51 protein-coding genes (1 of these 51 cut by a window edge) are annotated in these 57052 nt (G+C 70.4%); 28 read left to right on the forward strand and 23 right to left on the reverse strand.

Translation table 11 applies throughout. The annotated features are described in order from the left end of the window. Window positions 1-398: 398 nt before the first annotated feature. On the reverse strand, window positions 399-1361 hold the full coding sequence (locus tag FXO23_RS09575; protein WP_343034463.1) for an AfsR/SARP family transcriptional regulator: 963 nt from the start codon (window positions 1359-1361) through the stop codon (window positions 399-401). 422 nt (window positions 1362-1783) lie between these two features. Between FXO23_RS09575 and FXO23_RS09580 the strand changes: the two genes are divergently transcribed. Genes FXO23_RS09580 through FXO23_RS09590 form a run of 3 tightly spaced genes read left to right on the forward strand, consistent with a single transcriptional unit; the run spans window position 1784 to window position 5095 of the window. Next, a complete protein-coding gene (locus FXO23_RS09580; protein WP_158883092.1) occupies window positions 1784-2599 on the forward strand; it encodes a 2-amino-3,7-dideoxy-D-threo-hept-6-ulosonate synthase in 816 nt (271 codons plus the stop codon). Next, complete coding sequence (locus FXO23_RS09585) at window positions 2596-3702, forward strand: 3-dehydroquinate synthase II family protein (protein ID WP_158883094.1); 1107 nt, start codon at window positions 2596-2598, stop codon at window positions 3700-3702. Before FXO23_RS09580 ends, FXO23_RS09585 begins: the two co-directional genes overlap by 4 nt. A gap of 31 nt (window positions 3703-3733) precedes the next feature. Then, window positions 3734-5095 (forward strand): class I adenylate-forming enzyme family protein, encoded by a 1362-nt coding sequence (locus FXO23_RS09590; RefSeq protein WP_158883096.1) that lies wholly within the window; start codon window positions 3734-3736, stop codon window positions 5093-5095. 225 nt (window positions 5096-5320) lie between these two features. Here FXO23_RS09590 and FXO23_RS09595 read toward each other — a convergent pair whose 3' ends face one another. The 5 genes from FXO23_RS09595 to FXO23_RS09615 form a co-directional block, all read right to left on the reverse strand. Continuing rightward, entirely contained in the window at window positions 5321-6142 is an 822-nt protein-coding gene (locus FXO23_RS09595; protein ID WP_218951935.1) for an AfsR/SARP family transcriptional regulator, read from the reverse strand. Continuing rightward, complete coding sequence (locus FXO23_RS09600) at window positions 6139-7161, reverse strand: methyltransferase (RefSeq protein WP_158883098.1); 1023 nt, start codon at window positions 7159-7161, stop codon at window positions 6139-6141. The genes FXO23_RS09595 and FXO23_RS09600 overlap by 4 nt, the downstream gene beginning before the upstream one ends. Further along, complete coding sequence (locus FXO23_RS09605; protein ID WP_246257069.1) at window positions 7158-8750, reverse strand: class I adenylate-forming enzyme family protein; 1593 nt, start codon at window positions 8748-8750, stop codon at window positions 7158-7160. The genes FXO23_RS09600 and FXO23_RS09605 overlap by 4 nt, the downstream gene beginning before the upstream one ends. Before the next feature lie 131 nt (window positions 8751-8881). Continuing rightward, entirely contained in the window at window positions 8882-10123 is a 1242-nt protein-coding gene (locus FXO23_RS09610) for an FAD-dependent monooxygenase (protein WP_281356491.1), read from the reverse strand. A gap of 59 nt (window positions 10124-10182) precedes the next feature. Next, window positions 10183-11427, reverse strand: a complete 1245-nt coding sequence (locus FXO23_RS09615) for an MFS transporter (protein WP_158883100.1) — start codon at window positions 11425-11427, stop codon at window positions 10183-10185. Between the two features lie 92 nt (window positions 11428-11519). On the opposite strand from FXO23_RS09615, the gene FXO23_RS09620 reads away from it, so the two are divergent. The 4 genes from FXO23_RS09620 to FXO23_RS09635 all read left to right on the forward strand — a co-directional run bounded on the left by FXO23_RS09620 (window position 11520) and on the right by FXO23_RS09635 (window position 16993). Continuing rightward, window positions 11520-11996 carry an RrF2 family transcriptional regulator gene (locus tag FXO23_RS09620; RefSeq protein WP_158883102.1) on the forward strand — a complete coding sequence of 159 codons (477 nt, stop codon included), beginning with the start codon at window positions 11520-11522 and terminating at the stop codon, window positions 11994-11996. Window positions 11997-12003: 7 nt separating this feature from the next. Beyond that, window positions 12004-12804, forward strand: coding sequence for a thymidylate synthase (locus tag FXO23_RS09625; protein WP_158883104.1), 801 nt, complete (start codon window positions 12004-12006; stop codon window positions 12802-12804). Between the two features lie 303 nt (window positions 12805-13107). After that, window positions 13108-14628: an FAD-binding oxidoreductase gene (locus tag FXO23_RS09630; RefSeq protein WP_158883106.1), complete on the forward strand. Its 1521-nt coding sequence runs from the start codon at window positions 13108-13110 to the stop codon at window positions 14626-14628. A 4-nt stretch (window positions 14629-14632) separates the two neighbouring features. Next, entirely contained in the window at window positions 14633-16993 is a 2361-nt protein-coding gene (locus FXO23_RS09635) for a penicillin acylase family protein (protein ID WP_158883108.1), read from the forward strand. 383 nt (window positions 16994-17376) lie between these two features. Here the strand turns inward: FXO23_RS09635 and FXO23_RS09640 are convergent, their stop codons facing one another. The 3 genes from FXO23_RS09640 to FXO23_RS09650 all read right to left on the reverse strand — a co-directional run bounded on the left by FXO23_RS09640 (window position 17377) and on the right by FXO23_RS09650 (window position 21443). Further along, on the reverse strand, window positions 17377-18762 hold the full coding sequence (locus FXO23_RS09640) for a class-II fumarase/aspartase family protein (RefSeq protein WP_246257071.1): 1386 nt from the start codon (window positions 18760-18762) through the stop codon (window positions 17377-17379). After that, a complete protein-coding gene (locus tag FXO23_RS09645) occupies window positions 18759-20744 on the reverse strand; it encodes an FAD/NAD(P)-binding protein (protein WP_343034464.1) in 1986 nt (661 codons plus the stop codon). The genes FXO23_RS09640 and FXO23_RS09645 overlap by 4 nt, the downstream gene beginning before the upstream one ends. Window positions 20745-20855: 111 nt before the next feature. Beyond that, window positions 20856-21443, reverse strand: a complete 588-nt coding sequence (locus FXO23_RS09650; RefSeq protein ID WP_158883114.1) for a TetR/AcrR family transcriptional regulator — start codon at window positions 21441-21443, stop codon at window positions 20856-20858. 82 nt (window positions 21444-21525) lie between these two features. On the opposite strand from FXO23_RS09650, the gene FXO23_RS09655 reads away from it, so the two are divergent. From FXO23_RS09655 to FXO23_RS09690, 8 genes are all read left to right on the forward strand, one after another. Beyond that, window positions 21526-22662, forward strand: coding sequence for an FAD-dependent oxidoreductase (locus FXO23_RS09655; protein WP_158883116.1), 1137 nt, complete (start codon window positions 21526-21528; stop codon window positions 22660-22662). Between the two features lie 48 nt (window positions 22663-22710). Further along, on the forward strand, window positions 22711-23091 hold the full coding sequence (locus FXO23_RS09660; RefSeq protein ID WP_158883118.1) for a DUF6153 family protein: 381 nt from the start codon (window positions 22711-22713) through the stop codon (window positions 23089-23091). A 68-nt stretch (window positions 23092-23159) separates the two neighbouring features. After that, on the forward strand, window positions 23160-23744 hold the full coding sequence (locus tag FXO23_RS09665; protein WP_158883120.1) for a DUF305 domain-containing protein: 585 nt from the start codon (window positions 23160-23162) through the stop codon (window positions 23742-23744). Between the two features lie 192 nt (window positions 23745-23936). Then, the gene (locus FXO23_RS09670) at window positions 23937-24299 is read left to right on the forward strand and encodes a BlaI/MecI/CopY family transcriptional regulator (protein ID WP_158883122.1); all 363 of its coding nucleotides are present in this window, start codon (window positions 23937-23939) and stop codon (window positions 24297-24299) included. Next, a complete protein-coding gene (locus FXO23_RS09675) occupies window positions 24296-25237 on the forward strand; it encodes a M56 family metallopeptidase (RefSeq protein ID WP_158883124.1) in 942 nt (313 codons plus the stop codon). The genes FXO23_RS09670 and FXO23_RS09675 overlap by 4 nt, the downstream gene beginning before the upstream one ends. 783 nt (window positions 25238-26020) lie before the next feature. Beyond that, window positions 26021-26839, forward strand: a complete 819-nt coding sequence (locus tag FXO23_RS09680; RefSeq protein ID WP_158883126.1) for an SDR family oxidoreductase — start codon at window positions 26021-26023, stop codon at window positions 26837-26839. A 56-nt stretch (window positions 26840-26895) separates the two neighbouring features. Continuing rightward, window positions 26896-27537: an NAD(P)-dependent oxidoreductase gene (locus FXO23_RS09685; protein WP_158883128.1), complete on the forward strand. Its 642-nt coding sequence runs from the start codon at window positions 26896-26898 to the stop codon at window positions 27535-27537. Window positions 27538-27611: 74 nt separating this feature from the next. Beyond that, window positions 27612-28163: a DUF6328 family protein gene (locus tag FXO23_RS09690; protein WP_246257074.1), complete on the forward strand. Its 552-nt coding sequence runs from the start codon at window positions 27612-27614 to the stop codon at window positions 28161-28163. Window position 28164: 1 nt separating this feature from the next. Here FXO23_RS09690 and FXO23_RS09695 read toward each other — a convergent pair whose 3' ends face one another. Beyond that, window positions 28165-30969 carry an ATP-binding protein gene (locus tag FXO23_RS09695; RefSeq protein WP_246257076.1) on the reverse strand — a complete coding sequence of 935 codons (2805 nt, stop codon included), beginning with the start codon at window positions 30967-30969 and terminating at the stop codon, window positions 28165-28167. Window positions 30970-31196: 227 nt separating this feature from the next. Between FXO23_RS09695 and FXO23_RS09700 the strand changes: the two genes are divergently transcribed. After that, window positions 31197-31376, forward strand: a complete 180-nt coding sequence (locus FXO23_RS09700) for a hypothetical protein (protein WP_158883130.1) — start codon at window positions 31197-31199, stop codon at window positions 31374-31376. 107 nt (window positions 31377-31483) lie between these two features. Here the strand turns inward: FXO23_RS09700 and FXO23_RS09705 are convergent, their stop codons facing one another. Further along, the gene (locus FXO23_RS09705) at window positions 31484-33736 is read right to left on the reverse strand and encodes a molybdopterin-dependent oxidoreductase (RefSeq protein ID WP_246257078.1); all 2253 of its coding nucleotides are present in this window, start codon (window positions 33734-33736) and stop codon (window positions 31484-31486) included. A 362-nt stretch (window positions 33737-34098) separates the two neighbouring features. On the opposite strand from FXO23_RS09705, the gene tuf reads away from it, so the two are divergent. Both tuf and FXO23_RS09715 read left to right on the forward strand, forming a co-directional pair. Continuing rightward, window positions 34099-35286, forward strand: coding sequence for an elongation factor Tu (tuf, locus tag FXO23_RS09710; RefSeq protein ID WP_158883134.1), 1188 nt, complete (start codon window positions 34099-34101; stop codon window positions 35284-35286). Between the two features lie 186 nt (window positions 35287-35472). Beyond that, window positions 35473-36135: a TetR/AcrR family transcriptional regulator gene (locus FXO23_RS09715; protein WP_158883136.1), complete on the forward strand. Its 663-nt coding sequence runs from the start codon at window positions 35473-35475 to the stop codon at window positions 36133-36135. 4 nt (window positions 36136-36139) lie between these two features. On the opposite strand, the gene FXO23_RS09720 is transcribed toward FXO23_RS09715, so the two are convergent. Both FXO23_RS09720 and FXO23_RS09725 read right to left on the reverse strand, forming a co-directional pair. Further along, window positions 36140-36880 (reverse strand): SDR family oxidoreductase, encoded by a 741-nt coding sequence (locus FXO23_RS09720; protein WP_158883138.1) that lies wholly within the window; start codon window positions 36878-36880, stop codon window positions 36140-36142. A 125-nt stretch (window positions 36881-37005) separates the two neighbouring features. Continuing rightward, window positions 37006-39990, reverse strand: a complete 2985-nt coding sequence (locus FXO23_RS09725; protein WP_158883140.1) for an AfsR/SARP family transcriptional regulator — start codon at window positions 39988-39990, stop codon at window positions 37006-37008. Window positions 39991-40221: 231 nt separating this feature from the next. Here FXO23_RS09725 and FXO23_RS09730 point away from each other — a divergent pair, with 231 nt between their 5' ends. Next, window positions 40222-40815, forward strand: coding sequence for an ArsR/SmtB family transcription factor (locus FXO23_RS09730; RefSeq protein WP_158883142.1), 594 nt, complete (start codon window positions 40222-40224; stop codon window positions 40813-40815). A 1-nt stretch (window position 40816) separates the two neighbouring features. Further along, window positions 40817-41143 carry a hypothetical protein gene (locus FXO23_RS50720; protein ID WP_179956735.1) on the forward strand — a complete coding sequence of 109 codons (327 nt, stop codon included), beginning with the start codon at window positions 40817-40819 and terminating at the stop codon, window positions 41141-41143. A gap of 5 nt (window positions 41144-41148) precedes the next feature. Here the strand turns inward: FXO23_RS50720 and FXO23_RS09740 are convergent, their stop codons facing one another. Then, the gene (locus FXO23_RS09740; protein ID WP_158883144.1) at window positions 41149-41568 is read right to left on the reverse strand and encodes a DUF6292 family protein; all 420 of its coding nucleotides are present in this window, start codon (window positions 41566-41568) and stop codon (window positions 41149-41151) included. Window positions 41569-41763: 195 nt separating this feature from the next. Here FXO23_RS09740 and FXO23_RS09745 point away from each other — a divergent pair, with 195 nt between their 5' ends. Both FXO23_RS09745 and FXO23_RS09750 read left to right on the forward strand, forming a co-directional pair. Then, window positions 41764-42057: a hypothetical protein gene (locus FXO23_RS09745; RefSeq protein ID WP_158883146.1), complete on the forward strand. Its 294-nt coding sequence runs from the start codon at window positions 41764-41766 to the stop codon at window positions 42055-42057. Window positions 42058-42120: 63 nt separating this feature from the next. Continuing rightward, a complete protein-coding gene (locus tag FXO23_RS09750; protein ID WP_158883148.1) occupies window positions 42121-42555 on the forward strand; it encodes a YciI family protein in 435 nt (144 codons plus the stop codon). A 4-nt stretch (window positions 42556-42559) separates the two neighbouring features. On the opposite strand, the gene FXO23_RS09755 is transcribed toward FXO23_RS09750, so the two are convergent. Next, window positions 42560-44008, reverse strand: coding sequence for a methyltransferase domain-containing protein (locus FXO23_RS09755; protein ID WP_218951937.1), 1449 nt, complete (start codon window positions 44006-44008; stop codon window positions 42560-42562). 454 nt (window positions 44009-44462) lie between these two features. Then, complete coding sequence (locus FXO23_RS09760; RefSeq protein WP_158883151.1) at window positions 44463-44723, reverse strand: WhiB family transcriptional regulator; 261 nt, start codon at window positions 44721-44723, stop codon at window positions 44463-44465. A gap of 372 nt (window positions 44724-45095) precedes the next feature. Between FXO23_RS09760 and FXO23_RS09765 the strand changes: the two genes are divergently transcribed. Continuing rightward, on the forward strand, window positions 45096-45596 hold the full coding sequence (locus FXO23_RS09765) for a L,D-transpeptidase (protein ID WP_158883153.1): 501 nt from the start codon (window positions 45096-45098) through the stop codon (window positions 45594-45596). Window positions 45597-46082: 486 nt separating this feature from the next. On the opposite strand, the gene FXO23_RS09770 is transcribed toward FXO23_RS09765, so the two are convergent. Together FXO23_RS09770 and FXO23_RS09775 are read right to left on the reverse strand one after the other, a co-directional pair. Continuing rightward, window positions 46083-46937, reverse strand: a complete 855-nt coding sequence (locus tag FXO23_RS09770) for an ABC transporter permease (RefSeq protein WP_158883155.1) — start codon at window positions 46935-46937, stop codon at window positions 46083-46085. After that, the gene (locus FXO23_RS09775) at window positions 46924-47865 is read right to left on the reverse strand and encodes an ABC transporter ATP-binding protein (protein ID WP_158883157.1); all 942 of its coding nucleotides are present in this window, start codon (window positions 47863-47865) and stop codon (window positions 46924-46926) included. The genes FXO23_RS09770 and FXO23_RS09775 overlap by 14 nt, the downstream gene beginning before the upstream one ends. Window positions 47866-48062: 197 nt before the next feature. Between FXO23_RS09775 and FXO23_RS09780 the strand changes: the two genes are divergently transcribed. Then, window positions 48063-49247 (forward strand): FAD-dependent monooxygenase, encoded by a 1185-nt coding sequence (locus tag FXO23_RS09780; protein WP_158883159.1) that lies wholly within the window; start codon window positions 48063-48065, stop codon window positions 49245-49247. Here the strand turns inward: FXO23_RS09780 and FXO23_RS09785 are convergent. The 3 genes from FXO23_RS09785 to FXO23_RS09795 all read right to left on the reverse strand — a co-directional run bounded on the left by FXO23_RS09785 (window position 49244) and on the right by FXO23_RS09795 (window position 51826). Beyond that, a complete protein-coding gene (locus FXO23_RS09785) occupies window positions 49244-49969 on the reverse strand; it encodes a TetR/AcrR family transcriptional regulator (protein WP_179956736.1) in 726 nt (241 codons plus the stop codon). The genes FXO23_RS09780 and FXO23_RS09785 overlap by 4 nt on opposite strands. 56 nt (window positions 49970-50025) lie before the next feature. After that, on the reverse strand, window positions 50026-50820 hold the full coding sequence (locus FXO23_RS09790) for an SDR family NAD(P)-dependent oxidoreductase (RefSeq protein WP_158883161.1): 795 nt from the start codon (window positions 50818-50820) through the stop codon (window positions 50026-50028). A 79-nt stretch (window positions 50821-50899) separates the two neighbouring features. Further along, window positions 50900-51826 (reverse strand): erythromycin esterase family protein, encoded by a 927-nt coding sequence (locus FXO23_RS09795; protein ID WP_158883163.1) that lies wholly within the window; start codon window positions 51824-51826, stop codon window positions 50900-50902. Between the two features lie 299 nt (window positions 51827-52125). Between FXO23_RS09795 and FXO23_RS09800 the strand changes: the two genes are divergently transcribed. After that, window positions 52126-53298, forward strand: coding sequence for a S1 family peptidase (locus tag FXO23_RS09800; protein ID WP_158883165.1), 1173 nt, complete (start codon window positions 52126-52128; stop codon window positions 53296-53298). Between the two features lie 50 nt (window positions 53299-53348). Here FXO23_RS09800 and FXO23_RS09805 read toward each other — a convergent pair whose 3' ends face one another. After that, window positions 53349-53696 carry a Rossmann-fold NAD(P)-binding domain-containing protein gene (locus tag FXO23_RS09805; protein WP_158883167.1) on the reverse strand — a complete coding sequence of 116 codons (348 nt, stop codon included), beginning with the start codon at window positions 53694-53696 and terminating at the stop codon, window positions 53349-53351. Then, window positions 53684-53851 (reverse strand): hypothetical protein, encoded by a 168-nt coding sequence (locus FXO23_RS09810; protein ID WP_158883169.1) that lies wholly within the window; start codon window positions 53849-53851, stop codon window positions 53684-53686. The genes FXO23_RS09805 and FXO23_RS09810 overlap by 13 nt, the downstream gene beginning before the upstream one ends. Before the next feature lie 224 nt (window positions 53852-54075). Here FXO23_RS09810 and FXO23_RS09815 point away from each other — a divergent pair, with 224 nt between their 5' ends. The 3 genes from FXO23_RS09815 to FXO23_RS09825 all read left to right on the forward strand — a co-directional run. After that, window positions 54076-55773, forward strand: a complete 1698-nt coding sequence (locus tag FXO23_RS09815) for an AMP-binding protein (protein WP_246257081.1) — start codon at window positions 54076-54078, stop codon at window positions 55771-55773. A gap of 415 nt (window positions 55774-56188) precedes the next feature. After that, the gene (locus tag FXO23_RS09820; RefSeq protein ID WP_158883171.1) at window positions 56189-56506 is read left to right on the forward strand and encodes a hypothetical protein; all 318 of its coding nucleotides are present in this window, start codon (window positions 56189-56191) and stop codon (window positions 56504-56506) included. A 139-nt stretch (window positions 56507-56645) separates the two neighbouring features. Then, window positions 56646-57052: the 5' portion of a MerR family transcriptional regulator gene (locus FXO23_RS09825; RefSeq protein WP_218951938.1), read on the forward strand. 34 nt of this gene lie beyond the right edge of the window; 407 of the gene's 441 nt are visible here — the first part of the coding sequence; it begins with the start codon at window positions 56646-56648; the stop codon falls past the right edge of the window.

The following is a 57052-nucleotide window of genomic DNA, read 5'->3' on the forward strand; positions in this document are numbered from 1 at the left end:
CGGCCTGACCACTCACGACCCCCAGTACTTGGTTCCCTTACAAGAGACGGTGACCGGTCCGGGCGTGCGGGCGCCGCCTGACTGCCACCCCGATGCTCGTCGCACGTTGTCGGCTAAGAGGAACCGCAACGAGGCCGTGCTCGCCGGGGCGCCCCCCGGGGGGGGCACCTACCGAAACGGGGAACTCGGCCTACCGAAACGAGGGACTCGCACGTCCGAAACGGGGGACACGCGCCTGCGGGGTCCCCGCCCGCGGCGAGCCTCTCGTTCTGGTCGCGTGTGTTCCCCGTTCCGGTACCCGGAGGACACCACTGTGGCTTTCGGGGCGTTGCAGGTACCGAACGCCGCATTGGGCAACCCCCGGCACTCGGTCCCCTGCCCCAAAAGGCAGGCAAGGTCTAGACCAGGGCGCCCCTTTCGCTTTCCACCTGCCTCGTCGGCACCTCCAGCACCTTGTCCGCCGCGATGATCGCCTCGTACAACCGCTGCATCCGGGGACACGGCAGCAGCCCCAGCTGGTCCCCGAGCACCCGGCTCAACCGGTGGAACACCCGCGCCGCCTCCGCCTGCCGACCGGAACGGTAGAGCGCGACCATCAGCTGCGCGTGAATGTTCTCGTGCATCGGGTAGGCGTCGGCGAGCTTCCGCAGCTCGCCCAGGAGCCCGCCGTGGCGGCCCAGCCGGAGATCGGCCTCGATGCGTTGTTCGAGCACCCCCAGCCGGCACTCCTTCATTTCCAGCTGGTACGCCGAAATCGCCGGACCGGGCAGCACGTCGACCAGCACCGGACCGCGCCAGAGCGCGAGCGCGGACCGGAACAGCTCCGCCGCCCGGTAGTCCTCGTTGCAGGCCAGCGCGGTGTGCGCGTCGAGGACCAGCCGGTCGAAGATCGCGCGGTCGAAGCTTTCCCGGGGAACCAGCAGCTGGTACCCCTGCTTCCGGGTGAGCAGCAGGTCCCCACCGGCACCGTCCGGAATGGACCGCAGCAGCCGGCGGATCTGCAGCACGTAGGTCTGCAGCGTGGACATGACGCTCTTGGGCGGATCGGTGGACCACAACTCCTCGATGCAGTAGTCCACCGAGACGAACTCGTTCGCGTTGATCAGTAACAGCGCGAGCAACTGCCGCGCCTTCGGTGCGCTCGGGACGTACGAAACACCGTCTTTGGCCACCAATAGTGGACCCAGAACTCCTAATTGCATCAAACTGCCCCCCAGCCGATGGTTACGAAAAGCCAAGATCGTCCGTCGGGCCCCCCGCAACGTCGACGCCATCATATCCGCGCGCCACTGGTCCACACGAGTGATTCTCGAAACGTGGCCGTTACGCTCCGCAGAGCCTCCGTCGAGCACCAAGATCATTAACCGAATCGTCGCAGCTCAAGGGCTACAAGCAGGAACCGCACGAACATCAACAACTCGGGCATTCACCCGATATTGCATCGAAATCGCTACTCAAAGTAGTCGTGGCGGTATGGTGTCCCACCAGCGCCGAGCACCGCCCGGGATCGCCCGCGCGCCCGCCGATACTGCGGGCGCACAAGCACTCTCGTACCGTTTACCTAACGCGCGAAGTCGCCCCGATAAATGCACTTTCGGACCAATCGGCGGAGCAGCCGGGGAAACTCCGCAATTTACTCCGCCGGAATCAATTACCGTTTCCGTCGTTGATCTACGACGGAAATTAACCGACCCGCGCGCACCCTCGCCGACATCGCTCGATCCTTTAGGCGGCCCTGCGACGGTATGGCCATGAGCCCGACACCACGAGCAGGAGGTGCGCCATGGCGACGCTGCCCCTGACCGGCAAATCCTTGCGACTGGCCAGACTGTCCCGGCATTGCGACGACCGCTTTCTCTTCATCCCCCTCGATCACACGATTTCCGACGGCCCGATCGCGACCGCCGCCGGATTCAACCAGCTCGTCCGGGACATCGCCGACGGCGGAGCCGACGCGATCGTGGTGCACAAGGGGCGCGCCCGCACCATCCAGCCGGAACTGCTTTCCCGGTGCGCTTTGGTGGTCCACCTGTCCGCCAGCACCGCGCACGCCCCGGACACCAACGCGAAGGTTCTGGTCGGCGAGGTCGCCGAGGCGGTCCGGCTCGGCGCGGACGCGGTCAGCGTGCACGTCAACATCGGCTCGGACACCGAGGCCGGGCAGCTCGCGGATCTGGGGACCGTCGCCAAGGCCAGTGACCGGTGGGGCATTCCGCTGATGGCGATGATGTACCCGCGCGGGCCGCGGCTGACCGAACCCGGCGACCCGGTGCTGCTGTCGCATGTGGTCAACATCGCCGCGGATCTCGGCGCGGATCTCGTCAAGGTGCCGATGGCCGCACCGCCGGACCGCATGGTCGAGGTGGTGGCCAGCTCCCCGCTGCCGATCGTCGTCGCCGGCGGTTCCGGTGCGGACACAAGCGTGGCCCAGCTCGCGACGAACGCCCTCACCGTGGGCTGTCACGGGCTGGCCGTCGGGCGCCGCGTGTTCACCAGCGCGGCTCCCCGGCAGACGGTGCACGAACTCGCCACGATCATCCATGGACCGGAGCTCGCCTCCGAACCCACGCCACAATCCCGAATGGTAGGTGTTCCGTGAAATTCGCCTGGATCGACATCCGTTCCGTCCCCGAGAACCAGCGGGCGGCGATCGTCGATGCCGCCATCCACGCCCGGGTGGACGCCATCGTCGACTCCGACCTCAGCACGCTCGCGACCCTGCCGAACACGGTGAAACGGGTGCTGGTCGGCGATTCCGCGGTGGAAACCGCGGGCGAAGGCGTGATCGCGCTGCGCGATGTCGCGAGCGACGACGAGATCGGCGCGCTCGCGGCCCGGGTGCGCGACGGGGACCAGAACGTCGCCGCGCTGGTGAACGTCGTGGACGACCCGACGCTCACCCTGGCCTGCCACGCCGCGATCGCGCTGCCCTACACCGTGGTCCAGTTCCGCGATCCGACCAAGATCCCGCTGGAGATCGTCATCGCGGCGGCGGATCCCGCCCCGGGCTCGCTGATCTGCCAGGCGAACAACCTCGAAGACGCGCAGATCATCGTGGACGTGCTGGAAAAGGGTTCCGACGGGATCATCCTCGCGCCGCGCAACGCCGACGACGTGTTCGGCCTGGTCCAGCTGCTCCAGGCGAAAACCCCGTCGCTCGCGCTGAACAAGCTGACCGTCGAGTCGATCGAGCACTGCGGGCTGGGCGATCGGGTCTGCATCGACACGTGCACGCATTTCGAGGAGGACGAGGGCATGCTCGTCGGCTCCTACGCGCACGGATTCATCCTGTGCTGCAGCGAAACGCATCCGCTGCCGTACATGCCGACCCGCCCGTTCCGGATCAACGCCGGCGCCCTGCATTCCTACGTGCTGGGCCAGGACAACCGCACCAACTACCTCAGCGAACTGAAGTCGGGCAGCGCGGTCCTCGCCGTGGGCGCGGACGGCCGCACCCGGCGGATCGTCGTCGGGCGGATCAAACTCGAATCCCGGCCGCTGCTGAGCATCACCGCGAGTTCCGAGGAAGGCGTGCGGACGAACCTGATCGTCCAGGACGACTGGCACGTCCGGGTGCTCGGTCCGGGCGGGCTGGTCCTCAACGTCACCGAACTCAAGCCCGGTGACCAGTTGCTCGGGTACGTCGCCACCGACAAGCGGCACGTCGGCTGGCCGGTCGGCGAGTTCTGCGTCGAGAAGTAGTCCACCCGTCGTCCGCCGAAAGGAGACCAAGGTGACTCTGGATTCCTGGTGGGGCGCGGAACTGCTCCGCGGTGGCGCGGACGACGCGGTGTGGGCGCGGGCGGCGAGCCCGGTCACGAACGGCAGCCTGCGTGCCGAAGTGACCCGGCTCGCCGCCCTGTTCCGCGGGCAGGGCATCGGCCCGGGTTGCACCGTCGCGGTGCAGGGCACGCCGAGTTTCACCCAGCTGTGGTCGATCTTCGCGCTGTGGTCGCTCGGCGCGCAGGTGCTCCTGCTGGACCCGCGGCTGCGCGGGAACGACCGGGCCGCGCTGCTGGCCCAGTGCTCGCCGCAGGTCCAGCTCGTCCTCGGCGGCGCTCCCCGATCGCCGGAGGTGTTCATCGAGGAATGCGAGACCCTGGTGCGCCGGCTGCCCGGCGGCCGCCCGGCGCGCACCGGCCACTGCCTGGTGCAGTTCTCCTCCGGGACCACCGGGCGGATCAAGGCGATCGGCCGGACGCCGGAATCCCTGCTCGGCGAGCTGAACCGGCTCGCCGCGATCCCGGGCATGCCGGGCCGCGGCGAGCAGGTGCTGCTGCTCGATTCGACCACGCATTCCTTCGGCCTGATCGGCGGTGTGCTGCACGCGCTCAACGCCGGCGCCACCACCGTGTTCGCCACCGGCCCGCTCGGCGCCGCGGCCCGGGACGTCCAGGTCATCCTCGGCAATCCGCGGCATTTCGAAACCCTCGCCGCCACCCCGGACGCGCTGACGCTGCCCCGGCTCCGGCTCGCCGTGTCCTGCGGGGAAATCCTGCCGCAGCGGGTATACGACGAATTCGCCGAACGGTTCGGGGTGCTCATCGGCCAGGCCTACGGCACCACCGAAACCGGGATCGTCGCGACCGACCTCGGCGGCCGGTTCGGGCCGCGCAGCATCGGCCTGCCGGCGCCGGGCATCCGGACCCGCGTCACCGAAGGCGTCCTGCACGTGCACGTTCCCCAGTCGCCGTACCTCTACGAACACCATCCGTGGGTCGGCGGCTGGCTGTCCACTCAGGACCTGGTCACCTGGAACCCGGAGCAGCGCGCGCTGCGGTTGCGCGGGCGCGTGGACGCCGAAGGGGTGGCCGGGTGCACCGACGTCGACCTGCTGGAGATCGAGACCGTGCTGCGCGCGCACCGGCTGGTGTCGAACGCGGTGGTGCTCGGCGATCCGGTGGAGGCGCACGTCGTCGGCGCGGCCGAGCTGGACGAAGCGGAGCTGCGGGAGTGGTGCCACTGGTTCCTGCCGGACGGGAACACCCCGTCCCGCTATCACCTCATGCGCGAACTTCCCTTGACCCCCAACGGAAAGGCCCTGCGCAGCCGGAGTGGGCTGCGGGAGCACCGGCTCGCCGTGGAGAGCCGGTGAGAAAAGGGACCCGCGGGGGACCTGGTCGGTGCACTCGACCAGGTCCCCCGCGGGGGCTCTATCATTCTGAGAACTCGCTCCGCGATCCCGTCGACAGGGCGCTCCTTGGCGAGTCACGCTCGACTTTCCGCTGTTGGGCGCCCTGCCGCCGCGATAGCGGGGCCTTCGGCCGCCGAGTTCCTTGGCTCAAGTCCACAGGCCACTCCAGTTTCAGCCGCTTCCGTGTCAGACAGCCATCGGCACGACCATGTCGAGGGACAGCCTCGACCGCGTGCTCGACGGCGGATCCAGGGTGGCGTCGGCGGACAGGATGTTGGTGTAGAGCTCGTGCAGCCGCCGCGAAAGCGCGCCGCCCGAATCCTCGGCCACCGCCTTGCGCAGCCGGTGGAACGCGGCCAGCGCGTCCACCTGGCGGCCCGAGCGGTAGAGCGCGAGCATCAGCTGCGCGGTGAACTCCTCGTGCGTGCGGTGGTGGTGCACGAGCGCGGTCAGCTCACCGATCAGCTCGTGATGCCGCCCGAGCTCCAGATCGGCCTCGATGCGATGGCTGATCGCGTCGAGCTGCTTGCGCTGGAGCAACGTGATCGCGGCCCGCAGGATCGGCCCGGCCACCACGTCGACCAGCGCGGGCGCGCTCCACAGCCGCAGCGCCTCGCGCAGGCCGTGCGCCCGCAGGGCGGTGTCGCGCACGGCCAGGGCCGCGCGCACCCGGTGCTCGAACACGTCGAGATCGAGTTCGCCGGGTTTCACCACGAGCTCGTACCCGCCCTTGCGGGTGAGCAGCCGCCCGCCGGACCCGTCGGGCAGGCGCAGCTGTTCCAGCGCCTTGCGCAGTTGCATGACATAGGTGTGCAGGGCCGCGATGGCCCGGGCGGGCGGGGTGCCCTCCCACAGTTCCTCCACGAACTGCGGGAGCGGCACCACGCTGTTGGCCTTCAACAGCAGCAACACGAGAACCTGGCGCTGCTTCGCCGCGGTGGGCGTGCGGCAGCAACCACGGTCCTCCACGGACAGCGGCCCGAGTACCCGGAAGATCATCTGGCTCATCCCGGGATCGTCGCCGGCGCCGCGACCAGGAGGTGGGTCTCCAGCGGCAGTGCGTGCACCGAACGCAGCGCGAACCCGGCCTTGTCCAGCATCGTGCGGTACTCGGCCTCGTCCCGTTCCCGGCCGCCCCCGAGCACCACCAGCATGTGCATGCTGAAGCCCAGCGCCAGCGAGGCGTCCTCGCCGGTGATGAGCCGTTCCAGGATCACCAGCGTCCCGTCCGGCGCCATGGCGCGCCGGATGTTGGCCAGGATCCGGTGGCACGCCTCGTCGTCGAAGCAGTGCAGGATCCGGGACAGCAGGTAGACGTCCCCGGATTCCGGCACCGATTCGAAGAAGTCGCCGCCGACGCGTTCGCAGCGGTCGCCGTGGTCGAGGGCGATCGGGTACCGCTCGGACTCCTCGATCACGTGCGGCGCGTCGAACAGCACCGCCCGCGGCTCCGGATTCGCCCGCAGGAGTTGATCGAGCAGCGATCCGTGGCCGCCGGCGACGTCGACGATGCGCCGGGCCCGCGAGAAGTCGTAGGCCCGGCCGACCTCGGCGAAGAACGGCGCGCCCGCGTCCATCATGCGCTCGTAGGCGTGCGAAGCCTCGGGGTTCTGCCGGAGGTAGGCGAACAGGTCGCTGCCGAACACCCGGGAGAACGCGGCCCCGCCGCCACGCAGCGAATGTTCCAGCTCGCCCCACGCGCGGTAGAAGTGATCGCCGTAGAGGCGCATGTGGTGGCGCATGGCGCTGGGCGAATCCGAGCGGAGCAACTCGCCCACCTCGCTGAGCGCGTACCCGTCGGTCTCGTTCCCGGTCACCACGCCGAGGCTGCCGAGGTAGGCCAGCAACCGGCCCAGCGCGTCCGCGTCCAGATCCAGGGCCAGGGCCAGTTCGGTGCCGGACATCGGATTCGAGCCGGTGAGGCGGTCGATGACGCCGAGCTCGGTCGCGAAGTAGACGGCCTCGGTCTTCCAGAAGCCGGTCATCAACTCGATCAGGTGCCGCTCGGCGGAACTCGCGGTGGTCATGCGCCCTTCCCCTCTCCGGTCGCGGCGCGCGCTCCCGCTCCGCGGTCCTCCCGCACCAGTTTGGCCAGCTGGTGCCGCTGGATCTTCCAGGTCGAGGTCCGGGGCAGCTTGTCGAAATCGAGCTGCCACACCGGCGCCATCGCGGGCAGGTCGCCGGTGGCCCGCCGCCAGCGCGCCTGGTCGATCGGGCCGTCGTCGCGGGTGGCCACCACGGGCACCGGTTCGCCCTGCGGCCCGGCCACGATCACGATCTCCCGCAGTTCGTCGAGCCGCGACATGAGGATGTCCTCAACCTCCAGGTTGCTGGTCATCGAGTCGATCTGGTCGACCTCCCGGTCGAGCAGGTGCAGCAGGCCCCACCGATCCCGATAGCCCATGTCGCCGAGCCGCCACCAACCGTTACGGACCTCCTTCGCGTACCGCGCGTCCTCCCCGAGATAAGTGAGGATGCGGGTCCGGCTGCGTACCTCGAGATGGCCGACCGCACCGGTTTTCACCCGTTTGCCGTCCGCCCCGACCACGCGCATCGAGATGAACCCGGGCAGCGGCATGCCCACACAACGGCCGTCGGCGTTCTTCGCGCTGCGCCGCGTGTACCACCGGCCCGCCACCGGGCCGATCTCGGACTGCCCGTACGCCTGCAGGAAAAGCGGCCGCCGCCGGTGCGAGGCGCCCAGCATGCGCTGGATGGTTCGCGGGTGCATCGCGTCGAAGGTGGCGCCGAAGTAGCGCACGCTGGACAGCGGCTCGGCCGGATCGTCCCCGAGCACTTCCCAGTCGACGTAGTTGTTGGGATGCGTCTCGACATAGCCGGGCCGCGTCCGGGCGAACAGCGGGCCGACCCGGCGCGGATCCGCGTCCACCGCGATCACCAGCGGGTTGCCCAGTTCCAGCCACATCGCCAGGGCCTGGTAGAACCGCGAATGCACGAACGTCATGCACAGCGCGGCCTTCTCCTTGCGCCGGATCGGCCAGGCCGCGAGCTTCTGCGGCACCAGGCGGTGGAAACCGGCTTCCGGGCAGTGCACCGCGAGCTTCGGGATCCCGGTCGTGCCGGAACTGTGCGAGATCAGCGAAGGCTGGCGCGGGTGCAGCAGCACCGCGTCGCGCCGCGGCGCGTCGGTGATGGCCGCCAGCTCGATGGTGCCGACCCGTTCGGCGCCCGCGGCCAGCAGGACCCCTCGGGTCGCCGTGACGACCGGGATCTCGTGCAGCGGGCCGTCGATCGTGTCGCCGTCGGTGAGCAGCCACGGCCGATCGAGCCGGTGCAGCAGCGTGAAGACGATCTCGCCGTCGAGGAACGGCGACAGCAGCGCGGGAACCGCGCCGATCCGGGCCACCGCGCAGGCGAACAGCGCGATGTCGAAGTTGTTGGTCTTGTACAGGGCCACGCGTTCGGTCGGCCGCACTCCGGCCGCCCACAACCGGGCGGAGAGGTCGTCCACGACCTCGGCCAGCTGGGCCACGGTGAATTCGGTGCCGCGCTCCGGAGCCCACCGCAACGGCTGGTCGAGGGTCACCTCGAGCCCGGGATCGCGGCGCGCGGCTTCGTCGAAGATCTTGCCGATGTAGAAACCGTTTCCGCGCATTATTCGGCGGATCAAAGAATGCATCAGTCCTCCAGTACCGCTGGATGCGAATACTCGCCCGGCGCCGCACAGACCACCCCAGATGCGGTGCGCCGGGTTCGCTGACCAGGTGCTGCCCGATCGCGCGAGGTCTAGGAAACGACCTCGTGTCGATGTTCCCCCAGTGCGGCCCGTCCGTTCAGCGCTTCGAGCTGCGCCGGGGTCAGGGCCGCGTCGTAACCGTAAAGCCATGCCAGATCGTTGAGCGTTTCCCCCGCCAGGCGGAAATCCCGCTCCTGCTGCCGCACCCCGTCGGCGAAGTGGAAGGACTCCGCCCGGATCCGGGACTGCCGGTGCACTTCGGCGGTCCTGGGCTTGCGCAGCGCCTCGTAGTGCCGCAGCGACCGCACCGGATCACGGCTGCCGTCGCCGAGGCAATCGGTCAACACCACGGCGTCCTCGAGCGCTTGGTTCGCGCCCTGGGACATGTACGGCAGCATCGGATGTGCCGCGTCCCCCACGAGAGCGAGCCGGCCGCTGACATACCGGTCGGCGAGATCCCGGTCGAACAACCCCCAGCGGGTCACCGAAGCCGCGGCGGTGACCACCCGCCGCACCTCCGCGTTCCACCCGGCGAACGCCGCGGCGAGTTCGTCGGTTTCGGTACCCGTCGTCGAAGAGCCGAGCCGTTCGTCGTCGGTGGCGCACACCGCGCTGAAGTGAACGGTTTTCCCTGCGGAGATCGGGTAATACGTGACGTGATGTTTGGGGCCGAACCAGAACATTACCCTGGGATCGGCCGCGAAGGAAGGCACTACCTCGGCGGGTATCAACCCGCGATACACGGAATATCCGGAAAACTTGGGCTCGTCCAGCACGACAGCGCGGCGGACGGCGGAATGCACCCCATCGGCGCCGATCACCAGCTCCGCCGTGGCGGTACCGCCGTCGGCGAAGTGCAGCTCGACGTGGTCGGCGCGTTCGACCACGCGAGCCACACTCCGCCCGAGGTGAACTGTGCCGGGGGTCAGCATGTTCACCAGGCAGCGCTGGAGATCAGCGCGATGGATCAGGTAGTACGGCGCGCCGAACAACTCGTCGCACGCCGTACCGTGCGGGACCCGGGCGAGCAATCTGCCGTCGTCCCAGCGCCTGGTTTCGATCGAACGCGCCTGTACGCCGTTCTCCGCCAGGGCCGGGGCGACGCCCAGCCGGTGCAGGATCCGCACCCCGTTGGGGGAAAGCTGGATTCCCGCACCGACCGCGTCGAACACCGGAGATTGTTCGAACAGTTCACAATGCACGCCACGCCTGCGCAGGATGGTCGCGATCACCAGACCCGCGATTCCCGCACCGACGATGGCAACTCGTGCTCTCTCGGACTCGGAAGCCACCTCAAACAACCCCCAGCTCGGCGTTTCGATGGAAAGTGCTCGGTTCCCTTCCTGCCGCCTTACTCCGACCGGGCCAACCGGCGGGGCGACAGACCTGCGATCGGTAGAACCATCAGTGCGGTGATCGCGGCCAGCAGGATGAATGCCAGCTTGAAATCACCCGAGGCATCCCGCAGTGCGCCGACGATCAAGGGGCCAATCGCGGCACAGCCGTAACCGATGAAGAATGCCATTCCACTGATGCGTCCGGCATGCGTCGCATCCCGGGCCGCTGTGACGGGCAGTGCGAGCACGAGCGGGAACAACCCGCCGTGGCCGACGCCCATGAGGATGATCCACAACCAGGTGCCGGTTCCCGGGCTCAGCGCGAAGCCGAGGAATCCGGCGGCCGTCATCAGCGTGGTGACCGCGAGGCCGAGCCGCTGATCGCTGCGCTCGCCCAGCAGGGCGGGCACCGCGAGCATGGCCACCACCTGGATCGAGATCATCGCGGTGAGCAGGCCGCCCGCGGCGGAATCGCTGCGGCCGGCGTCGTTGGTGAGCAGCGGCGCCACCCAGGCCAGTTCGCAGTAGTACAGCGCGGAGTTGCCCGCCGAGATCGCGGTGATCTTCCACGCCGTCGCGCTGCGCCAGGGCAGGCCCTTGGTCGCCAGCTTGCGCGGGGCCGCGTCGCCGAGGTCCAGCGACCGCTTGGCCGCCGACCACATGACCATTCCGGCGAGCGCGAGCACCGCCCACGAACCCACGGCCACGGGCCACGAACCGAACGCGTCGGCCAGCGGCGCCGTGACTCCGGCGGCCACCGCGCCACCCAGGCCCAGGCCCGCGGTGTAGAGGCCGGTGACCAGTCCGGCGCGGTTGGCGAACCGCGCCTTCACCACGGCCGGCAGCAGCGTCTGGGCGATCGCGATCCCCGCGCCCACCACGAACGCGGTGGTCAGTTGCAACCACGTGGCGTGCCCGAGCGCCCGGGCGATGGTGCCCACGCCGATGATCGCGAGTCCGATCAGGACCCCGCCCTGCAGCCCGGACCGGCGCGCGACCAGCGCGGCCGCCGGGGCGCACAGGCCCATGGCCAGCGTCGGCATCGTGGTGAGCAGCGAAGCACCGGCGGCGGACAGGCCGAGGTCCGCCCGGATGGTGTCCACCAGCGGCGAAATGGCGGCGATGGCCGGTCGGAGGTTCACCGCCGCGACGAACAGCGCCACCGCGGCGAGTCCCAGCGCGGCCCGGTCGGCCGCCGTCGCGGCGCCGGAGTCCGCGGCGGGACTCGGCGACCGAGGCTGTTTCTCAGTGTTGGTCAAGGCAAACCCCTCAACTCGGATAGTTAGTGTCCGGACCGTACCACGCGACGGGGCGACTTGGACATATCTTGTCCGAGAAGTACGATGAAGCAATGAAGCTGTCCAACGGCATCGAATGGGTGCTGCACTGCTGCGTCACGCTCAGCCAGGCGCAGGATCCGGTGCCGGCGCAGCGGCTGGCCGAATTGCACGACATCCCGCCGGCGTACCTCGCCAAGCACCTGCAGGCGTTGTCGCGGGCCGGGGTCGTGCACTCCTCGCAGGGGCAGGACGGCGGCTACGGGCTCACCCGGTCGCCGCAGGAGATCAGCGTGCTCGACGTGGTCGTGGCGATCGACGGGTCGGGGGAGTTCTTCCGCTGCACGGAGATCCGCAAGCGCGGCCCGCTCGCGACGACGCCCGAGCGCTGCACGACGCGCTGCTCCATCGCCCGCGCCATGGCGAACGCCGAACTCGCCTGGCGCGAGGCCCTGTCCAAGATCACGATCGCCGATCTGGCCGCGAACATCGACGCCGACAGCGGCGGCACCGCGCTGGGCGACGTCCGGGAATGGCTGAAGGCGCACTGACGGGACCATGGAGCCGGATATCCAGTACGAGAACCTGCTACGGCACGTCCTCGAGCACGGCACGCCCAAGCGGGATCGCACCGGCGTCGGCACGCGGTCCGTCTTCGGGTACCAGATGCGGTACGGGCTGGACAACGGTTTCCCCCTCATCACCACGAAACGGGTGCATTTCCGCTCCATCGCCTATGAACTCCTGTGGTTCCTGCGCGGGGACCGGAACGTACGCTGGCTGCAACGACACGGCGTCACCATCTGGGACGAATGGGCGGACGCCGACGGCGACCTGGGGCCGGTCTACGGCGTCCAGTGGCGTTCTTGGCCGACTCCCGGTCAGGGTCACATCGACCAGATCTCGCGCGTGCTCGAGACGTTGCGCACCGACCCCGACTCGCGCCGCATGGTCGTTTCCGCGTGGAACGTGGGCGAGATAGCCCAGATGGCGCTGCCGCCGTGCCATGCGCTGTTCCAGTTCTACGTGGCCGACGGACGCCTCTCGTGCCAGCTGTACCAGCGCAGTGCCGATCTGTTCCTCGGCGTTCCGTTCAACATCGCGAGCTATGCCCTGCTCACGCACCTGGTGGCGCAGCAGGTGGGCCTGGAACCGGGCGACTTCATCTGGACCGGCGGCGACTGCCACATCTACGACAACCATCTCGACCAGGTCGCGGAACAACTGTCCCGGACCGCATTCCCCTTTCCCCGGTTACGACTTCGGCGTGCCCCGTCACTTTTCGAGTACGCCTACGACGACCTGGAGATCGTTGACTACCGGCACCATGCCGCGATCTCCGCGCCGGTCGCGGTATGAAACTTACCGCGCCGCTCTGAATTATTGGTCAAGCCGCCGCGGTAAATAAAGCCCCAAGATCAATGGATCACCCCGCACTAGGCTGGATGTCGTAATTACCGCCGACTTGTCTTGATGACCCAGTCCGCCTGCTGCTAGCGTGCGTGGGCGCGCCAAACGCGCAATATCAAACTGGGGCCATATTCGAGCCGAAAGCATCCCGATCGGGGTGCTTTTGGTTGACATCATTCTGTTCTCTCGCAGGTTGTTATGCCCATGCAAATGGTTGGCATCCTGCGCACGCGGTGAGAAAGAGGCAATTGCATGTACACGCGAAGGTCATTCTTCCGGGTGGGCGCCGGGGTCGCCGCGGCCACCACCCTGGGCGGCGCCGGAATGTTCGGCTACACGTCGAGTGCGTCCACAACGGACTGGAGTAAGCTGCGTGCCCAACTCGCCGGCACCCTGGTCCTCCCGCCGGATTCGGGCTACCTGGAAGCCAAACGGCTGATCAGCGCGGAGTTCGACCGGGTCAACCCGCAGGCGATCGCCTACTGCGTGTCCACAGAGGACGTTCGCCGGTGCGTGCTGTTCGCGCGGGAGCACGGGGTGCCCGCGACGCCCCGCAGCGGCGGGCACAGCTTCAACGGCTGGTCCACCACTCCCGGCCTGATCATCGACACCTCGAAGCTCAACCACGCCGCGGTGGGCTCGACCGTCAAGTTCGGTCCCGGGCTCAAGGGCGTGGACTCGATCCCCGCGCTGAAGGCGCACGGGGTCACCCTGCCCATCGGCGGCTGCCCGACGGTCAGCCCCGGCGGGTTCCTCCTCGGCGGCGGCCTGGGCTGGCAGACCCGGAAGTACGGCCTCGCCGCCGACCGGCTGGTCTCCGCCCGCGTGGTGCTCGCCGACGGCCGCGTGGTGCGCGCCTCGGCGAGCCAGTACGGCGACCTGTACTGGGCGCTGCGCGGCGGGGGCGGCGGCAACTTCGGCATCGTCACCGAGTTCGAGTCGCGGCCGACCGTGGTGGACAAGGTGATCAGCTACCGGGTGACCTGGCCGTGGGCCAAGGTCACCGACGTGATCGCCGCCTGGCAGCCCTGGCTGATCGCGGGCCCGGACGAGCTGGCCACCACGCTGGTGATCGTGCTGCCGGACGCCGCGCCCGGCGCGGTCCCGATCGTGCAGGTGGTCGGCGCCTACCTCGGCCCGAAGGCCGAAGCGGACGCCGCGATCAACGGCCTGATCTCCGCGGTCGGCTCGCCGCCGGCGACCAACGCGGCCGAGGAACTGCCCTACGACACCGCGATGATGCGTGCCTTCGGCTGCGGCGACAAGACCGTCGACCAGTGCCACGTCGTGGGCCAGACGCCCGGCGCGCTGCTCGGCCGGACCAAGTTCGTCGCGCACCGGTACCGCACGTTCACCGGCCCCATCCCGGCGGCCGGGATCAACCCGATCGTCACCGCCTTCGACGCGAACCGGCGGGCCGGGCAGAACCGGTCGCTGGTGTTCGCGGGCTGGGGCGGCCAGGCCAACCGGGTGCCGGTGACCGACACCGCCTGGCCGCACCGGGACGCCGAGTTCGCCGTGGGCTTTTCGGGTGAAGTCACCAAGGCGGACCCGACCCCGGACGACACCGGTTCGGCGACGGCCTGGGCGAACAACGGTTTCGCGGCGATGGACCCGTATTCGAGCGGCCACACCTACCTCAACTACGGCCACGACGGACTGCCCAACTGGCAGTGGGCGTACTACGGTTGCAACTACGACCGGCTGGTGACGGTCAAGCGGAAGTACGACCCGGACAACTTCTTCAGTTTCTCGCAGAGCATCGGGAAGTGAGCGCATGGGAAGACGTCGTCGGTTCTCGATCACGATCCTCGCCGGTGTCCTCCTCGGCGGCGGGCTGAGCCCGGTCGCCGCCGGAGCGGACGAACAGGGCGCCGGGTTCACGGTACCCGGGCTCCGGCAACCCGTTCAGCTCATCGTGGACACCTGGGGGGTCCCGCACATCTACGCGGCGAACACCGACGACCTCTTCCTGGCCCAGGGTTTCAACGCCGCCCGCGACCGGCTGTTCCAGATCGACCTGTGGCGCCGGCGCGGGCTCGGCGAGCTCGCCTCGGTCCTCGGACCGTCCTATGTGGAACAGGATCGCGCCACCCGGCAGTTCCTGTACCGCGGGAGCATGCGGCGGGAATGGGAAAGTTACGGGCCGGAGGCCCGGCAGGCGGCGACCCGGTTCACCGAGGGCGTCAACGCCTACGTCGACTGGCTGGCGAAGAATCCGGCCGCGTTGCCCGAGGAGTTCCGCAAGCTCGGCTACCTGCCCGCGAAGTGGAGCCCGGAGGACGTGGTGCGCATCCGCACGCACGGGCTGAGCAAGAACCTCACCAGCGAGGTGCAGCGGGCCAAGGTGGCCTGTGCCGGGGACGTGCGGCTGGACAAGATCCGGGTGAAACTGGAGCCGGACGTGGATCCGGCCGTCCCGGCGGGGCTGGATCCCTGCGTGGTGACCGACGACGTCCTGAACACCTTCAAACTGGCGACCCAGGACGTCGTCTTCGCCCAGGGCAAGGTGCAGGCGGCGCCCGAGGACGAGGGGGCCGCCGAGGGGTCCAACAACTGGGCGGTCTCCCCCGCCCGCACCACGACCGGGCGGCCCATCCTCGCCAACGATCCGCACCGCGCGCTCAAGGCGCCCTCGCTGCGGTACATCGCGCAGCTGTCCGCGCCGGGGATCGACGTCGTCGGCGCGGGTGAACCGTTCCAGCCGGGTATTTCCATCGGGCACAACGGAACCGTGGCCTTCGGGCTCACGATCTTCGGGCTCGACCAGGAGGATCTGTACGTCTACCAGCTCGATCCGAACGATCCGACCCGGTACCGGTACGGCGACGGCTGGGAATCGTTCCGCACGGTCACCGAGCAGGTTCCGGTGGCCGGGCAGGCGCCGCGTCCGGTGGAGCTGCGGTTCACCCGGCACGGTCCGGTGCTCAAAGTGGACGAACAGCGGCATCTCGCGTTCGCGCTGCGCACCGGCTGGTCCGAACCCGGTATGTCGCCGTATTTCGGCAACCTCAAACTGATGCGGGCGCGCAATCTGGACGATTTCACCCGCGCGATGCGCAACTGGGGCGCGCCCGCGGAGAACCAGGCGTACGCGGACACCAGCGGCACGATCGCCTGGGTGCCCGGCGGGCTGGCTCCCAAACGCTCCGGCTACGACGGCCTGCTGCCGGTGCCCGGCGACGGCCGCTACGAATGGAACGGTTTCTACTCCGGCGACGAACTGCCTCGTTCGGTCAATCCGCCGGAAGGGTTCGTCGCCTCGGCCAACCAGTACAACCTGCCACCGGACTACCCGGCGCGGGAACGGAAACTGGGCTTCGAGTGGTCGAATCCGGCGCGGTACCAACGCATCGCCGACGTCCTGTCCGCCACGCCACGGGGTTCGGTGGAGAGTTCGATGGCGTTGCAGAACGACCAGCTCGATCTGCCCGCGACCCGGCTGCGCGCGTTGCTGTCCCGCCTCGACTCCGCCGATCCGGACACCCGCGCCGCGCTGGACCTGCTGCACGGCTGGGACGGGGTCGACCGCGCGGATTCCGCCGCGGCCGCGCTGTACCAGGTGTGGTTCTCCCGCCAGTTGCTGCCCGGGTTCTCGCGTGCCGTGGTGCCGACCGCGGTGCGGCCGCTCATCCCGGTGCCGGACGCGGCGGTCACCGTGGAGGCGCTGGAGAATCCGGCTGCCTGGTTCGGCCCGGACGCGGCGGCGAAGCGGGACGCGCTCCTGCTGTCGACCCTCGCGGCCGGTTACGCGGACGCGAAACGCCTGCTCGGCCCCGATCCCGCCGCCTGGCGCTGGGGCAACCTGCACCAGGTGACCTTCGCGCATCCGCTGGGCGCCAGTGTGGGCCCGCTCCCGCGCGGCGGCTCGGCGTACACAGTGGACGCGGCGACCTATCCCGCTTCCGGCGCCACCTTCGGCCAGACCAACGGGGCGAGCTTCCGGATGGTGCTCGACGTGGGCGGCTGGGACAACTCCCGCGCCGTCAACACCCCCGGCCAATCCGGCGACCCGGCCAGCCCGCACTACCGCGACCTCGCCGAGCGCTGGCATTCCGGCCAGTACTTCCCGCTCCTCTACACCCGTGCCGCGGTGGAACGCAACGCCGAGCACCGGTACCTGCTCCGCCCCTGGTAACCAGGTTTCGTGGGGTCGTGAGTGTTCCGACCGGTTAGAACCGGTCTGTCCACTCACGACCCCCAAACTCGGTACCCGTGCGTGTGCGAGGAGGGCACTCTGGTGGGAAAGTGCCACGCGGCAAGCCGTCCCCGAGGGTCGTGCACTTTGTCGGCCAAGTGATTCCGATACCCGGCGCGGTGCTCGCTCACGCCCGGAAAGTGCGCGCATTTTCGTCGGAACCGCCGCACTCAGCCGACAAAGTGCGGGGCTTGCGAGTCGCCCGGTCCGGTCGCGAACCCCACACCCGAGTGTGTAACTCGCGTGCCCGAGTGTGAAACTCGCCTGCTTGAACGTGCAACTCGCGTGCCTGAGTGTGTAACTCGCTTGCGGGGGAGGGGAATTTAGGCAAGCAGGCTGGCAGCGCGGGTGAGGACGCGGGCGGTGAGATCGGCCGAGGCGCCCAGGTACCGTTCCGGGTCCAGGAGTTCGGGCACCCGGTCCGCGAGGCCGTTGGCCAGTTCCGGGGTGGCGGCGAGCGTTTCGGCGAAGGGACGGCCTTCGTCCGCCGCCCGGCGGGCCACCCTGGCGAGCAGCTTCTTCGCGTTCGCCTTGCCCAGCGCCTCGGCCAGTTCGGCGTTGAGCCGTTCGGAAACGATACTGCCACCGGTCAGCCCGAGATTCTCACGAAGCCGCCCAGGATGCGCGATCAACCCCTCGGCCAACTCGGCGGCGGTACGCGCCGCCCCGGCGGTGAGCCGCAACGACTCCCGCAACGGCTGCCACTCCGCGTGCCAGCCACCCGCCGACCGCTCATCCTCGGCCACCAAACTCTGCACCAGAATCGACCCGTACGCCGGTACCTGGCGCGCCGCGGAAACCAGCAGCGTGGCCAGCACCGGATTCCGCTTCTGCGGCATCGCCGAAGACACACCCCGGCCCTCACCCGCCGGTTCGGTCACCTCACCGACCTCGGTACGGGACATCATCTGCACATCCACCCCGAACTTCCCCAGCGCCCCGGCCACGAACGCGCACGCCGCACCAAGATCCGCGATCGGCGTGCGCAACGCGTGCCACGGCACGACCGGTTCGGCCAGCCCCGCCTCCTCGGCGAAGACACGCACCAGCTCCACACCCCCACCGGCCGGGGAACCCGTGGCCAGCCGCGCATACGCCACATAGGACGCACACGTACCCGCCGCACCACCCAGCTGCGCCGGAAGCACCACCCGCGACACCCGCTCGAACGCGTCCAGCACCAGCTGCAACCACCCGGCGGCCTTGAGCCCGAACGTGATCGGCACCGCATGCTGGGTCAGCGTCCGCCCAGCCATCGGGGTGTTCCGATGCTCGGCCGCGAGCCGCGCCAGCGCCCACCCGGTTCGCCGCAAATCGGCCTCCACCACGGCCAGCACCCGACCCGACAAGACCATCGCCGCCGAATCCAGGATGTCCTGACTGGTGCCACCACGATGCACGTACTCCGCGGCCGCCGGATCCCGCGCGGCGACCGCCGCGGTGAACCGCTCCACCAGCACCACCACCGGATTCGCCGCACCCCGCGCCCGTTCGGCGACCTCGAGCAGATCCACCCCGTCCCCGCGCGCCACCGATTCGATCACCGCGGCCGCCGAACCCGGCACCACACCCAACCGCGCCTGCGCCCGAGCCAACGCCGCCTCGACATCCACCATGGCCCGCAACCAGGCCTCATCCGACACCAGCGCCCCCAGCCCGGTCCCCGCCCACACCGGGGCGAGCAGACCGGAATCGGTGCCGGGAGTCACGGTCGGTTCTCCTCGCGCCACGGCCGGGACTCGCTCAGCACTTCGGGCTGGTCCATCGACAACGCGGCCCGCGCGATGGCGTCGGCGTCACCGAGGATCACCGAGTTCACCCCGGGCCGGATCCCCGCCGCGGTCAGCCAGTGCACGGTCTCGGTCGGCACCCCGAACGCGAACCGCTTCGGATGCGCCCGGCCGGTGAGGTCGACCAGGTGGTACGGCCGCGGGGTCACCATCAGCCCGCCGGTTTCGTAGGCCGCGGCCGGGGCGTGCTCGCCTTCGGGAATCCGGTACCCGCGCCCCTGCCCGGTGGACACCAGGTAGCGCAGCAGCGGATCGGTGGTCCGCTCGATGTCGACCTCCGGCAGCCGCGCCTCCACCAGGGTCGTCACGTCGTACTGGGTCCCGGGCAGGCTGGTCGCGCCGACGCGGAAGCTCCGGCCGCCCGGCGCGGGCCCGGCCACCATGCCGGGCGGCAGCACGCGCAGCACACCCGCCTCGATGAGCGCGATCATCTCCTCGATCCGCCGCACCGGCGGGCCGATCGACAGGAACGCGTTGAGCGGGTTGTACCACTGCTCGAGTTCGTCGCGGTACGAACTTCCGCTCAGGCCACCGTGATCCACCACGAGCCGGATCTCGTTGCGCAGATCGCGCAGGACGTCCACGGCGGCCTTCAGCGGGCCGCGCACGTTGCCGAGTTTGGCCTGTGCCACGTCCTCGGCCAGATAGCCGAGCAGCCAGCGGAGGTATTCGTCGTGGTCGCGGAAGAACCGGGGACCCCACGGCCGGATCACCCGGTCCCAGCTCCACCGGTGCACCGGCGCGATCTGGTAGCGGTCCAGCAGCGCCGATTCGGACAGCCCGTCGACGTCGAGTTCGGCCATCGCCACGTAATCCCGCGCGAACGCGTCCCCGGCGGCCACGCCGTCCCGTTCGGTGAGCAGGGTGCGGTGGTACGCCAGCCGCACCTCGCGGGTGATCAGCGGCCACAGGTCGCGCCGGAAGCGCAACGGTCTGCCCTCGGCGACCCGGGAGCGGAACCAGCGGATCACCTCCGGGGTGAGGAACTTCGGCTCGTGCCGCCCCGCGGCGCCCTTCTGGTTCTCTCCCCTCGCGTGGTATGGAATCCCGCGCCGCGAACCGGCGAGCATCAGGGGCTCGCGGCCGGACGGCAGGTACTTCAACCGGCCGGACGCCCGGCGGAAGGTCCCGCCGCGGCCGGCGGTCAGCAGGGCCAGGTAGTCGAAGAAGTTCAGGCCCATTCCGCGCAATGCCACGGATTCGCCCGCGCGGATCCGGTCCAGAGCCACATCGGCGGGATTGCCCGGCGGGAAGTACCGCAGCCCGCGTTCCTCGGCGAACCGGAGCAGCGCGCGTTCCGTTTCGGTCGGTTCCATACCGACGTGCCCCTGCGCCAGCACCACCGCGTCCACATCGGCGAGCCGGGTGCCGTCGTCGAGGGTCACCACCTGCGTGCCGTCGACGTTGTCGTCGAGCGCGACCGCGACCCGGCGGTGCGAGACGATCGAAACCCGTGCCGGTGCGGTGCTCACCACGCGCCGCAGCACCCAGCCGACGTAATGGCCGTAGAACGACCGGGACGGATAGGCGTCCGGGGTCAGGCGCCGCGCTTCGGCGAGCACCTTCTCGGGATACTCGTCCAGCCCGTCCATCACCGTGAGCACCCGGGCCCAGTCGTACAGGCTCGGGCCGGTCACCACCGGCCCGCGGCAGTCCACGCTGTCGTCGGTGAACATGGTGACCTGCGAGGCCACGGTGTTCATCAGCAGTTCGCCGGGCTGCGCGGTGCGCCACACCCGGCCACCGCCGTCGCATTCCGCGTCGATCAGGTGCACGGTAATCGGTGCGCCGGGGGCCATCGCGTTGGCGCAAATGCGTTCCACCACCGACACACCGCGCGGACCCGCGCCCACGACGCAGATCACCAGGGAATCAGAACCGACCTCGTCGACCGACATCATTCCTCCGGCTATCTGCCGTACTCGATCCCCGGCGGCAAGTGAATGCGAAGAACTGAGTTCCACCTTCGCAGTGCCCGCTAAAGAACCGAGCGAACGCGGTCAGCGCGCGGATCACGCGAGGCCGAAGTCACCCCAGCCGTCCGCCAACCGGGCGAAGATCTCGTTCAGCGCTCGCGCGGGATCCTCCCGGCCGTGCACCAGGCTCCGGGCCTGCAGGGCGAAATGGGCGAGGGCCACCACGGTCAGGTCGTCCGCCGCGGCGCCGGTGGTCTCGGCGATGGCCCGGGCGAGCGCCGCCTCGTGCCGCATCCACATGCGGTGCCCGTACTCCCGCAGCGCCGGGGTGCTCTCCACGAGCCGAAGGAAGGCCCGCATCTCGGGCTCCGCGGCGTCGGCGGCGGAGCGCACCGCCACCAGGTGCTCGCGCAGGGCCTCGACCACCGGCACCCCGGGCGCGCGGTCGCGCACCGCCGCCACCAGGGCGGCTTCCAGGTTCGCGTCCTCGTCGAAGACCAGCGCTTCCTTGCCGGGGAAGTGCTTGAACAGCGTCGTGACCGCGACATCGGCGGCGTCGGCGACGTCCTTGACGCTCACCTGGTCGTAGCCGCGTTCCAGGAACAGCCGCAGCGCGGCGTCGGAGATGGCACGGCGGGTCTGCGCCTTCTTGCGTTCCCGGCGCCCGACGGGTTGCTCGGTCATCGGGACACAATACCCCAATCGTGTATTGGTTCCAAACGTGTAGTTGTTGCACTTTCGTAATGGCCGTGCTTCGCTGACGATCATGAACAGTGCGCCCCGCATCGCGATAATTGGCGCCGGCCCCGGCGGTTTGACTTGCGCGAACATCCTGCAACGGCACGGCATTCCGGTCACCGTCGCCGAGCGCGACGCCGCTCCCGACACCCGGCCCCAGGGCGGCACGCTGGACCTGCACGCCGACTCCGGTCAGCTCGCGCTGAGCGCGGCGGGCCTGCTCGACGAGTTCCTGGCGATCTCCCGCCCCGAGGGGCAGGAGACGCGGTTGCTGGACCGCGCGGGAACCGAACTGTTCCGCCACACGCCCCGCCCCGGCGAACTCGCCAAACCCGAGATCGACCGCGGGCAGTTGCGCCGCCTCCTGCTCGACGCCCTGGCGCCGGGCACCGTCCGGTGGGGCCGCGCCCTGCGGACGGTGCGTCCGCTCGGCGACGGAACCCACCGGGCGGTCTTCGAAGACGGCAGCACCGGCGACTTCGACCTGGTCGTCGGCGCCGACGGGGCGTGGTCCCGGGTCCGGCCGCTGCTCTCGGACGCCACGCCCGGCTACACCGGGATCACGTTCGTGGAGACCGGGCTCGACGATGCCGACACCCGCCACGCCGCACTCGCCGAGCTGATCGGCCGCGGCATGATGATGGCCCTCGCCCCGGACCGGTGCCTGTTCGCGCAGCGCAACAGCAACCACCACATCCGCGTCTACGTCGCCTTCCGCGGCCCGCGCGACTGGTACCGGGCCGCCGGTGTCGATCTCCGCGACCCGCGGGCCGTGCGCGCCGCGCTGCTGGCGAAGTTCGCCGACTGGGACTCCTCGTTGCTGGCGATGGTGCGGGACGCCGACGGCGGTTTCGTCAACCGCCCGCTGTTCGCGCTGCCCGTCGGGCACTCCTGGGACCACGTTCCCGGCCTGACCCTGCTCGGCGACGCCGCGCACCTGATGTCGCCGTTCGCCGGGATGGGCGTGAACCTCGCCATGCTCGACGGGGCCGAACTCGCCCGGGCCGTGCTCACCGAGTCCGGCCTCGCCGCCGCCGTGAAGGCCTACGAAACGACCATGCTGCCCCGTTCCGCCGAGGCCGCCCGGGACTCCGCGACGGGGTGCGAGAACTCGTTCGCCGCCGACGCCCCCTACCGCACCCTCCGGGAATGGCGGCGGCACTGACCCATACGTCCACTATGGACAAACGGCCGCCTCGCGTATGGTTGATGCGTGGGTCGGCGGCTCGCGAAGACGTGCGCGCGGTGGGTGCTGCTGTGCGCCCTGGCGCTCGGCGTGGTCGCGATGCACCACGTCGGCGCCGAGGGGCATCCGGGCGCCGCGCACGCGATGTCGGCGCCGATGCTCGAATCCGCCACGCCGCAGGCGAGCGGTGAGCACCCGGCGACCGGTGGCCAGCACGATCCGTTCCACCTGTGCCTGGCCGTCCTGGCCGGGTTCGCCGCGCTCGTGCTGTCCCTCTGGCTGCTGTTCACCCGGCGCGCCCCCGATCCCGCGGCGACCATCCGCACGGCGAGCCGCGCCCTGGCCAGGTCTCCCCCGCCCCGGCCCGGACGGGATCTCCTCCTCACCACCTGCGTGTTCCGGCTGTGATCGGCCCGCACCGCGCCTTCGCGGTGCCCGCTGACCTGCCCGGATACCCCTTCCAGTGAGGAAACACCATGCGTACCACCAGAATCGTCGCCCTCGTCCTGTCCGCTTTCGCCACCACCGCCGTGCTGGCGGGCTGCTCCGGTGGCGATGAACACTCGACCATGCCCGGCACATCGACCAGTGCCGCGGCGCGGGCGGACCACAACCAGGCGGACGTGACGTTCGCGCGGCAGATGATCCCGCACCACCAGCAGGCCGTGGAGATGGCGAAACTGGTGCCCTCGCGGACGCGGAACGCGCAGGTCGTCGACCTGGCGAACCGCGTCCAGCAGGCCCAGGATCCGGAGATCCGGCTGATGACCGGCTGGCTGACCGCCTGGGCCGCCCCGGCCTCGATGGGCCACGACGGCCACGGCGGTATGCCCGGGATGATGGCGCCGGATGCGATGACCGCGCTCGGCCAGGCCAGGGACGCCGACTTCGACCGGCGGTGGCTGAGCATGATGATCGAGCACCACCAGGGCGCGATCACCATGGCCGAAGCCGAGCTCCGGGATGGTTCGAACGCCGAAGCCAAGCAGTTGGCCCAGCGGATCATCGACGCCCAGCGCGGCGAGATCACCACGATGAACGCCCTGCTCGGCACCAGCTGAGCGCACCGTCCCCGATGCGGCGTTCGGGGCGTTGAATGACACCAATGTGGCTTTCGGGGCGTCCAGTGCCCCGAAAGCCACATTGGGGGACTTCGGTACCGGGGGCCCGCATGGACGCCCGCTCCCCGTCCCGAGACCAGAAAACCTCATCGGGAGCTTTCCGGGGGACGTATTCTGTGACGCGGAGGTGTCATGCGGCCACTGGGTGAACTCGAAGCGGCGATCATGGACGTGCTGTGGCGCACGCGCGAACCGATGCGGGTGCGCGAGGTGCTCGAGCAGCTCAACCAGCGCCGCAACCTCGCCTACACCACGGTGATGACCGTGCTGGACAACCTGCACCGCAAGGACTGGGTGCGGCGCGATGTGGACGGACGCGCGTACCGGTACCGCCCGGCGACCAGCCGCGAGGAGGCCGCCGCCCGCGCCCTGCGGGACGTGCTGGACTCCACCGGTGATCCGGAGTCGGTCCTGCTGCACTTCGCGAAGTCGGTGTCCCCCAGCGAATCCGAGGTGCTGCGCCGGGCCCTCCGCAAACGACCGGGGAAGCGATGATCCTCGCCGCCGCCCTCCTGCTCGGCGCCGCACTGGTCATCTGGTGGGCGCCGCGGCCGTTGCACCGCCTGGCGCTGTCCAGAATGGACCCCCGCGCGGTGATCGCCTGCTGGCTGGCCGCGGTGACCGGGGTCGCGGTCAGCGTGATCGCCGCGGTGACCCTGCTCGCGTTGCCCCACCACGGGCCCGCCGGGGCGATCGCGCACGCGCTGAACGCGAGCTGGGCCGGATACGGCCACGAGGATTTCCCGGACCTCGACCAGATCGTGGCCGTCCCGTGCCTGGTGATCGTGACGGCCGTGGCGTGGCGGCTCGGGAAGTCCGCGGTCATCCGGCGGCGGCGCAGCACCCTGCTGCAGGACCGGCACCTGGAGGCGCTGCGCATCCTGCACCCGGATTCCTCAGGCGACGTGCGAACCCTGTGGCTCGACCACGACCGGCCGATGGCCTACAGCGTGGGCGGCCGGCAGGCACTCGTGGTCGCCACCCAGGGGCTCGCCGATCGGCTGTCCACTCAGGAGCTTCGCGCGGTGTTCGCGCACGAGCACGCCCACCTGCGGGGGCGGCATCACCGCCTGATCGGGTTCGCCGAGGTCGTCGGCAAGGCGTTGTGGTTCCTGCCGCTGACCCGGCAGGCCCCGGTGGCCTTGCGCATCCTCGCCGAACTCGCCGCCGACCGCGCGGCCGCCGCCGAATGCGGCATCGATCCGCTGCGCTCCGCCCTGGTCACCCTGTGCGGGAGCGACTGCCCACCGCAATCCCTGGCCATGTCCGGCGCCGACACCCACCTCCGCCTGCAACGCCTGGCAACCGCGGGCCCGATCTCCCGCGCACGCACCCACCTGCTGGCCGCGGCCAGCATCACCACCGCCGCCCTGGCCCCCCTACTCACCGCCAGCACCCTATTACTCTGCGCCGACCTAACCCTCCGCCTCTAAACCCAGCACAAAACTCGCCACACACGGCGACCTACCAAGGATCCCAAGCAGAAGCCCCACAACACCAAACGCCCACCTACGGGGTCCGGGGGCTCGCCCCCCGGCTGGGGCGTGGGGGCTGGGCCCCCACAAAAACACCTGCAGCGCCCCACCGGTCTGCGCCTTCCGCAGACACACTCCCCCGGGGGGCGCTGGGTAAGGGCCCCAGGGGGACAAAGCCCCTACCCAGCGAGGCGCGACGGCTTGGCTCGTGGGGGGAGCGAGCACTTGCTGCGTCGCGCGAGCAGCCGGCTGCGGTGCATCCCGCGATAACCAGCTACTAGCGGCAATAGTAGCTGCTATCTCCGCCGAACGCCAGTAACGCGTGCCGCTAGAACACCGTTTAACTCACTCATTTCCGGTGTAACCCACGAAGATCACAAAAACAAATCGAATCGGATAAGTCACACACACTTCCCTTTACCCGGCCACAGCCGCCGAACTTGGTGCACCAGAAGGGATCCCGCGAGCGGGACAACCAAAGACCGGCCGCTCACGGGTTATGCAAACGTATGCATCGCGGCAATTTGGGTACATGTGTCCCACATTTGCGAACGTCGAACTCTCGTGCACGAACGTGCAATTCACATGCCGGGAAAGTGGAACTCGCGTACCTAAATATCGAGCAAGAAGGGATACACCGTTTAGCAAGGCGTGAGCCCCGTGGCCACTCCGGCCGAAACCTGAACCAAGGCAATAAGTATACTCGGTTACACTTTCCCTGGAGGCTATCGAGGAGGCGGGATGCGGGTTTGGTTCGTGACCGGGGCGGCACGCGGCTTCGGGCGGGAGATCGCCCGGCAGGCGCTCGAGCACGGCGACGCGGTCGTGGCCACCGCGCGACGCCCCGAACAGGTCACCGCCGGACTGCCCGGCTACCCGGACCGGTTGCGCGCGGTGCGCCTGGACGTGACCGACGAGGCCGAGGCCCGGGACGCGGCGGCGGCCGCGGTCGACGCGTTCGGCCGGATCGACGTGCTGGTGCACAACGCCGGGCGCGGGCTGTTCGGCGCGGTCGAGGAGACCTCGCTCGGCGAGGCGAGGACCGTGTTCGACACCAACGTGTTCGGCGTGCTCGCGGTGACGCGGGCGGTCCTGCCGGTGCTCCGGGCCCAGCGCTCCGGCCACGTGCTCCTGATGAGTTCGATGGGCGGCTTCGCCTCGGGCGCCGGGTTCGGCGTCTACGCGGCCACCAAGTTCGCGGTCGAAGGCCTCGGCGAGGCCCTGCGCGAGGAGCTCGCCCCGTTCGGGATCGCGGTCACGATCGTCGAGCCCGGCGTGTTCGACACCGGATTCGGCCTGACCGGTTCGGATCTGGTGGCCGGGAAGATCGCGGACTACGCGGCCCAGGGCGCCGAGCGGTACGAGGACGACACCCCGCCGGGCGACCCGGCCGCGGGCGCCGCCGCGATCTGGGCGGTCACCACGCTGGCCGCTCCCCCGCTCCGGCTGCCGCTGGGCGCGGACGCGTTCGCGCGGATCCGGCAGAAGCTCGAGTCGGTCACCGCCGAGCTGTCCGATTCGCGTAACTATCGTTGCGGAAACCCAGGTCACCGCGATTAGCGTCCGGCGACAGCGGCCCGGCGAACCCCCGCCGGGCCCGGTCGAACGGAGCGAATATGAGCAACATCGTCGTCTTCGGCGCGGGAGGCCGCGCGGGCCGCCACGCCGTCGCCGAGGCCGAGTCCCGCGGTCACCGGGTCACCGCGGTGGTGCGGGATCCGGCGAAGTATCCGGGCCTGGCCGCGAACGTGGTGGCCGGGGACGTCACCAGCGCGGACAGCGTCGCGGCGGTCGCCGCCGGGCACGACGCGGCGATCAGCACCGTGGCCCGGCTCGACGTGCCGTCCGCGGAGTTCTACGTCGCCGCCGCGCACGCCCTGCTCGAGGGCCTGCCCCGGGCCGGGGTGGGCCGGCTGGTCGCGGTCGGCATCGGCAGCCTGCTGGAGACCGCACCGGGCGTCCGGGTGGTCGACGCACCGGACGTCCCGGCCGACGCGCGGGCGTTCTCCCTGGGGCACGCCGCCGAACTCGCCGCGTTCCGGGCCGCGGACACCGAACTCGACTGGCTGGTCCTCGCCCCGCCGCCGACCCTGCTCGACAACGACGCCCCGCGTACCGGCCACTACCGGATCGGCGGCGAGCGGGTGCTGCCCGAGCGCGAGGACGGTGGGTTGTTCCGGTACGCCGACCTCGCGGTCGCCCTGGTGGACGAGGTCGAGACGCCGAAGCACCACCGAGCGCAGGTAGCCGTCGCGTGAACAACTGGCGACCAGCGGGCAACATTCGGACATACGTCAACTGACCGATGTGTCGGGGCGCGGGGTGGGTGATCGTGAACCACGTGTCCAAGAACCTCACCACCCCGCCCCGGCACCGGAGAGTGCCCGCCGAGCCCACCCCGCACGATCTCTGGAACTACACCGCGCGCGGCGAGAGCCCGAGCCAGCGGCTGGACCGCAACTACGGCGAGATCCTGCAGGAACTGCGCGTCGCGCAGACCGGTGTGCAGCTGCTGCTGGCGTCCCTGCTGATGGTCGCGTTCACCCCGGCCTTCACGAGTTTCACCAGCTTCCAGCGGCACGTCTACGTGATCGGCCTGATCCTCGGCGCCGCCGCGAAGGCGCTGCTCATCGCCCCGGCCGCGTTCCACCGCATGGTCTTCCGGCGCCGCCTGAAGAGCGAACTCGTCCGGTCGGCGAACGTGTTCACCCTCTGCGGCCTGGCCCTGCTCATGCTGGCGCTCACCGCGGCGCTGCTGCTCATCCTCTCGGTCGTGCTGGGCCCGCGCCAGGCCGCGTGGATCGCCGGTGGCACGCTGCTCTGGTTCTCCCTGCTGTGGTACGTCTTCCCGCTCTGGAGCCGCAAGCGCCACGGCTCGCGGTGAGCTAGCCCAACGCGTTCCGGCGCAATCCGGCCTCGCGGGCGATGTCGGTGCGGGAGTGGACTTCGAGCTTGGTCAGGATGTGCGAGACGTGCGTGCCGACCGTCCGCGGGGACAGGAACAGTTTCGCGGCGATCTGCGGGTTCGTCAGCCCCTCGGCCACCAGCGCGGCGATCTTCGATTCGGCCGGGGTGAGGCTTTCCCAGCCGTGGCTGGACTTCCGGTGCGCGGCACGCGGGCCGCGGCGGATGCCGAACGCGCGCATCCGCGCCCCGAGGCGGGCCTCGTCCCAGGCGGCGCCGAGCGACCGGTAGCAGTCCACCGCGCGGGAGAACGCGGCTCGTGCCGAACTCCGGTCCCCCGCCTCGGCGAACGTGCGGGCAGCGGCCTCCAGCGCCTTCGCGCTGGGCAGGGGGCGGCCGGCATCGCGGTACCGGTCGGCCGCGCGCAGCAGCCGGGCCGGATCCCGGTCGAGCAGTCCCCGGCAGTACTGGGCCGCGGCGTACCGGCGCGGGGCCTCGGTGCGATCGGCGTGCGCCCGGATCCGGGCGGTGACCGCCCGTGCCGTGGCCTCCTCGCCCGCCTCGACCGCGAGCCGCACGGTCTCCGGGAGCAGGTCCTCGACATCGGCCAGCTCGGCGAGCGCGGTCAGTTCGCCCAGCGCCCGCGCCGGATCGCCGTCCTGTTCGGCCGCCAGCGCGTGGGCCAGCGCGAGCGGGCCGACCGCCCGGCTGCCGAGCCGGTCCGCGTAAGGCGCCGCCGACTCCAGGTGTTCGCGGGCCGCCTCGACGTCACCGCGGTGGAAGCAGATCACCGCGGCGACCCCGTGATCGCAGCACACCACGCTCGGATCCTTCAGCCCGGCCGGGAAAACGTCCACTTCGGCCAGTGCCTGGTCCCAGCCGCCGGTGTCGAGCAGCAGTTGCCCGAGTGCGCTGCAGGCCTGGATGAGGCGCACCACGTTGCCGGTGCGTTCGGCTTCCGCGCGGACCGCGGCGACCGCGGCGGTGGCTTCGGCGTACCGGTCGAGATCCCCCAGCGTCACGGCCTGGTTGATGCGCAGCAGCAGGTGCAGATCGGTGAGTTCCGGATCGCCCTGCGCCGCGTCGATGGCCCGGTCGAACAGCGGCAGCGCCGCGGCCATCTCGCCCCGCATCATGGAAACCAGCACGAGCACGTGCAGCGCCCACCCGATGGCCGCGCGATCGCCGTGCTCCTCGCCCAGCGCCAGCGCCTGGGTGGCGACCTCCTCGGCGCGCTCGACCTCACCGAGATCGCGATGCGCCCGCGCGCGCAGCACCAGCAGTCGCGCCCGGTGGCCCGCGGTGAGCCCGGGGACGTCCAGGGCCCGGCGCAACGCGTCGAGCGATTCGGCCGACCGGCCGCTCATCGCCCGGCACTGGGCGAGCGTTCCGTGCAGGTCGATCAGCAGATCGGGATCGGTGATCCGGTCCAGGGCGCGCGCGGCGACCCGTTCCGCCTCGCCCGCCTCGCCGACGCGGTACAGCGCCTCGGCCAGCCGCCCGGTCAGCACCCCGCGCGGCCCGGGCCCGGGCTCGGCCCCGTCGAGCGCGCCGCGCAGCAGGTCGACGGCCACCCCGGGCGCGCGGCCGACCAGCGCGGGCGCCGCGCCGACCAGCCAGCGGGTCACCCAGTCCTCGGTGCCGCCGGTGTGCCCGGCGACGGTCGGCAGCAGTTGCCGGGCGACCCGGTCGGCGGGCGCGCCGGATTCGGCGAGTGCGCGGGCGGCGTCCCGGTGCCAGGCGGTGCGCACGGTCAGCGGGAGTTCGTCGTACAGCGCGGCGCGGATGAGCGGGTGGCGGAACGCGAGCCCCTCGCCGGACTCGATCAGGATCCCCAGGGCGCGGGCGTCGTCGAGCACGGGCAGCAGGCGGACGGTCGCCAGCCCGGCGACGGTGGTGAGATCCGAAACGGAGAACTCCACGCCCAGCAACGCGGCGGACCGCAGGACGTTCAGGGCCGTGCCGGACAGGAAGCCCAGCCGGTCGGCGATCGCCTCGGACAGCGACGCCGGGGTCCCGCCGCCGGTGACCTCGGCGACCCCGCCCGCGTTCACGGTCAGGCGCCCGGCACGGGCGAGCGAGTGCACGAGTTCGGTGAGGTACAACGGGTTTCCCGCCGCGCCGTCGGCCAGCCGCAGCAGTTCGCCGCTGGGTTTCCCGCCCGAGAGGACGCCCACCAGTTCGGCCACGTCGGCGTCGGGCAGCGGCCCCAGCCGCATGCGCGCGGCCGGGCGGACCGCGCGGCGCAGGGCCATCACGTCGTCCCGGCGCGGCACCGGACGCAGAATCCCCAGGAGCAGCAAGGGAAGCTGGCGCACCGAGCGGGCGAGCCGGCCCCAGAGGGTCACCGTGTGGTGGTCCGCCCAGTGCAGGTCGTCGACGACCAGGACCGTCGGCCCGGCGCCGCACAATTCCTCCACCCAGACGAGCAGATGTTCGGCGATGGCGCCGGAAAGGTCCACACCCCGGCCGACCGGTAGCTCGCCGCGCAGCACGCGCGCGATGGTCGCGGCGCGGGACCCCTGCGGCGAATCGTAGATCCGCAGCCCCTCCAGCAGCGGTACCAGCGGGAGTTCCTGGCCGAGTTCGTCGGCGTTGCCCCAGAACACCTGGCAACCGCTTTCGGCGGCCTGGGCGCAGGCCGCGCGGACGAGCGAGGATTTGCCGATGCCCGGCTCCCCCTCGACCAGCACCGCGCGCCCGTACCCGGACCCGACGCCGTGCACCCAACCGGCCAACCGGGACAGCTCGCCATCCCGGCCGATCAGCGAATCCGCGCGCGCCACACCAACAACAATACCGTATTAACGAATAGTTAACAACCGCCGAAAATGTCACCAATAATGGCGCTCAAGATTAATTGATCGCATTCATTTCGCCACATTCAGTTGGCGTTCTATTAATCAACGCTTCCCCGCCAGGTAGGCGGGAACTGCCACGCTGGCGCCTGGTTCGCGCGAAACCACGATTTCCACCGCAATTTTCGATCTTCCCTTGATCAGACGGAGGAATCATGCCGGACAAACGGCGCGTAACCCTGATCGCCGCGGCCGTTTTGAGCGCCGCCGCATTCGTCACCGTGGCCCCGTCGGCGGAAACCACCGGTCAGCGCGACGGCGTGACCGTGCTCGAGCAGTGCCCGGAAAGCATGGGCTACAACTGCGTCGGCACCGACAGCATGGGCTACAACTGATCCGGTGCTCAACCGCGATCATTCCGCGGCATCCGCCGGTCGCCCTCGATCCGGGCAGGCTGTTAGGAGGGGTCCCCTCATGACGAATTTTGTCCGGAGGGGTCCCCTCATGACACCTCTACTCGGGTGGCGGCGAGTGGTTCCACGCGTGCGGGTACGTGTTTGTGCCAGGGGGTGCCCGCGATCGGGTCCCGCCGGAGCAGGCTGGTGAGCTCGTTGAGCGCGACCCCGGTGGCCACCGGCTCGCCGTCGCCGCCGGGGTAGTCGAGGCCGTAACCGTTGGGCAGGGAAATGTGGCCGGGCTGCATCATGTCGCTCACCTCGACCACGGCCTCGGCGGCGCCGCGCTCGGTGACGATCCGGGCGCGGCCACCCGTGTCCAGGCCGAGGCGTTCGGCGTCGTCCGGGCTGATCCGCAGCGCGCCCTCGGCGTCCCGGCGGCGCCAGGCGGGATCGCGGTAGAGCGCGTTGGCGGTGAACGACCGCCGCTCCCCCGCGGACAGCACGAACGGGAAGTCCGTGCTCACCCAGCTCGCCTCGGCCCCGGTCAGCCCGCGCAGCTCGTCGAGCAGCTCACCGATCTCCAGCCGGAACCGGCGATCGGCATGCCGCACGTAGTGCCAGGTGTCCGGGTAGTCGTCCACGGTGAACACCACCCCGGACCGGCTGGTGAGGATCGCGTCGAACAGCTCGTCGCCGCCCGCGAACCCGGCGCGGCGCACCGCGTCCGGATTGGTCATCGCGCAGAGGTGCGCCGCGCCCCACAGCGCCGCCGCGGCGCGGGCGCCGTCCGGCAGGGTCGGCCCGAGCGTTTCGTACAGGATGTGCGGCGCCATCCGCATCAGCCCGGGATCCGTTGCCACGGTGGCGAAAAACGCCTCGGCGAACTTCTCGCGGCCCTGTTCGGCCGCGTCGCGCAGCGGGGCGAGCACGGATTCGTCCACCGCGTCCAGGGCGCGCAGCAGGCGGGCGTGGATCTCCGGTTCGGGCAGGGTGCCCGGCAGCGGCTCGAGGATCGGGGCGCGCAGGTGGAACGCGTTGCGCGGGAACTCCAGGGTGAAGAAGGTGGCTTCCCACTTCTCGAACTGGCTGGCCGCGGGCAGCACGTAATCGGCCTCCCGCGCGGTCTCGGTGAACGCCACGTCGACGACCACCGTCAGATCCAGCGCGCGCATCGCCTCCCGGAACCGCCGCGCGTCCGCCAGCGAGCTGACCGGGTTCGCGCTTTCCACGATCATCGCGCGGAACCGTTCGGGGTGGTCGGTGCGGATCTCCTCGGCGATCGAATTGCACGGCAGGTACCCGGCGATGATCCGCGCGCCGGTCACCGGTGACCGGCCCTCGCGCCCCGGCGAGGCGAGCGGCACCAGCCACGAATGCAGGCTCATCGCGCCGCGTTTGGCGAAGTTGCCGGTGAGGATCCACAGCAGTTTGGCGAGGTACGAGCACAGCGTGCTGTGCGGCCCCTGCTGGATGCCCAGGTCCTCGTGCTCGGCGACGCTGCCCGCGGTGCCGATGCGGCGGGCGGCCGCGCGGATCAGGTCCTCGGGCACCCCGCAGCGGCCCGCGTAGTCCGCGACCGGCACCTCGGCGAGCAGCTCGAGCACGGGTTCCGCGCCGGTGGTGTGCTGGTCCAGGAATTCGTGGTCCACCAGGTCTTCCTGAACGAGCACGCCGAGCATCGCGGCCAGGCACCACGCGTCGGTGCCCGGGCGCACCCGGAGGTGGAAATCGGCCATCGCGGCGGTCTCGCTGCGCCGCGGGTCGAACACGATCAGCGTGCGATCCGGATCCGCGGCCAGTTCGCGCAGCCACGGCCGGGCCCGCGGGAACTGGTGCGACTGCCACGGGTTGTTGCCGACCAGCACCACGACCTCGGCGTGTTCCAGATCGGCGGCGGTGTGGCCGCCGTAGAGCTGCCCGTCGACCCACATCTCGCCGGTCTTCTCCCGGGCCAGCGCGTTGGACCGGTACTTCGCGCCCAGCGCCTGCAGCAGGGCGCGGGAGTACGAGCCGCCGAGGTGGTTCCCCTGCGCGCCGCCGCCGTAGTAGAAGATCTTGTCGCCGCCGTGGACGTCGCGCACCCGCGCCAGCCGCTCGGCGATCTCCGCGATCGCGGTGTCCCAGTCGATCTCCTCGTAACCGCCGTCCGGTCGCCGCCGCAGCGGGCTGGTCAGCCGGTCCCGGCCGTTCTGGTAGTGGTCCAGCCGCAACGCCTTCTCGCAGGTGTACCCGGCGGAATGCGGGTGTTCCTTGTCGCCGCGGATCCGGACGAACCGCCGGTCCCGCGCGGTGATCTCGACACCGCAGTTGGCGGCGCACAGGATGCACGCCGTTTTCCCGGTCACTTCCGTGCTCACGCGATCCCTCCGACCATGCCGCCGGGCGAAACTATGACGGCCACCATAACGCCCCGGAGCGGCCGCGTCTATGACGGCTGTCATAAAACTAATTCGGATGACAGGGCCTCGAACCTCCTGGCAGGCTGGCGCGCATGTTCCTCGCGGCCGTCTCCGATACACCCGCGGGCTTCGGCCTGCCGGGTGCGGTCGCGGCCGCCCTCGCCTGGCTGGACGGCGCCCGAAGCTGACCCTTCCCCCTTCCTCAGGACCAGCGGGGAAGGGTGGCTTTCGTCGTGGGCGCCCGGTGCTCCCACGCGCCGGTTCTGAATCCACCTGTCGAAATCGCGGGTGAGAAAAGCCCGCCCTGCCAAGGAAATCTGATGAGCAAGGAGCAGTACGCGCGGACCAAGCCGCATCTGAACATCGGCACCATGGGCCACGTCGACCACGGCAAGACCACGCTGACCGCGGCGATCACCAAGGTGCTCGCCGAGAGCGACCCGTCGACCACGAACTTCACCGCCTTCGAGCGCATCGACCGCGCCCCGGAGGAGCTCGCGCGCGGCATCACGATCAACATCGCGCACGTGGAGTACGAGACGCCGACGCGGCACTACGCGCACGTCGACATGCCCGGCCACGCCGACTACGTGAAAAACATGATCACCGGGGCGGCGCAGCTGGACGGGGTGATCCTGGTGGTGTCCGCCGAGGACGGCGCGATGCCGCAGACCCGGGAGCACATCGTGCTCGCGCGGCGGATCGGCGTGCCGCACCTGGTGGTCGCGCTGAACAAGGCGGACGCGGTGGCCGACCCCGAGCTGCTGGACCTGGTCGAGCTGGAGATCCGGGACCTGGTGTCGCGCTACGGCTTCGACGGCGAGCGGGTGCCGGTGGTCCGGGTTTCCGGGCTGAAGGCGCTGCGGGGCGACCCGGTGTGGACCAAGTCCGTCGTCGACCTGCTCACCGCCGTGGACGAGCACGTGCCGGTGCCGCAACGGGCGCTGGACCTGCCGTTCCTGATGCCGATCGAGAACGTCCTGACGATCACCGGCCGCGGCACGGTGGTGACCGGCGCGGTCGAGCAGGGCGTGATCCGGGTGGGCGACACCGTGGAAGCGGTGGGCCTCGGGCCGACCGTGTCCAGCGTGTGCACCGGACTGGAGACGTTCGGCAAATCGCTGGAGCGCGCGGAGGCCGGGGACAACGCGGCGGTGCTGCTGCGGGGCGTGAAGCGCGACGAGGTGCGGCGCGGCCAGGTGCTGTGCCTGCCGGGCAGCGTGCGGCCGCACACCCGGTTCGCCGCGGCGGTGTACCTGCTCTCCGCCGAGGAGGGCGGGCGGCGGAAGGGGTTCGCCACGCACTACCGGCCGCAGTTCTACTTCCGGACCTGCGACGTGGTGGGCGTGGTGCACCTCGACCAGGCCCCGATCGCGCTGCCGGGTGACACGGTCGAGATGACCGTCGAACTCGGCAAGCCGATCGCGATGGACCCCGGCCTCGGCTTCGCGATCCGCGAGGGCGGCCGGACCGTCGGCGCGGGCACGGTCGGCGCGGTGCTGGACTAGTGAACGGGTCGCGTCGGTCCTTTGTGGACCGGCGCGGCCCGCTCACCGCTTTCCGGTGATCTCGGCGTGGTGTCGTAACCGCAAGTATCCGATACCCGAAGTCCGAGATAAATCGACATATGGGAGTCCCGCCGCGCCAAGTCAAGGCGACCGGGACGCCGGACGGGCCCGGGTAAAGTCCGGCGGGTGACCGAGAACGCGGAGAACCACACCGTGCCCGACGGGCGCAGCGAGCGGTGGCGGGAGCGTCGCGCGGCCCGGCGGGAGAAGTTCGTCGACGCCACGTTCCGGGCCATCCTCGAGCACGGCCCGGACGTCTCCATGGACGAGATCGCCCGCGAGGCCGGGGTGGCCAAGGCCCGCTTCTACCGGTACTTCACCGACAAGCGGGACCTGTTCGACGCGGTAGCCGAGCGGACGATGACGGGCCTGTGGGACCGCCTCGCCCCCGCCCTCGACTTCGCGAACCCGAGCCGGGCCGGGGTCCGCAAGGCGATCAAGAGCTATGTCGACATGATCGACAAGGTGCCCAACGTGGCGCGGTTCCTGGCCGGGAGCCAGTTCGTCGACCGGTCCTACGAGACGGATCCGGTGCTCGAGGGCGGCCGGAAGCTCGCGACCCTGATGGCGCAAGCGTTCGCCGCCGGACTGGACGCCTACGACGTCTCGTCCGGCGGCGTGGAGCCGTGGGCGCACGCGACGGTCGGCGCGGTCGCGGCGGCCTCGGGGCACTGGCTGGAAACCCTCTCGATGAGCAAGCGGCGCCTCACCGAATACCTGACGACCTACGTGTGGGGCGCCCTCCAGGCCGCCCTGGCCTCGGAAGGAATCCTCGTCGACGCGGACTGATTCCTCACCAGGCGACGGGGCCTTCGTCGTTGAAGAAACCGCCGGTGGGTCCGTCCGGGCCGAGGGTGGCCAGCCGCACGGCGACCCGGGCGCCCTGCGCCGCGGTGCACGGGGCGCCGGGGTTGAAATCGGTGTCGCAGGGGCCGGGATCGGCGGCGTTGACCAGGAAACCGGCTTCCCGGAGTTCCTTGGCGTATTGCACGGTCAGCGAATTGAGCGCGGTCTTCGCGGGAATGTAGGCGCCCGACGGCGGCAGGGTCGCGAAGAGTTCCGCGAGCGGGCTGGCCGGATCGGTCATATCGGTGAGCGAGCCGAGCCCGCTGGAGACGTTGACGATGCGCGGCGCGGCGGAGCGCCGCAGCAGGGGCAGCACCGCGTTGGTCACGGTCTGCACGCCGAAGTAGTTGGTGTCGAACAGTTCCCGCGCGGCCTCGAGATCGATGGCGCTGGGCGCGGCCTGGGCGCCGGGGATCCCGGCGTTGTTGACCAGGACGTCGAGCCGCCCGAACCGTTCGCGGATCTCGGTGGCGGCGGCCCGGACGGTCGCGGGGTCGGTGACGTCCAGGGTGACCGGATGCACGTCCCCGCCGGCGGCCCGCAGGGTGTCCGCGGCCGCGGCGCCGCGGCGGGGGTCCCGCGCAGCCAGCAGGACCGTCGTGCCGAGTTCGGCGAGCTGGGCCGCGATCTCGTAGCCGATGCCCTTGTTCGCGCCGGTGACCAGGGCAATGGTGTTCTCGGAAGGCATCGCCCGATGCTGTCAGCTCAAGTGGACTTGAGATCAACCGCCCGTGCCGTGGCGAGCAACCGAGTGTCGGGGGTCGTGAGTGCTCCGGCCGGCGCTAACCGGCCTGTCCACTCACGACCCCAGTGTCAGTTCCGGGTGTGCTGGGTTTCGAGCAGGCCGAGGTCGGCGTGGAGGGCGCGAGCGATCTGCTGGTGGTGGTGGGCGCGGTCGGGGCGGCCGAGGTCGGCGTAGCTGTTCCCGAGGTGGTGGTGTGCGGTGGCCTGCTCGAGGGGTTCGCCGGTCGCCCGGGTGATGGCGAGGGCTTGCTGGTGGTGTTCCAGCGCGGCGGCCGGGTCGCCCGTGTGCCGGGCGAGTTCGCCAAGGTTGTTGAGGATTTCGGCTTCGTGGCTGCGGTTGCCGGTTTCGCGGGCGACTTCGAGAGCGTGCTGGATGTGCGCCCGCGCCCGCTGGTCGTCGCCCAGTTCGCGGTAGACGAAGCCGAGACCGTTGAGGGCATTGCTTTCCACATAACGGTTGCCGCTGCCGCGCGCGAGCGCCAACGCCTGTTCGAACCGGTTGCGGGCGTGGTCCTGGTTGCCGGTGCGGTGGTGGATGAGGCCGAGGTTGTTCAGCGCGTGGGCTTCGACGTACACGTTGCCCGTGCGCTGGGCCAGCGCGAGGCCCTGCAGGGTGTGGTCGAGGGCCCGCTCGTAGTCGCCGAGGTACCAGTACACGATGCCGAGGGCGTCGAGGTTGCAGCCTTCGATGTCGTGGTCGCCGATGGTGCGGCCGAGCGCCAGGCTCTGCCGGTGGTAGCCGAGGGCCATTTCGTAACGTCCGAGGCGCGCGGCGGTGGAGCCCAGGTAGTGCAGTGCGTAGCCCTCGATGTCCAGGTGGCCGTGCTGGTGCGCGACGGTGACCGCCCCGCGGAACTGGGTGGCGGCCCGGGTGTACCGGCCCCACCGCCACTGGACGAGGCCGAGGGCGACCAGCGCGTGGGCCTCCAGGCCGCGGTCGCCGGTCGTGCGGGCGGCGGCGAGGGCGGCCGTGTGCAAGGTGCGCGCGTCCTCGTGGAAGCCGCGGAGGTCGAGGTAGTGCCGCAACGCGCGGGACAGCTCACCGAGGACCGCCGGCTGGTCGCGGCGGGCGGCGTCGTGGGCGAGGGCGAGCAGGTTGGGACGTTCGGTTTCCAGCCAGGTCATCGCCTCGTCGTAGCTGCCGATGGCCGGTGCGGGTGCGGGCGAAGGCCGGGGATGGCGCTCCCGGGCGATGATGACGTCCGTGGCCGCCGAGGCGGTGCGCAGGTAGTAGTCGGTCAGGCGCAGCAGGGCCGCGGCGCGGAAGTCCGCGGGATGGTCGGCGGCGGCGCGTTCGGCGGCGTACAGGCGGACGAGGTCGTGCATGCGGTAACGGTTCGAGTGGTGCTCGTGCACCAGGTGCACGGCGAGCAGTTCCTGCAACAGCGCGCGGGTGCGGCTCGCCGGCAGGCCGAGGAGGCTCGCGGCGGCGGGCACGCCGATGTCCGGGCCGGGCACCAGGCCGAGCAGCCCGAGCAGCGTCGCGGCCTGGGCATCCAGCGCGTGCTGGGAACTGGACAGCACGGTCCGCACGTTGGCGGTCAGCTCGCCGGTGGCCAGGGCGTCGAGCCGGTCGGACTCGCCGAGTTCGGCCGCCAGGGTCGCCAGCGGGAAACCGGGGTGGGTGGCGGCCCGGGCGGCGACGATGCCCAGTGCCAGCGGCAGCCGTCCGCACCGGTCGACCAGCGCGGCGGTGGCGTCCGGTTCGGCCGCCACCCGGCCGGGCCCGGCGCAGCGCGCGAGCAACGTGGTCGCGTCGGCGGCGTCGAACACGTCCAGGGACAGGGTGCCCGCGCCGTGCCCGACCGCCAGGCCGGTGAGCCGGTGGCGGCTGGTGATCATGACCACGCAGGTCGGGCTGCCCGGCAGCAGCGGCACGACCTGGGTGGTGTCGCGGGCGTTGTCCAGGACGACCAGGATCCGCTTGCCGGTGACGAGGCTGCGGTACAGCCCGGTCTGGGCGTGCGGTTCGGCGGGGATCGCCCCGGGCGCCACCCCGAGGGCCTGGAGGAGGCCCCGCATCGCCACGGTCACCGGCAGGGGAACGCCGGCGGGAGCGAAACCGTGCAGGTCCACGAACAGCTGCCCGTCCGGGAACTCGTCGACGTGGTCATGCGCCCACCGCAACGCCAGCCACGTCTTGCCGACCCCGCCACCACCGATCACCCCGAGCACCACCGGACCGCTCGCCTCGGTTCCGTGGCGCCGCAACTCGGTGAGCCGCGCCAGCTCGGCGGCGCGCCCGGTGAACAGGCGCGGGGGCGCCGGCAACTGTCGCGGTGTCGGCGGCGCCGGACCCCCGTTCGCCGCTCCGGTGAGCGCGGGATCGGCGGCCAGGATCCGCTGGTGCAACTCCTGGAGGGCGGTGCCGGGGTCCGTGCCGAGTTCGTCGGCCAGCAGGCCGCGGGTCTTCTGGTAGTGGCCCAGCGCGTCCGCGGGCCGGCCGCACCGGGTCAGGGCGAGCATGAACTGCCCGGCCAGCCGTTCGTCCAGTGGTCGTTGCGCGGTGCGGGCGGCCAGTTCGGCCACCAGTTCGGTGTGCCGGCCACGGCGCAGTTTGAGATCGGTGAGCTCGAGATCGGCCGCGGTGCGTTCTTGGTCGAGGCTTTCGCGCACGGCGGCCAGCCAGGGCGTGTCCATCCCGGCGCAGAAGTCGCCGCGCCCCAGGGCGAGCGCCGCTTCCAGCAGTCGCACCGCGTCGTCCGGGTCGTCGGACTCGCGCGCCCGGGTGATCAGGTGGCGAAGGCGGTGGACGTCCACGGCCAGCGGATCGACGGTGAGCGTGTAGCCGCCCGCCTGCCGGAGGATCCGGACCTCCGGTGCGCCGGCCAAGGACTTTCGCAGGCGGGACAGGTAGGTGTGCAACGTTCCCCGAGCATGCGGCAGCGGTTCGTCTCCCCATACCCGGCCGATCAATTGATCCGCCGAAACCGGGCGGTTGGCGTCGAACAGGAGGGCAGCCAGAACGCACCGCTGCCGCGGATGGCCGACGTCGACCATTCGGCCACCGACCCGCGCTTCGACATTCCCCAGCGTCGCGAAACTTGCGGTCACCAGCTCCCCCAAAAGTAGCGACTCCTCGCATTTCTAGCCGGTTTCATGAACAACTTCAAGCGCGTTGCCCAAGACGTGAAGAAACGGAATTCGGAAGAAGTTCGAACGGCAATCGGGAACCCCAATTCTGGTTCCATCCCCAAGTTCGCGCGCTTTCCCGCGGACCGGCAGGCCCAATTGGACAAGGGGACTTGTCTTGACAATTCAAGTTGTCGGTGGGAGTGTTGCCGCATGCACGAAGTGGCGGTGATCGACGATCCGGCGGCGGCCGAGGTTTCCCTGGATCCCATCCGAACCCGGCTGCTCGCCGAACTGGCCGAACCCGGCTCGGCCACCACCCTGGCCAAGAGCGTGGGCCTCCCCCGGCAGAAGGTGAACTACCACCTCAGGACCCTCGAGCGCCACGGCCTGATCGAACTGGTCGAGGAGCGCCGCAAGGGCAATATGACCGAGCGGGTGCTGCGCGCCACCGCGGCGTCGTACGTGATCTCCCCGGTCGCCCTCGCCGGTGTGCAGCCCGATCCGGACCGCGCGCCCGACCGGCTGTCCGCGCGCTGGCTGCTCGCGCTCGCCGCCCGCATGGTCCGCGAGGTCGGTGACCTGATCGCCGGCGCCACCAAGGCGCGCAAACGGGTCGCCACCTTCGCGATGGACGGTGAGGTGCGCTTCGCGTCGGCCGCCGATCGGGCCGCCTTCGCCGAGGAACTGACCGGCGCGGTCACCGCCCTGGTGAGCAGGTACCACGACGAGCAGGCCGAAGGCGGGCGCGCCCACCGCGTGATCATCGCGGTCCATCCCAGCGTCAAGACCGGGAAGGAGCACTGAGATGGGCCACGAGTTCTCGTCGCACCGGGAGGCCGAACTCGGCGCGACGCCGGAACAGGGTGTGGGACGCGATCGCGTACTTCATGAAGACCGGGGTGGGCATGCCGGGCGTCTTCGTGTTCCTGATGCGCTTCCTGCCCGCGTGGCCGAAGCTCAACGACGCGGCCGTGCTCGGCGACGCCGGCACGGGCAAACCGCTGAGCGCGCAGCGGTGGGCCGGAGCGCGGGCGTCCTGCCCGGCGCCCGGCACCACACGCTCGACGGCCAGACCCACATCGTCGAACCCGCCGCCCTCGCGCCGGTGCTGGTGGACTTCTTCGCGCACTGAGGTGGTCAGGCCAGATACCGGGCGAGTTCGCCGTGGTTCCCGGACCGGCGCAGATTCGGCGGATCCGGTTGGCCGAAGCTGTGGTCCCCGGTGCGCAACGCGGTGAGGAAGCGCACCACCCGCCCCGGATCCGGCAGGACATCCGGCCCGCCGAGGTAAGCGAGCACGATCAGGTCCTCGCCGGAATGCGTTTCGATCGCCGCCGACCAGCCGTGCTGTTCGTCCCACAGCAGCGCGAGATCGCGTTCGGGAAACCGATCGACGCGCCAATCCAGTGCCAGGTAAGCGGAAACGGGTATGTCGAGGTCGATGGTGCAGGACTCCAGGCCGATGCCGAGCGCGGCGGCGACGTGGCCGAGGTAAGCGCGAAACCCTCGGTCGAACCGGAACTCGGCGTCGGCGCTCGGATCGGTCGTGCTGGTCACGGGTCCTGCCTCTCCCTGGAGTCGCTCCGTCCGCGGGATAGCTACCCTCGCGGGGCAATCGGCAAACGGGGATCCGGCGCGTTCCGGCGGTGAATGACAAACACCTGTCCGGTCTGGGGCGTAACACGTCCGCATCCCCCGGCGACTCCCGGACGTCCGGCACCGCCGACACCGGCGGGCCAGGAAGGAAGTCCGGTGATCATCGTCCTGCTGATGTGCGCGCTCGCCGCGGGCCTGGTCGGGTGCCTGCTCTGGCTGGCGCGGGCGATGGTGCTCGAAATGGTCCAGGCGCTCCGGCACGCCACCCAGATGGAACGCCTGCTCGCCCAGCGCAGTTCCGAGGTCGCCCAGTCCCTGTTCGTCCGCGGTCACGTCGCCGAAGCCGCCCGGTTCGCCGATCTCGCCAGCGCTTTCGAGGACGGGGTCGAAGACGGCATCGCCCACGCCCGGCGCTGGGAGCGGCGCGCGAACCCCTGGCGGCGGCGCTGACGGGAATGTCCGAAATTGGGCTAGGGTTCCCGCCAGACACCGCGAACCGGAGGAGAAGCGGCCATGCGATTCATGGTGATGGTCAAAGCCAGCGAGGAAACCGAGGGCGGCGTCATGCCCACCGAGGCGGAACTCGCCGCGATGGGCGCGTTCAACGAGGAACTGGTCAAGGCCGGGGTGATGCTCGCGGGTGACGGCCTGCACCCGAGTTCGAAGGGGGCGCGGGTGAAGTTCTCCGGCGGGAAACCGAGCGTGACCGACGGCCCGTTCGCCGAGGCCAAGGAGCTGATCGCCGGGTACTGGATCTGGCAGGTCGCTTCCCTGGCCGACGCCCTCGAATGGGCCAAGCGCATCCCGTTCGCGCCCGATGGGGGCGGCGAGGTCGAGATCCGCCAGGTGTTCGAGGCCGACGACTTCGGCGCGGAGTTCACCCCCGAACTCCGCGCGGCCGAGGAACGCCAGCGCGAGCAGGCCGCCAGGAACGCCGCGGGCGCCTGATCCCTTACCGCTTCACGCAGGTGTAGGCGCCGTAGACGGACCTGGTGAACTCGGCCTGGACGATCTCGAACCCGGCCGCCGCCAGCATCGGTTCCAGCAGCCACCGGAACGTGCTGAACTCCGTGCGCAGGTGCTCGGCGAAGTCGTCCCGGGTGTACCCGCGCGCGGGATCCTCGGCCGCGCCCGCGAACCAGGTCTCGACGACCTGATCGGCCTCGCCCGGCTGAAAATCGAAGATCAGGTCGTGCAGGCGCAGCACCCCGCCCGGCCGCAGGATCCCGCCGATGCGTTCCAGCGCGAGCGCCTTCCAGAAGTCCGGCAGCTGGTGCAGCGCGTTGCGGGTGTAGACCGCGTCCGCGGGCGGTCCCTCGTGCGCGTAGCTGAGGAAACCCGCGCGCACGCATTCCACGTTGGCGAGCCCGGCGTCGGCCACCCGTTCCTCCAGGTAGCGCAGCATCGCCGGGGACACGTCGACCGCGACCACTCGCCGGAACCGGGACGCGGCGGCCAGGGCGAACCGCCCGGTCCCGGCGCCCAGGTCCACCACCGTGGACTCGGCGTTCAGCCCGGATCCGGTGAGCACGTCCAGGTCCCCGGTGGGGTCGGGATAGCCCTGCTTGGCCTCGAACCCGGCGACGAACGCCGGGTCCAGGTGCTCGGGGCCGGCGTACGCGAGTTCGTCGACCATCCACGACTTGATCATGGTGGGATTCTCACCCGAACTCCCGGTCCGGGGCGAATCGTTTTCCTTCGAGCGGAGCCGTTCCTGCCGCCGGGCCAGTTCGCGCAGCCGCGGCGGGATGGGGTCCCGCCCGGTGCGCAGCCGCTCGCGGACGTCCCGGGCCGTGCCGAGGGCGACCCCGGCGGCGCCCGCGATCGTCCGCAGGGAGGCGCGCGGATTCTCCTTGAGCAGCTTGATGGCCCGCCGGCGACCGGCCAGCGCGTTCATCGGGCGGGTCCGCCCGTCTTCGAGGAGCCGCTCCCGCGGCGTGGCGGAGACCCCGATCTGCTTCCGCATCGACGCCACGACCCGGCGCGAAAGCCCGGTGACCGCGGCGATCACCTGATCGGACCGGTGCGGCTGGGATTCGAGGATGCGGGCCGCCGCGGTGGCCCGGTCGATCGGCGAGAGGCTCAGGCCCTGGGTGGCGTTCAGTTGGACGGAGAGCAGGAACGCGTCGGCGTCCGAACCGTCGAAGAAGCGGACCGCGATCTCGGTGTCGCCGCGCAGCACGGCCGCCCGCACGCGATGCCTGCCGTCGATGACCCGCATGGTGGTCCGGTGCACGACGATCGGCGGCAGCGGGGTCTCCAGCGCGGCGAGGGCGCGCACGTGCTCCAGGTCCTCACCGCCCACCCGCGGTGAATCCCCGGGCCGCAGCGCGCTGACCGGCACCATCGTCTCCGCGAAGGACTCCAGCGCGCCGGTCATGCGGGAATGCGGACCCTGCACGCGATCCTCACCCGGGGCTGGGGTTTCCCAGGAAAGGCACGCCCAGTGCGTGCAGGGTGACCTGGCCGGGCCCTGCACTGGGCACGCGCGGCGCGGCCAAGACCAAGCGGAGCCACCGGTCCGGGCGGGAGGGCGGCGGGCCCGTGCTTCCCCCGCCCGCCGCCTCCCCGCGGCGCGTCAGGAACCACCGGCGTACCGGGCCCCACCCTCGCCGTCGACGGCTGGGCCCGCCGGCCGCCACGGATCGGCCCGGTCGAGCGACTCGACATCGATCTCCCCTCATCGCCACCGAATCCCGTGGCTTCCGAGTCCGTTTCCGGACTCTCCTGATCGCTGTCCGTAGCGTGCCACCGGATTCGCCGCACCGGCATCGCGTTTCCCGCATACCACGGACAAAAGTCCAGTTCAGCGGGGTCGAGTCAGTTTTCCGGTCCGGAAATCCGGACTACGCCGATCAGGCGGCGCGGGACGGGCGCGGCGCGCGGGACAGCTTCCGGCGCTCCCGCTCGGTGGTGCCGCCGAAGATCCCGTGGTCGAGTGCGTTGTCGAGCGCGTAGTTCAGGCACTGCGCGCGGACCGGGCACCGGGCGCAGACGGCCTTCGCCTCGGCCACCTGCCGGGCGCCCGGACCGATGTCGGATACCGGGAAGAACAGTTCGGGATCCTCGTCCTGGCAGGCGGCACGGTGCCGCCAGTCAGTCACGTCGTACTCCATGGTGCCGCCTCCTTCAGGGCGTGTTCGGTCACGAGGTCTTTGCGAACAAACGATCAAATTTCTGGCATTCCCGTACGCGGCGCGGATTACACGTCGAACCGGTGCCGCACGCCCGTGCTCCGGCGGAAGAGCCGACCGGTATCGGGCGGGTTCGGGCCAGCGGGAGGTTCAACGCGCGGTAGCCGGGCTTTGTTCCGCAGCGTGAGATTACCGGTCACACAGCGCGCAGGCGACCGGATTTCCCCCGGTCACCGGCGGTATTCGGCGCGGCTACGAGCGGCGCGCGCGAAAGGTTGCGTCCCTTCGCTCGCAACTTCCCCACCGGATCGGCCGTACCTCCCGCCACAGATCCACGAAAGCCGGAGGAATCGAATGCGCAGGACCAGGATGGCGCCGGGGCTGGTGCTCGGCGCGCTCACCGTGCTCACCGCTTGTTCGGCGCCGGACGTCGCCGCGCCGCATCCGCCGGTCGGCGCGGCGGCCCTGCCCGCGGCCACCAGCACCACCACTCCCCCGCCGCCCGCGACACCGTGCGCGGCCGGGGTGGACGCGTGCGTCAGCCTGTCCGCGCGGCAGGCGTGGCTGCTGCGCGACGGCGCGGTCCGGTTCGGCCCGGTGCCGATCATGCCGGGCAAACCCAGCGGGCCGACCCCGACCGGGACGTTCCGCGTCCAGTGGAAGGACCGGGACCACCACAGCAAGGAGTTCGACGCGCCGATGCCGGATTCGGTGTTCTTCGCGCCCGGCGGAATCGCCTTCCACGCCGGGAGCCTGCAGACCCCGTCGAACGGCTGCATCCACCTCGCCGACGCGGACGCCCGGCGCTTCTTCGACGAGCTCGCGGTCGGCGCGGTGGTGCAGGTGGTGCCGTGAAGAACCCGGGGAGCCGCAGCCAGCGGGTCCCCGGGTGGGGTGGGGTCGTGAGTGTTTGGTCCGGTTCTAACCGGCCGGAACACTCACGACCCCCAGTACTTGGTTCCCATACAAGAGACGGTGACCGGTCCGGGCGTGCGGGCGCCGCCTTGCTGCCACCCCGATGCCGTCGCACGTTGTCGGCAACGGGGGACTCGCACGTCCGAAACGGGGGACACGCGCCAGCGGGGTCCCCGCCCGCGGCGAGTCCCTCGTTCTGGTCGCGTGTGTTCCCCGTTCCGGTAGCCCGAGTTCCCCGTTCCGGTACCCGGAGGACACCACTGTGGCTTTCGGGGCGTTGAAGGTACCGAACGCCGCATTGGGTACCTCCGACCACCACCACCCGCCCGGTTTCACACTTTGCCGGCCAAGCGCGGCTCATCGAACGGAAACACCAGATCACAAGCAGGTGACCAAATGAGAGTCCACTCTAACCGCCCAAAACACTCACGACGAGATGTCGCGGCGGCGCAGCGTCACCAGTGACACGGCCGCGAAGGCCAGCAGGTACGCCACCAGGATCACCACGGCCTGCGTCCCGCCGGAGAGGAAGTTGATCCCCGGTGGGGGCGCGCCGAGATCGGTGCCCCGCACGATCGCGCCCACCACGCTGCCCGCGTCCGCGGCGGGGAGCACCTTGCGAACCGGTTCCAGCCAGGAGACCTGGCCGCCGAGGACGTTGGTGATCAGGTTCTCCACGCCCATGATCCACACCAGGCCCAGCCCGATCGGCAGCGCCACGGTCCGGAAGAGGTAGCCCAGGGCCGCGCCGCAGAACGCCCACATGGTCAGCACCAGCCAGCCGCCGCCGATCCCGGTCAGCAGGGCCGCGACGTCCGGCCAGCGCGCGGGGTGCCCGGTCGTGACCGCGACCAGTCCGCTGCAGACCGCGCCCGCGGCGAAGGCGGCCACGACCGCGATGAGCGTGCCGATCGCGACGCCGGCGAGCTTGGCGGTGCCGATCTGGGCGCGCGAGCGCAGCTGGGTGGCCCGCGTTTTGACGGTGTCCCAGGCGTAATCGCTGCCCGCGACCAGCACGCCGAAGATCAGCGCGAGCGCGCCGCCGAACAGCGGCATCCCGCCGAGGGTGTTGGGCACCAGCTGATCCGGCAGCGCCGCGGCGAGGTAGGCCTCGGGCGTCGCGAATCCGTTGCCGGGTGAACCCCGGCCGGAGAGGTAGCCGGTGATCGGCAGCAGGTAGGCGAAGGTCAGGCTCAGCGCGAGCTCGGCCGCCAGCAGCACCCAGACCGCGGGTCGCTTGCGCAGCACCAGAAGCTCCGCGCGGATCTCAGCGCTGATCATGGTCGTCCCCTTCGTTCGTCAGGGTCAGGAACACTTCTTCGAGGCTGCTTTCCCGGCGCCGGACGCCGAAGACGTCGATGTCGTGCCCGGTGAGCAGGGCGACGAGTCCGGGGATCTCGTGGTCTTCGATCTCGGCTTCGAGTCGTCCGGCGGTCGCCTTCACCCGCTCCCCCAGCGGTTCCGCGGCGAGCGCGAGCGCGCGGCCGACCGGTTCGGCGTGCACGACCACCACGCCCCGACCGCGCAGTTCGCCGACCGTGCCTTCCCGGACGATCCGCCCGCGGGCCAGCACCGCGACCCGGTCGCAGACCTCCTCGACCTCGGCCAGCAGGTGGCTGGACAGCAGCACCGTGTGCCCGTCCTCGCCCAGGCGGCGCACGAGGTCCCGCATGTCCAGCACGCCCTGCGGATCCAGGCCGTTGGTCGGCTCGTCGAGCACGAGCAGATCCGGGTTCTTGAGCAGGCTCGCCGCCACCCCGAGACGTTGCTTCATGCCCAGCGAGTACTCCCGCGTCCTGTCCCGCGCGCGGGCGGACAGGCCCACCCGGTCGAGCACCTCGTCGACCTTGGCCACCGGCGCCCCGGCCTGGCGGGCGAGCACGCGCAGGTTGTCCCGGCCGGACAGGTAGGGGTACATCCCGGGGCCCTCGATCAGCGCGCCGACGCGGGCCAGCGTGCGCGGGGGCGGTTCGCCGAAGACGGCGACCTTCCCCGTGGTCGGGCGGACCAGCCCGAGCAGCATCCGCAGCAGCGTGGTCTTGCCCGCGCCGTTCGGCCCCAGCAGACCGAACACCTGGCCGCCGGTGACCCGCAGGCTGACCCCGTCCACCGCGGCGCGCGTCCCGTACCGCTTGGTGACCGCCTCGGTGCTCACCGGGTCGTCCGCCGCCCTCCGGGGCTGGACGATTTCACTCAGCTCTATTCCCATGCCCGCCAGCGTGGCGGGCGGGCGGCCGTCTCCGCGCCGGAGCAGCGGCGGCTTTCGCGGTACGCCGCGCTCGGTACTCGCGCTGCGCGCCTACGCGTGCCGACGTAGGCCGCACCCCGGCTCACCTGCGAGTTTGGCAACCTCCGCGAACTGTGTCTAGAGTACACAGTTCATTGAGGCGGAGGAGCCAACGAGTCATGAAGAACCTGAAGGTCCTGATCTCCGGCGCCGGAATCGCCGGCCCGGCCCTCGCGTACTGGCTGCACCGGTACGGCTGCACGCCGACCGTGGTGGACATCGCTCCCGCGCCGCGGGGCGGCGTCTTCGCGGTCGACTTCCGCAGCGCGGCCCATCTCACCGTGCTGGAACGAATGGGCATCCTCGACGAACTGCGCGACCTGCAGACCGGGGGCAGCCCGATGAGCTTCGTCGACGAAACCGGCGCCGAACTGTTCCGGTTGCCGGGCGAACTCGCGGGCGGCGATCTGGAAATCCTCCGCGCGGATCTGGCCCGGGTCGTCTTCGAACGGACCCGGGAGACCACCGAATATCTTTGGGGCGAAACGATCACCGCGCTGACCGAGACGTCCGGCGGGGTCGAGGTGACGTTCCGCGGCGGCAGCACGCGGACCTTCGACCTCGTGGTCGGCGCGGACGGGATGCATTCGAACGTCCGCCGCCTGGCCTTCGGTCCCGAATCGGATTTCCGCACCTTCCTCGGCTACTACTTCGCCTCCTGGAAGTTCCCCAACTACGGCGATTTCGGCCAGACGGCCGTGCTGTACAACGTGCCGGGCCGGGCCGCGGCGGTGTCGAGCCAGCCGCACGACCCGGGGTACGCGGGCACCCTGTTCGTGTTCGCCTCCGCGGAACTCACCTACGACCGGCACGATGTGGTGCGGCAGAAGGAAATCCTGGCCGAGGTGTACGCGAACATGGGCTGGGAGGTGCCGAATCTGATCGCGCGCCTGCACCAGGCCGAGGACCTCTACTTCGATTCGATCAGCCGGATCGACGTGGACGACTGGTCGCGCGGCCGGGTGGTGCTGCTCGGCGACGCCGGGTACGGCGCGACCGTGGGCGGGATGGGGGTCGGCACGGCGGTCGTGGGCGCCTATGTGCTGGCGGGCGAACTGCTGCGCGCCGACGGCGAGCACCGCGCCGCGTTCGCGCGGTATCAGGCGCTGCTTCGCGACTACGTCCGGGAATGCCAGCGGGGCGGCGAGGGAACCGGCCTGTTCCTCGCGCCGAAGACCGCGGAGAACCTGGCGGCCCGCAACGGGCTCATGGCGACCCAGGCGGCGTCGGCCGAACAGGTGGAAACCGCGGCGGAGCGCGCCGCCGACATCGTGCTGCCCGACTACCCGGCCGAATCGAGCTAGGCGCCCGCTCGCCGGGCGAGATGCAGCTCGAGCCCGTCGAGGATGCGGTCCAGGCCGAAGTCGAGTGCGTTGTCCCGTGCGGTTTCCGGTTCGGCCGCGACCGCGGCGCGGAGGGCGGGATACCGGTCGCCGTGCGCCCGGAGCAGTTCGGTCAGCATCGCCGCGAGTTCCCGTTCGGGTTTCCGGGCGCCGGTGGCGGTCACCACCTGCTGGGCGACGGTGCGCACGTGCCCGCTGACCACGAACACGGCGTCCATCTGTTCGGGGCCGGTCAAACCGGTGCCGCCGAGCGCGTCCACCCCGCGTTCGGTCCAGCCGAGTTCGTTCGGCCCGGGCGCGCGGACCCCGGTCATCGCCCCGAGCAGCCAGCGGTGGTGTCGCAGCGTCGCCCACATCCGATGCGCCCACTCGCGCAACTTCTCCCGCCAGCCGGACAGGGCGGACAGGTCGGGCGGCTCGCCCAGCGCGCGGTCGATCATCAGGGCGACCAGTTCGGCGCGGCCCGGGACGTACCGGTACAGGGACATCTTGGTGAATCCGAGGGAGCCGGCGACCTTCTGCATGGTCACCGCCGCGAGCCCTTCCGCGTCGGCGATCTCGATCGCCGCGTCGGTGATGCGTTCCAGGCTCATCGCGGGTTTGGGGCCGCTGCGGGGGACCGGGCGGCGCCCCCACATCACCATGACCCCGCTCGCCTGGTCCCCGAACACCTCGTCGTCCATGGTCCGTGTGTAGCACACACTGTGTCTCCCGGACGCAGTGCCGCGGCCCGGATCGGTTACGGCACGATCGAATCGACGTAACCGCCGTCGACGCGGACCGCCGCGCCGGTGGTGGCCGAGGCCAGGGGCGAGCTGAGGTAGGTGACCAGGTTGGCGATCTCCGCGGGCTCGATGAGGCGTTGCAGCAGCGACTGCGGCCGGTGCTCGCGCATGAACGCGCGCTGCGCCTCCTCCCACGGCAGGTCCGCGTCCACCAGCTGGTAGACGAAGTCCTCGACCCCGGCGGTGTGCGTGGGCCCGGCGATGACCGAGTTCACGGTCACCCCGGTGCCGGCCGCTTCCTTGGCGAAACCCCGGGAAACGGCCAGCAGCGCGGTCTTCGACATGCCGTAGTGGATCATCTCGGCCGGGGTCACGATCGCCGAATCGCTGGCGATGTACTGGATCCGGCCCCAGCCGCGGTCGACCATCCCGGGCAGGTAGGCGCGGGTCAGGCGCACCGCGGAGAGCACGTTGACCTCGAAGTAGCGCCGCCATTCGTCATCGGTGATCTCCAGCGCCGGCTGGGCGCCGAAGATGCCGAGGTTGTTGACCAGGATGTCGGCTCGCGGCACGAGTTCGGCGACCCGGGCCGCGCCCTCGTCCGTCGAGACGTCGGCGGCGGCCGGGATCACCTGCGCGCCGTCGACTTCGCCGCGCAGGCGTTCGGCCGCCGTCGCCACGGTTTCCGGTGACCGCCCGTTGATCGCCACCCGCGCCCCGGCGCGCGCGAGCGCGGTCGCGATCGCCGCGCCGATGCCCTGGGTGGATCCGGTGACCAGCGCGGTCTTCCCGGTGAGGTCCAACTGCATCGATCCGTCCCTCTATTAGTTGCATACGCCTGTTATTGCAGACGATGGTTACCATACCACGCAACCGTGCCTCGGCGGCTCAACCGAGCAGGCGGACCGGGGTCACCTCCCGGACATGGGCCAGGCAGGCGAACCACTCCGCGAGCGAGCCGCCGGACAGGCGGTAGTCCGCGTTGTGCGCGGCGTCGAAGGTCGGCCCGATCAGCCGGGTCTTCGCCGGCGCGTCGAACCAGGCCCGGACCGGCTCCGGCGCGTCGGCGCGCAGGTCCAGCAGGTAGGCGTCCAGGCCCGCCGCACCGAGCACGGCATCGGCGAAGTCCTCGGGTGGCGCGGGCACGGGGTACGGAAGTTCCCCGTGGTGGAAGGTCAGCCCGATCGGCACGAACCCGGCGCCGAACCGCTCCCGCAGGTAGCTGCCCGCGTTCCGGTGGGTCAGCCCGGGGCCGACGTTCCGCGCGGGCCCGTGGGCCACATGCGCGATGCCGCCCCAGTAGACGATCTTGTGCCCGGTGCGCTCGTGCCAGCGGATCGTGTTCTCGGCCAGGCCGCGTTCGATCTCGGCGAGCGGGTTGGCCGGCCCGCGCGCCGGGCGGTCCGCGAGGGCGAACCGGACCGGATCGGCCGGGTGTCCGGCGTTGTAGGCGCGAATCCACCGCACCACGTCGAGGATCTCGGCGGTCCGGTAGAACGACCGGGCCCGCGCCAGCAGGTCGCGCGGATCGCCCTCGCCGGTGGTCACGTGCTCGTCGAGCCGGACGCTCAGGTCGTCGTCCCCCTCCAGGGCGAGCGAGCGGAAGCCCTGGTCCTCGACCAGGAACCGCAGCATCCGGTGCGCGAGGACGGACAGTTCGTGGCTCGTGCGGACCGACGCGGCGAGCGCGACCACCGTCGCGTCGCGCACGCGATCCCGCAGCGGATGCAAATCGTCGGGGGGCGCGGCGGGGTCGAGCGTGAGCGGGGTCGCGTGCTCGCCGATCCAGCCGCGCACGGCCGTGGTGGTCTCCATGCCGCCACGCTAGAACCTCAACCATCGTAGAGGTCAACCACGCGCGCACTCATTTTCCGAGGGCATTCCCGATCCATCGACACGCACGGAATCGAAACAACCGACGAAAGTACGAGATCGGCCCGAACCCTACTTTCGACGGTACGTGGCCCCGGATCGGCCGACTTAGCATCGGAAATCGTTGGGAGAAGTCCATTCGGGACAGCTCGGCGGATGATCCCCATCCCCATTTTGTCAGCACCCCGGCTGGATCCTGCCTTTTCCCGACATCAAAAACCCTGCTGCAAAAGGAAACCCTCATGCGAAAATGTGGGCCGATCGCCATTACCGCGTTGAGCGCGCTCGTCTGCCTCGGCGCGCTCAGCCCGACCGCCGCCGCGGCGCCGACCCCGGCGCCCTCCCCCGGGTACGACCCGGCGATGCTCGCCGTGCTGGCCGACCAGCTGCACGTCTCCCCGGCCGAGGCCGCCCGGAAGCTCGACCGGGAACGGGATCTGACGAAGTCGCTGGAAGGCGCCCAGGCCCGCGGGGTGCGGACCGACGGCGCGTTCTTCGACAACGCCGGCGCCCTGGTCGTCAACGTGCCGGACACCGTCACCGCCCAGGCCGCCCAGGCATCCGGGCTGGCCGCGCGCACCGGCGTGCGGGGCGAGCAGGCGCTGAACGAGCTGTCCCGGACCGTGGGCGCGGTGATCGGGGCCGACCTCGGCCAGGTCCAGTCGTGGGGTCCGGACCTGGCCGCGGACCAGGTCGCGGTGACCGTCGAACCGACCGCGAGCGCCGCACTGGTGAACCGGCTCACCGCCCTCCCCGGGGTGACCGTCCACACCGGACAGCCGACCGGGGACGTGCCGACCGCCGACGTGGTGCCGGGCCAGATCATGGACCTGGACCCGGGCACCAACTGCTCGCTCGGGTTCCCCGGCACGACCAGCGACGGCAACAACGTCCTGCTCACCGCCGGGCACTGCGTCCGGGGCAACCCGGACATCCTGAACCGCGGCGGCGTGCACATCGGCAAGGGCGTGGCCACCCGGTTCCCGAGTGTCGACATGGGACTGATGGACATCGACGCCGAGGACACCGGGCGCGGCTACGTCGACACCCGGATGAACACGACCGTCCGGATCACCGGCAGCTCGAAGGCCCCGGTGGGCACGACGCTGTGCAAGGCGGGCAACACCACCGGCTGGACCTGCGGCAAGATCACCGCGTACAACCAGACCGTCCGCTACAGCGGGGAAAGCACCGCCACCTCCGGGCTCGCCCGGTCCACGGTGTGCACCGAGGGCGGGGACAGCGGCGGCGCGTACATCGCCGGGAACACCGCGCAGGGCATGACCTCCGGCGGCCCCGCCGACGGTCACGACTGCGGCTTCAACCAGGGTGCGAACGCCACCGGTTCGTACTCCTACTACCAGCCCGTCGTCGACGCGGCGAACTACTACGGCGTGACCCTCACGCGCTCCTGAACACCGGACACACGACGAGGGGCGCCCGGGCCGGGGCGCCCCTCGTCGTGTCACCACGGCAGCGGGCCGTTCTCGTCGAAGTACCCCGCGGTCGGACCGGCACCGTCCACAGTGGCCAGCCGGACCGCGATCACCGCCCCCTGGGCCGGTGTGCGTTCGCCGCGATGACCGTTCAGGTCGGTCGCGCACATCCCCGGCGCGCAGGCGTTCACCTTGATCCCGGTGTCGCGCAGCTCCCGCGCGTACTGCACGGTGATCGCGTATTCCGCGGAGATCTCCTCGGCGGCCAGTTCGGCCACCGCCCGTTTCCCCGCCGCTCGCCGGTCACCAGGGCCACCGTCGTGGTCGTCATGGCCGGATTCGATCAGCTGGAGCGCGCGCCAGGTCAAGCCTGCCACTTCAGCAGGGTGCGCAGCCGCTCGTCCCGCAGGTACAGGCCCCCAGGCAAACCGAGTTCCAGCACGCCGAGACCGACCGCGGCCCCTGCCGGGAACCCGAGGGCGCGCCTCCGGCTCGGTGCGTTGCTGCGACCAGCTTCGCGCCGAAAACTCAAGTCGTCAAGACAAGCCTTCTTGTCGGATTTTTCGCGTATAGCCGACAGTGCATGCGGCAGAAATACGCACCTGACTGACAAATCTCGTTACTCCGCTTGGCGGAATCTTTGCGTCATTGCGCCAAACCCGATCACCGTGCGACGATCCTTGCTCGGTCTGCGATGTCGGAGACCAGGAGGAACGCATGCCCAGTAGGAAAGCGTCAGCCGGTTCGGTTGGACGGGTGGGCGTTCCCATGCTCGGCACCACGGCGCTGGTGCGCAACGGCGTGATGCGGCCGATGGCGCTGTCGAAGCTGCGCCGGATCTGGCGGAAGTACCGGAAGTGGGGCCTCACCGTGACGCTCGCGTTCACCGCGGGCGCCGTGCGGCATCCCGACCGGATCGCGGTGATCGACGACCGCGGTTCGATCACCTACCGCGACCTGGACGAACGGTCCACCCGGATCGCGCACGGCTTGCGTTCCCTCGGCATCGGCGAGGCCCGTCCCCGGATCGGGGTGCTGGGCCGCAACCACCGCGGCGTGGTCGAGTCCTGCCTGGCCGCCGGAAAGCTCGGCGCCGACGTGGTCCTGCTCAACACCGGGCTGTCCGCGCGCCAGATGCGGTCCGTCGTCGAAGAGCAGGGCGTCGACCTGCTGATCGTGGACGAGGACCTGCTGCCGCTGACCGCCGACTGCCCCGGCGACGTGCTGCAGGTGGTCGGCTGGGTCGAGAATCCCAGCGGCGCGGTCGCTTATGGTGATCGCCGGTGGCACACCCTGGATTCGCTGATCGCGAGTTCGCCCGGCTGGACGCTGCCGCTGCCCGGCAGGCACGGCCGGACGATCATGCTCACCTCGGGCACGACCGGAACGCCGAAGGGCGCCCGCCGGCCCGAACCGCGCAGCCTGGCGCCGATTTCCGCGACCCTGGACGTGATCCCGTTCCAGGCCGGCGAGGTGATGCTGCTGGCCCCGCCGCTGTTCCACATCCTCGCGTTCGGACACCTGCAACTCGGCGCGCTGCTGGGCGCGACGTTCGTGCTGCACCGGAAGTTCGATCCGCGCCGGGCGCTGGACGATCTCGGGCAGCATGGGTGCACGTCGCTGGTCGCGCCGCCGGTGATGTTGCAGCGCATGCTGGAGGTTCCCGGCGCCGAACTATCCACATGCGACAGCTCGGCGCTGCGAATCGTGCTCTCCGGCGGTTCCGCCCTGCCGACCTGGGTGGCGAACCGGTTCATCGAGCGGTTCGGGCCGGTGCTGTACAACGTCTACGGGTCGACCGAGGTCTCCTGGGCGACCATCGCGACGCCACGCGACCTCATCGAGGCCGAGGGCACCGCGGGCCGGCCGCCGCGCGGCACCCGGGTGGCCGTGCTCGGCGACAGCGGCGAGGTGCAGCCGATCGGCGAGGTGGGCCGGATCTTCGTCGGCAACGAGATGCTGTTCGAGGGGTACACCGAGGCGGACGCGGTGACCGAGACCCAGCTCGGCCTCATGTGCACCGGGGATCTGGGCTACTTCGACGAAAAGGGGCGGCTGTTCATCGCCGGCCGGGCCGACGACATGATCATCTCCGGCGGGGAGAACGTGTTCCCCCGCGAGGTCGAGGATCTGCTGATGCTGCGCGAAGACATCCGGGAAGTCGCCGCCGTCGGCGTGCCGGACGAGGAGTACGGTCAGCGCTTGGTGGCCTACATCGTGCCGGAGCCCGGTTTCGAGGTCTCCGCGGGCGAGGTGCGCGCGTACGTGAAGCGGAACCTCGCCAAGTTCTCCGTGCCGCGCGAGGTGATCTTCCTCGACGAGCTGCCCCGGAACCCGGCGGGCAAGGTGATCACCCGGGAACTGCCGGATCCGCCTGCCGATCTCGACCTCATTCCGCCCGGCCCCCGGACGAAATCGTCGCTGCCCGCGCATCGCCGCGACGCGATGGCCTGATCCTCTTCTCCCGGCGCGCCAGTGCGGAACATTTCGTCCTGGCGTGTAACACCACGCCCGCTTCGATCGACATGAGGGATAACGGCGACCACAAAGCCGGTCGGTGACTTTTTGTGTTCGACCCGCTGACCTGCCCACCATTCGTGTGACATGACAATCGCCCATGATGCTGGTCCACGCGGCAATAGTACTGGTCAGAGGATGACCGGGCCTCCGTTACTCAACTCTCGGAGTAACGCCATCGGGCGAACGCGGCCCACTCGATCTTGACGCCCCATTCGGGTGATCAGTAATCTTCGCCACGTCGAATTCCGGAATCGACTTCAACCCATCGGCATTGCCGTTTTTCACCCCCGCACGGCCATTCGCCCGTGCGGTTTTCAACGATATTTCTGGAGCGTTTTTCGTCATGATTATGCGAAAGGTTTTCGCGGTCGGCGCGATCAGTGTGGCGGCCGTGGTCGGGAGCGCCGCACCGGCCCTCGCGGCCACCCCGGACGACGTGACCACGCAGCCCGCGGGCGGCATCGGAGCACTGTGCGACCTGGGCACCTACGGCGATTTCAGCAAGCTGTGCGACCCGGCGACGCTGCTCACCCCGGCCGAGTACTGCGACCTGGGCACCTACGGTGACCTCACCGTTCTGTGCGACCCGGCGACCGCGCTCGACCCGAAGAAGTACCTGGATCTGGGCACCTACGGCGACTACAGCTGGTTGCTGGACCTGCACTGATCCGAGCGTTTCGACGAAAAGAGCCTCCGTATTCGGGGGGCGCAGGTGGGCCCGCGTGCCGGGCATGCACGCGGGCCCACCCCGGCATTCTACCCTCCGATTTTCCGACTTCGCCGGGAGACTGCAAGTTAATGTCAACATGAATTCAATCAGGGACGACGACACCCTGACCATCGGTGCGCTCGCCGCGCATTTCGGACTCGCTCCGCACGTATTGCGGCACTGGGAATCCATGCAATTGCTGACGCCGGCGAAAAGGGTCAACGGCCGGCGCCGGTACAACCGAGGGCACTACACGCGGATCGCGATGATCGTGCGGGGAAAGGCCGCGGGCATGAGCCTGGACCAACTCCGGGAGGTCTTCGCCGCGGCCAGCCCGGCGCTGCGGCGCGACCTGCTGCGGCGTCAGCACGCCGAACTGGAGCGGCGGCAGCGCGAACTCGAAGCGGCCAAGGTCATGGTCGAGCACGCCCTGACGTGCGAGGCGGAGGACCTGGCCCAATGCCCGGCCTTCCGGCGCCTGGTCGAGGCGCTGCCGGTGACCAC

This window comes from Amycolatopsis anabasis (assembly GCF_009765355.1).
GTDB lineage: Bacteria > Actinomycetota > Actinomycetes > Mycobacteriales > Pseudonocardiaceae > Amycolatopsis > Amycolatopsis anabasis.

What these genes read in the sequence shown, in the direction of transcription:
- tuf (WP_158883134.1), top strand. Translation starts at nt 34,099, where the DNA reads ATGAGCAAGGAGCAGTACGCGCGGACCAAGCCGCATCTGAACATCGGC.
- FXO23_RS09800 (WP_158883165.1), top strand. Translation starts at nt 52,126, where the DNA reads ATGCGAAAATGTGGGCCGATCGCCATTACCGCGTTGAGCGCGCTCGTC.
- FXO23_RS09750 (WP_158883148.1), top strand. Translation starts at nt 42,121, where the DNA reads ATGCGATTCATGGTGATGGTCAAAGCCAGCGAGGAAACCGAGGGCGGC.
- FXO23_RS09665 (WP_158883120.1), top strand. Translation starts at nt 23,160, where the DNA reads ATGCGTACCACCAGAATCGTCGCCCTCGTCCTGTCCGCTTTCGCCACC.
- FXO23_RS09595 (WP_218951935.1), bottom strand. Translation starts at nt 6,142, where the DNA reads ATGAGCCAGATGATCTTCCGGGTACTCGGGCCGCTGTCCGTGGAGGAC.
- FXO23_RS09770 (WP_158883155.1), bottom strand. Translation starts at nt 46,937, where the DNA reads ATGATCAGCGCTGAGATCCGCGCGGAGCTTCTGGTGCTGCGCAAGCGA.
- FXO23_RS09605 (WP_246257069.1), bottom strand. Translation starts at nt 8,750, where the DNA reads ATGCGCGGAAACGGTTTCTACATCGGCAAGATCTTCGACGAAGCCGCG.
- FXO23_RS09795 (WP_158883163.1), bottom strand. Translation starts at nt 51,826, where the DNA reads ATGGAGACCACCACGGCCGTGCGCGGCTGGATCGGCGAGCACGCGACC.
- FXO23_RS09780 (WP_158883159.1), top strand. Translation starts at nt 48,063, where the DNA reads ATGAAGAACCTGAAGGTCCTGATCTCCGGCGCCGGAATCGCCGGCCCG.
- FXO23_RS09655 (WP_158883116.1), top strand. Translation starts at nt 21,526, where the DNA reads ATGAACAGTGCGCCCCGCATCGCGATAATTGGCGCCGGCCCCGGCGGT.
- FXO23_RS09675 (WP_158883124.1), top strand. Translation starts at nt 24,296, where the DNA reads ATGATCCTCGCCGCCGCCCTCCTGCTCGGCGCCGCACTGGTCATCTGG.
- FXO23_RS09685 (WP_158883128.1), top strand. Translation starts at nt 26,896, where the DNA reads ATGAGCAACATCGTCGTCTTCGGCGCGGGAGGCCGCGCGGGCCGCCAC.
- FXO23_RS09775 (WP_158883157.1), bottom strand. Translation starts at nt 47,865, where the DNA reads ATGGGAATAGAGCTGAGTGAAATCGTCCAGCCCCGGAGGGCGGCGGAC.
- FXO23_RS09790 (WP_158883161.1), bottom strand. Translation starts at nt 50,820, where the DNA reads ATGCAGTTGGACCTCACCGGGAAGACCGCGCTGGTCACCGGATCCACC.
- FXO23_RS09630 (WP_158883106.1), top strand. Translation starts at nt 13,108, where the DNA reads ATGTACACGCGAAGGTCATTCTTCCGGGTGGGCGCCGGGGTCGCCGCG.
- FXO23_RS09765 (WP_158883153.1), top strand. Translation starts at nt 45,096, where the DNA reads ATGCGCAGGACCAGGATGGCGCCGGGGCTGGTGCTCGGCGCGCTCACC.
- FXO23_RS09635 (WP_158883108.1), top strand. Translation starts at nt 14,633, where the DNA reads ATGGGAAGACGTCGTCGGTTCTCGATCACGATCCTCGCCGGTGTCCTC.
- FXO23_RS09625 (WP_158883104.1), top strand. Translation starts at nt 12,004, where the DNA reads ATGGAGCCGGATATCCAGTACGAGAACCTGCTACGGCACGTCCTCGAG.
- FXO23_RS09600 (WP_158883098.1), bottom strand. Translation starts at nt 7,161, where the DNA reads ATGACCACCGCGAGTTCCGCCGAGCGGCACCTGATCGAGTTGATGACC.
- FXO23_RS09760 (WP_158883151.1), bottom strand. Translation starts at nt 44,723, where the DNA reads ATGGAGTACGACGTGACTGACTGGCGGCACCGTGCCGCCTGCCAGGAC.
- FXO23_RS09700 (WP_158883130.1), top strand. Translation starts at nt 31,197, where the DNA reads ATGCCGGACAAACGGCGCGTAACCCTGATCGCCGCGGCCGTTTTGAGC.
- FXO23_RS09645 (WP_343034464.1), bottom strand. Translation starts at nt 20,744, where the DNA reads ATGATGTCGGTCGACGAGGTCGGTTCTGATTCCCTGGTGATCTGCGTC.
- FXO23_RS09730 (WP_158883142.1), top strand. Translation starts at nt 40,222, where the DNA reads ATGCACGAAGTGGCGGTGATCGACGATCCGGCGGCGGCCGAGGTTTCC.
- FXO23_RS09680 (WP_158883126.1), top strand. Translation starts at nt 26,021, where the DNA reads ATGCGGGTTTGGTTCGTGACCGGGGCGGCACGCGGCTTCGGGCGGGAG.
- FXO23_RS09820 (WP_158883171.1), top strand. Translation starts at nt 56,189, where the DNA reads ATGCGAAAGGTTTTCGCGGTCGGCGCGATCAGTGTGGCGGCCGTGGTC.
- FXO23_RS09620 (WP_158883102.1), top strand. Translation starts at nt 11,520, where the DNA reads ATGAAGCTGTCCAACGGCATCGAATGGGTGCTGCACTGCTGCGTCACG.
- FXO23_RS09785 (WP_179956736.1), bottom strand. Translation starts at nt 49,969, where the DNA reads ATGGACGACGAGGTGTTCGGGGACCAGGCGAGCGGGGTCATGGTGATG.
- FXO23_RS09580 (WP_158883092.1), top strand. Translation starts at nt 1,784, where the DNA reads ATGGCGACGCTGCCCCTGACCGGCAAATCCTTGCGACTGGCCAGACTG.
- FXO23_RS09720 (WP_158883138.1), bottom strand. Translation starts at nt 36,880, where the DNA reads ATGCCTTCCGAGAACACCATTGCCCTGGTCACCGGCGCGAACAAGGGC.
- FXO23_RS50720 (WP_179956735.1), top strand. Translation starts at nt 40,817, where the DNA reads ATGGGCCACGAGTTCTCGTCGCACCGGGAGGCCGAACTCGGCGCGACG.
- FXO23_RS09650 (WP_158883114.1), bottom strand. Translation starts at nt 21,443, where the DNA reads ATGACCGAGCAACCCGTCGGGCGCCGGGAACGCAAGAAGGCGCAGACC.
- FXO23_RS09670 (WP_158883122.1), top strand. Translation starts at nt 23,937, where the DNA reads ATGCGGCCACTGGGTGAACTCGAAGCGGCGATCATGGACGTGCTGTGG.
- FXO23_RS09575 (WP_343034463.1), bottom strand. Translation starts at nt 1,361, where the DNA reads ATGATCTTGGTGCTCGACGGAGGCTCTGCGGAGCGTAACGGCCACGTT.